Origin of the sequence: Paractinoplanes ferrugineus (assembly GCF_016862195.1) — a bacterium.
GTDB classification, from domain to species: Bacteria; Actinomycetota; Actinomycetes; order Mycobacteriales; family Micromonosporaceae; genus Actinoplanes; species Actinoplanes ferrugineus.
This window is the reverse complement of the sequence record NZ_BOMM01000014.1, coordinates 1-56523: the sequence shown is the minus strand read 5'-3', so window position 1 is coordinate 56523 and position 56523 is coordinate 1. Positions and strand designations below refer to the sequence as shown.

The 56523-nt window shown below is 70.7% G+C and carries 52 protein-coding genes and 2 pseudogenes (1 of these 54 only partly in view); 38 read left to right on the top strand and 16 right to left on the bottom strand.

The features are described from left to right. The 10 genes from Afe05nite_RS09865 to Afe05nite_RS09820 form a co-directional block, all read left to right on the top strand. A protein-coding gene (locus tag Afe05nite_RS09865; RefSeq protein ID WP_203816693.1) for a hypothetical protein crosses the window boundary here: on the top strand, nucleotides 1-238 show its 3' portion. Its footprint begins 98 nt before the window's first position; the window shows 238 of its 336 coding nt (coding positions 99-336); its start codon lies beyond the left edge, outside the window; the stop codon is at nucleotides 236-238. A 79-nt stretch (nucleotides 239-317) separates the two neighbouring features. Beyond that, a complete protein-coding gene (locus Afe05nite_RS09860; protein WP_203816692.1) occupies nucleotides 318-1526 on the top strand; it encodes a PP2C family protein-serine/threonine phosphatase in 1209 nt (402 codons plus the stop codon). Between the two features lie 11 nt (nucleotides 1527-1537). Continuing rightward, complete coding sequence (locus Afe05nite_RS09855) at nucleotides 1538-3127, top strand: sensor histidine kinase (protein WP_203816691.1); 1590 nt, start codon at nucleotides 1538-1540, stop codon at nucleotides 3125-3127. Nucleotides 3128-3183: 56 nt separating this feature from the next. After that, nucleotides 3184-3639 carry a response regulator gene (locus Afe05nite_RS09850; protein ID WP_203816690.1) on the top strand — a complete coding sequence of 152 codons (456 nt, stop codon included), beginning with the start codon at nucleotides 3184-3186 and terminating at the stop codon, nucleotides 3637-3639. Continuing rightward, on the top strand, nucleotides 3632-4441 hold the full coding sequence (locus Afe05nite_RS09845) for an inositol monophosphatase family protein (protein WP_203816689.1): 810 nt from the start codon (nucleotides 3632-3634) through the stop codon (nucleotides 4439-4441). Before Afe05nite_RS09850 ends, Afe05nite_RS09845 begins: the two co-directional genes overlap by 8 nt. Further along, on the top strand, nucleotides 4438-5211 hold the full coding sequence (locus Afe05nite_RS09840; RefSeq protein WP_203816688.1) for an SDR family NAD(P)-dependent oxidoreductase: 774 nt from the start codon (nucleotides 4438-4440) through the stop codon (nucleotides 5209-5211). The genes Afe05nite_RS09845 and Afe05nite_RS09840 overlap by 4 nt, the downstream gene beginning before the upstream one ends. A gap of 62 nt (nucleotides 5212-5273) precedes the next feature. After that, a complete protein-coding gene (locus tag Afe05nite_RS09835) occupies nucleotides 5274-6275 on the top strand; it encodes a coiled-coil domain-containing protein (RefSeq protein ID WP_203816687.1) in 1002 nt (333 codons plus the stop codon). Between the two features lie 7 nt (nucleotides 6276-6282). Further along, nucleotides 6283-7752, top strand: a complete 1470-nt coding sequence (locus Afe05nite_RS09830) for a fused MFS/spermidine synthase (RefSeq protein WP_203816686.1) — start codon at nucleotides 6283-6285, stop codon at nucleotides 7750-7752. A 68-nt stretch (nucleotides 7753-7820) separates the two neighbouring features. Continuing rightward, nucleotides 7821-9821: a serine/threonine-protein kinase gene (locus tag Afe05nite_RS09825; RefSeq protein WP_203816685.1), complete on the top strand. Its 2001-nt coding sequence runs from the start codon at nucleotides 7821-7823 to the stop codon at nucleotides 9819-9821. A 23-nt stretch (nucleotides 9822-9844) separates the two neighbouring features. Continuing rightward, the gene (locus Afe05nite_RS09820; RefSeq protein ID WP_203816684.1) at nucleotides 9845-10570 is read left to right on the top strand and encodes an SDR family NAD(P)-dependent oxidoreductase; all 726 of its coding nucleotides are present in this window, start codon (nucleotides 9845-9847) and stop codon (nucleotides 10568-10570) included. 8 nt (nucleotides 10571-10578) lie between these two features. Here the strand turns inward: Afe05nite_RS09820 and Afe05nite_RS09815 are convergent, their stop codons facing one another. After that, a complete protein-coding gene (locus Afe05nite_RS09815; RefSeq protein ID WP_203816683.1) occupies nucleotides 10579-10977 on the bottom strand; it encodes a hypothetical protein in 399 nt (132 codons plus the stop codon). A gap of 95 nt (nucleotides 10978-11072) precedes the next feature. Between Afe05nite_RS09815 and Afe05nite_RS09810 the strand changes: the two genes are divergently transcribed. The 5 genes from Afe05nite_RS09810 to Afe05nite_RS09790 all read left to right on the top strand — a co-directional run bounded on the left by Afe05nite_RS09810 (nucleotide 11073) and on the right by Afe05nite_RS09790 (nucleotide 16766). Next, complete coding sequence (locus Afe05nite_RS09810; protein ID WP_203816682.1) at nucleotides 11073-12536, top strand: glycosyltransferase; 1464 nt, start codon at nucleotides 11073-11075, stop codon at nucleotides 12534-12536. Nucleotides 12537-12697: 161 nt separating this feature from the next. After that, nucleotides 12698-14863, top strand: coding sequence for a RecQ family ATP-dependent DNA helicase (locus Afe05nite_RS09805; RefSeq protein WP_203816681.1), 2166 nt, complete (start codon nucleotides 12698-12700; stop codon nucleotides 14861-14863). Nucleotides 14864-14967: 104 nt separating this feature from the next. Then, nucleotides 14968-15273: a metal-sensitive transcriptional regulator gene (locus Afe05nite_RS09800; RefSeq protein WP_203816680.1), complete on the top strand. Its 306-nt coding sequence runs from the start codon at nucleotides 14968-14970 to the stop codon at nucleotides 15271-15273. A 40-nt stretch (nucleotides 15274-15313) separates the two neighbouring features. After that, the gene (locus tag Afe05nite_RS09795) at nucleotides 15314-15526 is read left to right on the top strand and encodes a heavy-metal-associated domain-containing protein (protein ID WP_203816679.1); all 213 of its coding nucleotides are present in this window, start codon (nucleotides 15314-15316) and stop codon (nucleotides 15524-15526) included. Continuing rightward, nucleotides 15519-16766, top strand: coding sequence for a DUF8832 domain-containing protein (locus Afe05nite_RS09790; RefSeq protein WP_239117685.1), 1248 nt, complete (start codon nucleotides 15519-15521; stop codon nucleotides 16764-16766). Before Afe05nite_RS09795 ends, Afe05nite_RS09790 begins: the two co-directional genes overlap by 8 nt. Here the strand turns inward: Afe05nite_RS09790 and Afe05nite_RS09785 are convergent. After that, the gene (locus tag Afe05nite_RS09785) at nucleotides 16759-17898 is read right to left on the bottom strand and encodes a class I SAM-dependent methyltransferase (RefSeq protein ID WP_203816678.1); all 1140 of its coding nucleotides are present in this window, start codon (nucleotides 17896-17898) and stop codon (nucleotides 16759-16761) included. The two genes, Afe05nite_RS09790 and Afe05nite_RS09785, sit on opposite strands and share 8 nt — an antisense overlap. A 117-nt stretch (nucleotides 17899-18015) precedes the next feature. On the opposite strand from Afe05nite_RS09785, the gene Afe05nite_RS09780 reads away from it, so the two are divergent. Then, on the top strand, nucleotides 18016-18660 hold the full coding sequence (locus tag Afe05nite_RS09780) for a biliverdin-producing heme oxygenase (protein ID WP_203816677.1): 645 nt from the start codon (nucleotides 18016-18018) through the stop codon (nucleotides 18658-18660). A 577-nt stretch (nucleotides 18661-19237) separates the two neighbouring features. Here the strand turns inward: Afe05nite_RS09780 and Afe05nite_RS09775 are convergent. The 3 genes and pseudogenes from Afe05nite_RS09775 to Afe05nite_RS09765 form a co-directional block, all read right to left on the bottom strand. Then, nucleotides 19238-20968, bottom strand: a pseudogene (locus tag Afe05nite_RS09775) (DEAD/DEAH box helicase); the annotation flags it as partial. A gap of 259 nt (nucleotides 20969-21227) precedes the next feature. Continuing rightward, the gene (locus Afe05nite_RS09770) at nucleotides 21228-21452 is read right to left on the bottom strand and encodes a DUF3107 domain-containing protein (RefSeq protein WP_203730086.1); all 225 of its coding nucleotides are present in this window, start codon (nucleotides 21450-21452) and stop codon (nucleotides 21228-21230) included. Between the two features lie 38 nt (nucleotides 21453-21490). Then, complete coding sequence (locus Afe05nite_RS09765; protein WP_203816676.1) at nucleotides 21491-22150, bottom strand: TetR/AcrR family transcriptional regulator; 660 nt, start codon at nucleotides 22148-22150, stop codon at nucleotides 21491-21493. A 793-nt stretch (nucleotides 22151-22943) separates the two neighbouring features. Here Afe05nite_RS09765 and Afe05nite_RS43665 point away from each other — a divergent pair. From Afe05nite_RS43665 to Afe05nite_RS09735, 6 genes are all read left to right on the top strand, one after another. Further along, a complete protein-coding gene (locus tag Afe05nite_RS43665) occupies nucleotides 22944-25517 on the top strand; it encodes a hypothetical protein (RefSeq protein ID WP_239117684.1) in 2574 nt (857 codons plus the stop codon). Next, complete coding sequence (locus tag Afe05nite_RS09755; RefSeq protein ID WP_203816675.1) at nucleotides 25514-26485, top strand: alpha/beta hydrolase; 972 nt, start codon at nucleotides 25514-25516, stop codon at nucleotides 26483-26485. Before Afe05nite_RS43665 ends, Afe05nite_RS09755 begins: the two co-directional genes overlap by 4 nt. Nucleotides 26486-26555: 70 nt before the next feature. Next, complete coding sequence (locus tag Afe05nite_RS09750) at nucleotides 26556-27395, top strand: DUF3152 domain-containing protein (RefSeq protein WP_203816674.1); 840 nt, start codon at nucleotides 26556-26558, stop codon at nucleotides 27393-27395. A gap of 45 nt (nucleotides 27396-27440) precedes the next feature. Continuing rightward, nucleotides 27441-28325, top strand: a complete 885-nt coding sequence (locus Afe05nite_RS09745; RefSeq protein ID WP_203816673.1) for a DUF3152 domain-containing protein — start codon at nucleotides 27441-27443, stop codon at nucleotides 28323-28325. A 107-nt stretch (nucleotides 28326-28432) separates the two neighbouring features. Continuing rightward, nucleotides 28433-29614 (top strand): adenylyltransferase/sulfurtransferase MoeZ, encoded by a 1182-nt coding sequence (moeZ, locus tag Afe05nite_RS09740; protein WP_203816672.1) that lies wholly within the window; start codon nucleotides 28433-28435, stop codon nucleotides 29612-29614. Nucleotides 29615-29712: 98 nt separating this feature from the next. Further along, nucleotides 29713-30519: a prenyltransferase/squalene oxidase repeat-containing protein gene (locus tag Afe05nite_RS09735; RefSeq protein WP_203816671.1), complete on the top strand. Its 807-nt coding sequence runs from the start codon at nucleotides 29713-29715 to the stop codon at nucleotides 30517-30519. Here Afe05nite_RS09735 and Afe05nite_RS09730 read toward each other — a convergent pair. Next, nucleotides 30516-31760, bottom strand: a complete 1245-nt coding sequence (locus tag Afe05nite_RS09730; protein WP_203816670.1) for a glutamate-5-semialdehyde dehydrogenase — start codon at nucleotides 31758-31760, stop codon at nucleotides 30516-30518. The two genes, Afe05nite_RS09735 and Afe05nite_RS09730, sit on opposite strands and share 4 nt — an antisense overlap. Nucleotides 31761-31772: 12 nt before the next feature. Then, nucleotides 31773-32885, bottom strand: coding sequence for a glutamate 5-kinase (proB, locus tag Afe05nite_RS09725; RefSeq protein WP_203816669.1), 1113 nt, complete (start codon nucleotides 32883-32885; stop codon nucleotides 31773-31775). Between the two features lie 61 nt (nucleotides 32886-32946). Here proB and Afe05nite_RS09720 point away from each other — a divergent pair, with 61 nt between their 5' ends. Both Afe05nite_RS09720 and Afe05nite_RS09715 read left to right on the top strand, forming a co-directional pair. Further along, nucleotides 32947-33249, top strand: coding sequence for an MGMT family protein (locus Afe05nite_RS09720; RefSeq protein ID WP_203816668.1), 303 nt, complete (start codon nucleotides 32947-32949; stop codon nucleotides 33247-33249). Then, entirely contained in the window at nucleotides 33249-34052 is an 804-nt protein-coding gene (locus Afe05nite_RS09715; protein WP_203816667.1) for a class I SAM-dependent methyltransferase, read from the top strand. Before Afe05nite_RS09720 ends, Afe05nite_RS09715 begins: the two co-directional genes overlap by 1 nt. Here Afe05nite_RS09715 and Afe05nite_RS09710 read toward each other — a convergent pair. Continuing rightward, nucleotides 34045-34728: a TetR/AcrR family transcriptional regulator gene (locus Afe05nite_RS09710; RefSeq protein ID WP_203816666.1), complete on the bottom strand. Its 684-nt coding sequence runs from the start codon at nucleotides 34726-34728 to the stop codon at nucleotides 34045-34047. The genes Afe05nite_RS09715 and Afe05nite_RS09710 overlap by 8 nt on opposite strands. A 103-nt stretch (nucleotides 34729-34831) precedes the next feature. Between Afe05nite_RS09710 and Afe05nite_RS09705 the strand changes: the two genes are divergently transcribed. Next, nucleotides 34832-35764 carry an NAD-dependent epimerase/dehydratase family protein gene (locus Afe05nite_RS09705; protein WP_203816665.1) on the top strand — a complete coding sequence of 311 codons (933 nt, stop codon included), beginning with the start codon at nucleotides 34832-34834 and terminating at the stop codon, nucleotides 35762-35764. A 68-nt stretch (nucleotides 35765-35832) separates the two neighbouring features. Here the strand turns inward: Afe05nite_RS09705 and Afe05nite_RS09700 are convergent, their stop codons facing one another. Next, entirely contained in the window at nucleotides 35833-37224 is a 1392-nt protein-coding gene (locus Afe05nite_RS09700; RefSeq protein ID WP_203816664.1) for a gamma-glutamyltransferase, read from the bottom strand. 49 nt (nucleotides 37225-37273) lie between these two features. On the opposite strand from Afe05nite_RS09700, the gene Afe05nite_RS09695 reads away from it, so the two are divergent. The 12 genes and pseudogenes from Afe05nite_RS09695 (at nucleotide 37274) to Afe05nite_RS09640 (ending at nucleotide 50851) form a co-directional block, all read left to right on the top strand. Then, nucleotides 37274-38602 (top strand): MFS transporter, encoded by a 1329-nt coding sequence (locus tag Afe05nite_RS09695; RefSeq protein ID WP_203816663.1) that lies wholly within the window; start codon nucleotides 37274-37276, stop codon nucleotides 38600-38602. A 72-nt stretch (nucleotides 38603-38674) separates the two neighbouring features. Continuing rightward, nucleotides 38675-40153, top strand: a complete 1479-nt coding sequence (locus Afe05nite_RS09690) for a pyridoxal phosphate-dependent decarboxylase family protein (protein ID WP_203816662.1) — start codon at nucleotides 38675-38677, stop codon at nucleotides 40151-40153. Between the two features lie 265 nt (nucleotides 40154-40418). Next, nucleotides 40419-40979, top strand: a complete 561-nt coding sequence (locus Afe05nite_RS09685; RefSeq protein ID WP_203816661.1) for an NADH-quinone oxidoreductase subunit B — start codon at nucleotides 40419-40421, stop codon at nucleotides 40977-40979. A gap of 10 nt (nucleotides 40980-40989) precedes the next feature. Continuing rightward, entirely contained in the window at nucleotides 40990-42285 is a 1296-nt protein-coding gene (locus tag Afe05nite_RS09680; RefSeq protein ID WP_203816660.1) for a DUF2252 domain-containing protein, read from the top strand. A gap of 31 nt (nucleotides 42286-42316) precedes the next feature. Next, a complete protein-coding gene (locus Afe05nite_RS09675; protein WP_203816659.1) occupies nucleotides 42317-42928 on the top strand; it encodes an NADH-quinone oxidoreductase subunit C in 612 nt (203 codons plus the stop codon). Further along, complete coding sequence (locus tag Afe05nite_RS09670) at nucleotides 42928-43887, top strand: complex I subunit 1/NuoH family protein (protein WP_203816821.1); 960 nt, start codon at nucleotides 42928-42930, stop codon at nucleotides 43885-43887. Before Afe05nite_RS09675 ends, Afe05nite_RS09670 begins: the two co-directional genes overlap by 1 nt. A 93-nt stretch (nucleotides 43888-43980) precedes the next feature. Further along, a complete protein-coding gene (locus Afe05nite_RS09665; protein WP_203816658.1) occupies nucleotides 43981-44616 on the top strand; it encodes a NuoI/complex I 23 kDa subunit family protein in 636 nt (211 codons plus the stop codon). Beyond that, nucleotides 44613-45170: pseudogene (locus tag Afe05nite_RS09660) on the top strand (NADH-quinone oxidoreductase subunit J family protein); the annotation flags it as partial. The gene Afe05nite_RS09665 and the pseudogene Afe05nite_RS09660, both read left to right, overlap by 4 nt. Before the next feature lie 497 nt (nucleotides 45171-45667). Beyond that, nucleotides 45668-46042, top strand: coding sequence for an NADH-quinone oxidoreductase subunit NuoK (nuoK, locus tag Afe05nite_RS09655; protein WP_203816657.1), 375 nt, complete (start codon nucleotides 45668-45670; stop codon nucleotides 46040-46042). Then, nucleotides 46039-47937 (top strand): NADH-quinone oxidoreductase subunit 5 family protein, encoded by a 1899-nt coding sequence (locus Afe05nite_RS09650; protein ID WP_203816656.1) that lies wholly within the window; start codon nucleotides 46039-46041, stop codon nucleotides 47935-47937. Before nuoK ends, Afe05nite_RS09650 begins: the two co-directional genes overlap by 4 nt. After that, a complete protein-coding gene (locus Afe05nite_RS09645) occupies nucleotides 47934-49406 on the top strand; it encodes a complex I subunit 4 family protein (RefSeq protein ID WP_203816655.1) in 1473 nt (490 codons plus the stop codon). Before Afe05nite_RS09650 ends, Afe05nite_RS09645 begins: the two co-directional genes overlap by 4 nt. Further along, nucleotides 49403-50851 (top strand): NADH-quinone oxidoreductase subunit N, encoded by a 1449-nt coding sequence (locus tag Afe05nite_RS09640; protein ID WP_203816654.1) that lies wholly within the window; start codon nucleotides 49403-49405, stop codon nucleotides 50849-50851. Before Afe05nite_RS09645 ends, Afe05nite_RS09640 begins: the two co-directional genes overlap by 4 nt. Here Afe05nite_RS09640 and Afe05nite_RS09635 read toward each other — a convergent pair. Genes Afe05nite_RS09635 through Afe05nite_RS09610 form a run of 6 tightly spaced genes read right to left on the bottom strand, consistent with a single transcriptional unit; the run spans nucleotide 50844 to nucleotide 54839 of the window. Next, complete coding sequence (locus Afe05nite_RS09635) at nucleotides 50844-51434, bottom strand: MOSC domain-containing protein (protein ID WP_203816820.1); 591 nt, start codon at nucleotides 51432-51434, stop codon at nucleotides 50844-50846. The genes Afe05nite_RS09640 and Afe05nite_RS09635 overlap by 8 nt on opposite strands. Before the next feature lie 56 nt (nucleotides 51435-51490). Next, entirely contained in the window at nucleotides 51491-52315 is an 825-nt protein-coding gene (locus Afe05nite_RS09630) for a GNAT family N-acetyltransferase (RefSeq protein WP_203816653.1), read from the bottom strand. Between the two features lie 40 nt (nucleotides 52316-52355). Next, nucleotides 52356-53366, bottom strand: a complete 1011-nt coding sequence (locus tag Afe05nite_RS09625; protein ID WP_203816652.1) for an LLM class flavin-dependent oxidoreductase — start codon at nucleotides 53364-53366, stop codon at nucleotides 52356-52358. Nucleotides 53367-53376: 10 nt separating this feature from the next. Next, the gene (locus Afe05nite_RS09620) at nucleotides 53377-53832 is read right to left on the bottom strand and encodes a DUF1707 SHOCT-like domain-containing protein (protein WP_203816651.1); all 456 of its coding nucleotides are present in this window, start codon (nucleotides 53830-53832) and stop codon (nucleotides 53377-53379) included. A gap of 29 nt (nucleotides 53833-53861) precedes the next feature. Beyond that, nucleotides 53862-54314, bottom strand: a complete 453-nt coding sequence (locus tag Afe05nite_RS09615) for a DUF4396 domain-containing protein (protein WP_203816650.1) — start codon at nucleotides 54312-54314, stop codon at nucleotides 53862-53864. 51 nt (nucleotides 54315-54365) lie between these two features. After that, a complete protein-coding gene (locus tag Afe05nite_RS09610; RefSeq protein ID WP_203816649.1) occupies nucleotides 54366-54839 on the bottom strand; it encodes a GNAT family N-acetyltransferase in 474 nt (157 codons plus the stop codon). A gap of 103 nt (nucleotides 54840-54942) precedes the next feature. On the opposite strand from Afe05nite_RS09610, the gene htpX reads away from it, so the two are divergent. Beyond that, nucleotides 54943-55815, top strand: a complete 873-nt coding sequence (gene htpX / locus Afe05nite_RS09605; protein ID WP_203816648.1) for a zinc metalloprotease HtpX — start codon at nucleotides 54943-54945, stop codon at nucleotides 55813-55815. A 284-nt stretch (nucleotides 55816-56099) separates the two neighbouring features. On the opposite strand, the gene Afe05nite_RS09600 is transcribed toward htpX, so the two are convergent. Further along, on the bottom strand, nucleotides 56100-56523 hold a 424-nt coding region (locus tag Afe05nite_RS09600; protein ID WP_203816647.1), incomplete at its 5' end, for a hypothetical protein.

The following is a 56523-nucleotide window of genomic DNA, read 5'->3' as shown; positions in this document are numbered from 1 at the left end:
CGGGGTGCGAACGGCGCTCGGCGAAGGCGTCTTCGCGATGAGCGACCACGTGATCCACGCGCTGTGCCGGGCTCTCGCCTCCTACCGCGATCCGGCGGACCGCGGCACGTGCAACGGCTGCGGCAGCCGGCGGCTCGACGAGAACCTGCACTGCCAGGATTGCGGCCGGTTGCACGGCATCCTCGGCCAGGTGATCGCCGACCACGCCCGCCGAGTCGCGGCGGAGGACCAAACGTGACCTCATCGAAGTTGTGCGCCCGGCGGGAGTGGTACACGATCGTCCCGTCCAGGTCGGTCACGATGAGTGGGGTAGAGGCATGACTGAACGGTCGGTCGCCCCCCGCCTCCGTACCGGCACCGGCACCACGGCTTACCCGGAGCGGCTGCGCATCCTGCTCGTCGAGGACGACGAGGGTGACGCCTTCCTGGTGCGAGAGTTGCTGCACGAGGCCGAGGCGCCGTTCGATCTCGCGGTGGCGACCACCCTGCGGGAAGCCATGACGATGCTCAGTGGCATCCAGTGCGTCCTGCTCGACCTGGGACTGCCGGACACCCAGGGCATCGACGGCCTCCGTCGGCTGCTCTCGGCCGCGGGAAGTGCCGCCGTCTGTGTGCTCACCGGCCGCTCCGACGAGCACCTCGGCGTCGCGGCGGTGGCCGAGGGTGCCCAGGACTACCTGGTCAAGGGCCAGGTCGACGGAGTTCTGCTGACCCGGGCGCTGCGCTACGCGGTCGAACGCAAGCGCGCCGACGAGAACGCCCAGCGGCTGCGCGAGGTGGAGCTGCGCCAAGCTGAGTCGGCCCGCCTCGAGCGCGGTCTGCTGCCGCAGCCGCTCATGTCGACCGAGGCCGTGCAGGTGCACACGTTCTACCGGTCGGGGCGGGCGATGGGCCTGCTCGGCGGCGACTTCTTCGACGTCGTCCAGGTCGGCGACGACAAACTGCACGTGATCGTCGGCGACGTGTGCGGGCACGGCGTCGACGAGGCGGCGCTGGGCGTCGAGCTCCGGGTTGCCTGGCGCGCGCTGATCATCGGCGGAGTTCCCGAGGAGCAGGTCCTCGCCTCACTCGAACAGGTGCTGATGAGCGAGCGGCGAGCCCGCGAGGTGTTCGCCACGGTCGCCGAGGTGGTGATCGACATCCCGGGGAACCGGGCCACGGTGCGGCTCGCCGGCCATCCCCCGCCGGTGCTGCTCGCCGCCGACCGCGCCGAACCGGTTGCCGTCAAACCCGGCATCGTCCTCGGCGTGCGGCCCAAGCCGGCGCCGGTGACAGTGCTGGAGTTGCCGCCCGACGACTGGTCCATGCTGATGTACACCGACGGTTTGATCGAGGGCCACATCGGTAAAGGCAACGAGCGACTCGACGTGGACGGCCTCTGCGGCCTCCTCGACGAGCCGGCCGGGCGGGGCGTGCCGCTGCCCGCGCTGCCGGCCTGGCTGGTGGGGCGAGCCGAGCAGGCCAACGGTGGCCCGCTCGCCGACGACGTGGCGATGTTGCTGATCTCCCGCGGGGGTGGGCGTTGACTCTGTTCGACATGCGTCGGTGGACGCTGCGCAGGCGGATCGCGGCTCTGTGCGTCACGGTCGGCGTTCTGTTGAGCGCCCTCGCGGTGTACGCCGTGATCACCGCCACCCAGCACAACCGCCAGCTCGACGACGTGCTCAACCGGACCAGCCCGATGCGGGCCGCCGGCGAGTCGCTGAACACGGCGCTCGTCGACCAGGAGACCGGGATCCGGGGCTACGCCATCACCGGCCGGGAGAGCAACCTCGCGCCCTACACCAACGGCATGGCCGAGGAACAGCGCCTCATCAGTCGGATCGAGGGGTTGCTGCGACCGGACAACACCACGGTCCGGGCCGACCTGGACGTGGTCAGGACCCGGGCGCGGGCCTGGCACGCCGAGGTCGCCGACCCGGTGGTGACGACCGTACGCACCGAGGGCGCCCAGGCCGGCCAGGCGCGGATCGCGGCCGGCTCGACCGCCGCCTTCGACTCGGTGCGGGCCGCCATCGCCAAGATGCAGGACGACATCCAGCTGCTGCGGGCCGCCTCCGCCGACGCGGCCAAGAAGAGCAGCCAGACCATGGTGTCGATCCTGATCGCCGCGGCCGCGATCATCATCATCGCCGGGGCCGGCCTGCTCCTGCTGCTCGACCGCCTGGTCAGCCGCCCGGTGGTGGAACTCGCCGCGCAGGTCCGTGAGGTCGCCAACGGCGACTACGACCGGCACATCGAGAGCGTGGGCTCGCCCGAGCTGGGCAGCCTCGCCGCCGACGTGGACGGCATGCGGCAGAAGATCGCCTCCGAGCTGACCGAGGTGCGCGAGGCGCGCAGCCAGGTCGAGTGGGTGAACGAGCAGCTCAAGGTGCAGGCCGAGGAGCTGACCCGGTCCAACCGCGACCTCGAGCAGTTCGCCTACGTCGCGTCGCACGACCTCCAGGAGCCGCTGCGCAAGGTGGCCAGCTTCTGCCAACTGCTCCAGCGCCGCTACGGCGGACAGATGGACGAACGCGCCGATCAATACATCGGGTTCGCGGTCGACGGCGCCCAGCGGATGCAGCGCCTGATCAACGACCTGCTGGCGTTCTCCCGGATCGGCCGGATCACCAACGGCTTCACCGACGTCGACCTCGACCGGGTGCTCACCGAGGTGCGGTCGCAGCTGGAGGTCCGGGCCGGCGAGGACGCCGAGATCAGCTGGGCCGACCTACCCACCGTGGAGGGCGAGGAGCCGCTGCTCACCACGCTGTTCGTCAACCTGATCGGCAACTCGCTGAAGTTCCGGCGGGAGGGCGTGCCGCCGGTGGTGCGGATCAGCGCGCGGCGCGAGGACGACGAGTGGGTGGTGAACGTCCGCGACAACGGCATCGGTATCGAGGCCGAGTTCGCCGACAAGGTCTTCGTCATCTTCCAGCGGTTGCACGCCCGGGACGCCTATGAGGGAACCGGGATCGGGCTGGCCATCGTGAAGAAGATCGTCGAATATCATGGTGGTCGGATCTGGCTGGACCTCGACGTCGAGGAAGGCACGTCGGTCAACTTCACACTTCCGGTGGTTCCTGGCGCCACGGACGTTGAAGTGACGCCCACGGACGGGACACCGGAAGAGGTCGCAGCGTGACACGAGCGAAGAGAGCGTCGCGGATGCGTGCTATGTCGCTGGAAAGTAGGTAGAGCGTGACATCTCCGCTTCGTGCCGATGGCACTCCGATCGAGGTTCTCCTGGTGGAGGACGACCCCGGTGACGTCCTGATGACTCAGGAGGCGTTCGAGGAGCACAAGGTCCGCAACCGGCTCACCGTCGTCTCCGACGGGGCCGAGGCGCTGGCCTACCTCCGCCGGGAGGGCGAGTTCGCCGACGCCGCCCGCCCCGACCTGATCCTGCTCGATCTCAACCTGCCCCGGCGGGACGGCCGTGAGGTGCTCGAGGAGATCAAGAAGGACGAGGAGCTGGGCCGGATCCCGGTCGTCGTGCTCACCACCTCGGCCGCCGACGAGGACATCCTGCGCAGCTACCAACTGCACGCCAACGCGTACGTCACGAAGCCGGTCGACTTCGAGCGGTTCATCGCGGTGATCCGCCAGATCGACGAGTTCTTCGTCAGCGTCGTGAAGTTGCCGCCGCGTGCTTGATCAGGTCGCCGATCTCATCCGGGAGGTCGCGGCCACCATCGTGTTGCCGCGCTTCCGTCACCTGGCCGAAAACGAGGTCCACCAGAAGGCGCCCGGTGACCTGGTCACCGTCGCCGACCAGGAGGCGGAGAAGGCGTTGACGGCCGGGCTCACCGCGCTGCTGCCGGGTTCGGCGGTGGTCGGCGAGGAGGCGGTCGCGGCCGACGCGCGGCTGATCGACCGGGTCGGCGACCCGGGTGCGGTGTGGATCGTCGACCCGGTCGACGGCACCAACAACTTCGCGGCCGGTAAGACGCCGTTCGCCATCATGGTCGCGCTGGTGCGGGACGGCGAGGCGGCGGCGTCCTGGATTCTCGACGTTCCGGGCAACCACCTGACGGTGGCCGAGGCGGGCGCGGGGGCCTATCGCGACGGCGTACGCATCAAGACCCGCACCGATGATCCCGGCACCCGGGCCCTGCGCGGGGTGGTGGCCAGCCGTTACCTTCCGCAGCACCTCCGGGAGATCGCCACCGCGAACGCTCCGGCACTCGGCCAGGTGACCGCGGGTCACCACTGCGCCGGCTACGAATATCCGGCGGTGGCCACCGACGAGCAGCAGTTCGCGCTGTTCTGGCGCATCCTGCCGTGGGATCACGTGCCCGGTTCGCTCATCGTCCGGGAGGCCGGCGGCACGGTCCGGCACCTCGACGGCTCGTCCTACAGCCCGGCGGACAGCGAGCGCGGCTTGCTGGTGACGCCCAACGACGACGTGTGGCACACGGTCCGGGACACCCTCTTTCCGGACACTTCGGTTCTGTGAACGCGTACCTCGACGAGGTCTTCGGCCTGGCCGGCCGCCTGGCGGTGGTCACCGGCGGCAGCTCGGGCATCGGCCGGGCGATGGCCGTCGCCCTCGGGCGAGCGGGCGCGACGGTGGTGCTGGTGGCCCGGCGCGAGGCGCCGATGGCCGAGGTGGTGGCCGAGCTGCGCGAGCACGGCGCGCAGGGCCACGCGATCTCCGCGGATCTCGCCGATCGGGCGGCGGTCACCGGCGTCATCACCAAGATCATTGATCGGTACGGGGTTCCGGACGTGCTCGTGAACTCGGCCGGGGTGAACCGCCGCCCGCCGATGGACGAGCTCACCGTCGACGACTGGGACGTGACGCTCGCCGCCAACCTGACCGCGCCGTTCCTGCTCGGCCAGGCGTTCGGGCCGCGGATGGCCGACCGTGGCTGGGGACGAATCATCAATGTGGTCTCTCAGCAGGCGTTCCGGGCCTACGGAAACTCCGGCGCCTACGGGGCGGCCAAAGCCGGCCTCGTCGGGCTCACCCGGTCGCAGGCCGAGGCCTGGTCCCGGCACGGGGTCTGCTGCAACGCGATCGCGCCCGGCGTCGTGCACACCCCGCTGACCGAGGCGGTGTTCGCGGACGAGACCAAAGTGGCCGGACACGCCGCCCGTACGATGATCGGCAGAAACGGCGTACCGGAAGATTTCGGTGCTTGTGCTGTTTTTCTGGCCAGCGACGCATCCGTCGCGGTAACCGGCCAGACACTCTTCGTCGACGGTGGCTATTCCGCGACCTGAACGCTCCGCGACTCCCTTGCGCAGCACGGTAAAGTACCCGCGCTGACTTCCGGGAGGTAATCGTGGCGGCGGTTGTCCTTCGACGAATCAGCGCTGTCCTGGCGCTGCTCGTCGCATCCGTGTTCCTGGTGAGCACACCCGCGCTTGCCGATCCCGACGAGGGTGACAGCAAGACGCTGCGCAACGCGCTCGAGTCCGCGGCCAAAGGCCAGGCCGACGCGATCCAGAAACTCACCGCGTCCAAGAAGCGGCAGACCGCGCTCCAGGCCACCGTCGTCACCGCGACCGCCGACGCCAGGTCACTCGAGGCGCAGGTCGGCTCGATCGCCGGCCGGTCCTACCGGATGGGCCGCACCAGCACGATGACGATGCTGCTGAACGCCGGGTCGCCCGACCAGTTCCTGGAACGGGTGCGCAACCTCGACATGATCGCCCAGCTCGACGGTCAAATCCTCGGGCAGTACCGCGCCGATCTCGCCACCGCCCAGGCCGCCAAAGCCGCCGTCGACAAGGAGATCCGCGAGCAGGAGAAGCAGGTCACGGCGCTCACCAGGAAGAAGAAAGAAGCCGAGCTGGCCCTCGGCAGTGTCGGCGGTGGCGGCGCGGCCGGCGGCTTCGTCAACGCCAACTCGCCGCTTGCCAAGCCCGCGCCCCGCAACTCCGACGGCTCCTGGCCCAAGGAGTCGTGCACGGTCGACGACCCGACCACTTCCGGGTGCATCACGGCGCGCACCCTGCACGCCTACCAGGAAGCGGTGGCGGCCGACTTCACCCACTACACGAACTGCTACTCGAAGCGGTCCTCCGGCGAGCATCCGAAGGGCCGGGCCTGCGACTTCTCGGCCAACAAGGCCGGCTTCCAGGACGTGGCGGCGTCCGGCGCCGACAAGACGTACGGCAACAACCTGGCCGCGTTCTTCGTCAAGAACGCGGATAGGCTCGGGATCATGTATGTGATCTGGTACCGGCAGATCTGGATGCCCGGGACCGGGTGGAAGGCGTACAGCGCCAGTGGCGGACCCGCCGCGGTGCACACCAACCACGTCCACCTGTCGATGTTGTGATGGTTTGTTGAAAACTCCGCGTTCTCTTCCGTCCGGACTCGCCACCGCGCTCGTCTTCGCCGCCAGCGGCGCCGTCCTCGTCCTCGAGATCGTCGCGTTGCGGCTGGTCGGGCCGTACGTCGGCGTCACCCTCCAGGTGAGCAGCTCGGTCATCGGGATCTCGCTGGCCGCCATCGCGTACGGGACCTGGCTCGGTGGCCGCCTCGCCGACCGGTTCGACCCGCGTGCCCTGCTCGCACCGGCCCTGCTGCTGGGCGCCATCGGCACCGCCGTGACGTTGCCGCTGGTCCGCTACGGCGGGGAGCTGCTGCGCGGCGGGGCCGCCTCGGCCGTGCTGCTGCTCGCCGCCATGGCCGTCTTCCTGCCCGCGTTCCTGCTGTCCACGATCACGCCCCTGGTCGTCAAGCTCCAGCTCAGCGACCTCGAGCGGACCGGCTCGGTGGTCGGGCGGCTGTCCAGCATCGGAACCCTCGGGGCGATCACCGCGACCCTCGCCACCGGCTTCATCTTCGTGGCCGCCCTGCCCACCAACTGGATCATCCTGAGCCTGGCCGGACTGCTCGCCCTCGGTGGTCTCGCACTTGCCTGGTGGCTGCGCCGTGACCTGCCCGGCCGGCCGCGCACCCGGGCGATGCTGATCACGTTGGGGCTGGCCGGAGCCGGGCTCGGAGCGGTCGGGCCGACACCGTGCGACGTCGAGACGGCCTACCACTGCGCGCGGGTCGACAAGGATCCCGCGGTGCCGGGCGGTCGCACGCTGATCCTCAACTCCGCGCGACACTCGTACGTCGACCTCGACGACCCCACCCACCTCGAGTTCGCCTACATCCAGTGGATCGCGGCCGTCGCCGACGTGCTCGCCCCCGCCGACGCGCTGCACCTCGGCGGCGGTGGGTTCACCATGCCCGGCTACCTGCGCAGGACCCGGCCCGGCATCCAGCAGCAGGTGATCGAGCTCGACGGCGGGCTGGTCGACCTCGACAAGCGATCGTTGGGCCTGGTCACCGGCCCCGACCTGCGGGTACGGGTGGGGGACGCCCGGGTCGGGCTCGCCGCCCAGCCCACCGGCGCCTACGACCTGGTGGTCGGCGACGCGTTCGGTTACCTCGTGGTTCCCTGGCACCTCTCGACCCGCGAGATGATCGCCGACATCTCCCGGGTCATGCGCCCCACCGGCATCTACGTCCAGAACGTGATCGACTACCCGCCGGACCGCTTCATCAAGGCCGAGCTGGCCACCGTCGCGGCGGTGTTTCCGCACGTCGCGCTCATTGCCCCGCCGGATGCCCTGGCCGGTGAGCGGGGCGCCAACTTCGTGATCGTGGCGTCGCGAAGCCCGCTGCCGCTCGACGCGATCCGGCCGAAGCTCGCCACGTTGAAGGAGCCGGTCACGCTGCAGGACGGGGCCGGGTTCGCGGGGGACTCGCGGGTGCTGACCGACGACTACGCGCCGGTCGACCAGCTTCTCACGTACTAAATGCGGTTTGTCTCGCTGGGTTTCGCCGTGCGGCGCCGTGGGCCGGTCAACCGGGTCACAATCGGCAGATGGGGCGGACGGAGCGAAAAGGTCATGATGCCGTCCCGCGCCGTATCGGCGGGCGGTACCGGCTCGTCGAGAAACTCGGCACCGGCGGCATGTCGGAGGTCTGGCGCGGCTACGACGAGACGCTCGGCCGCCCGATCGCGGTCAAGGTGCTGTCCCCCCGGCACGCCGACGACCAGAGCTTCCGCGACCGGTTACGGCAGGAGGCCCTCGCCGCCGCCCGGCTGAGCCATCCGCACATCACCGGGATCTTCGACTTCGGCGAGTCGCCGCTCGCCGAGAGCCTCACCGTCCCCTACGTGGTGATGGAACTGAACGACGGCGAGTCGGTGGCGGCCCGGCTCTCCCGGCGGGGCCCGCTGCCGTGGCGCGAGGCCGTCGCGGTCGCCGTCGAGGTGGCCTCGGCGCTGGCCGCGGCCCATGCGCGGGGCGTCGTGCACCGAGACGTGACGCCCGCCAACGTGATGCTGACCGGGGCCGGCGCGAAGGTCGTCGACTTCGGGATCTCGGCGGTCATCGGCGAACGCGACTCCGCCCCCGACGGCAGCCTCCTCGGCACCCCCGCCTACCTGGCCCCCGAACGGCTCGGTGGTTCCCACGTCGCCGCCGCCACCGACGTATACGCCCTCGGCCTGCTCCTCTACCGCTCGCTGACCGGCCGCCTCCCATGGCCGGCCGAAACCACGGCCGAGGCATTACGAGCCCACTTGTACGCCGATCCCGCCCCGCTGCCCGACCTGCCCGAGATGCCGTCCGCGGTGAGCGTCCTGTGCCTGAGCCTCCTCGCCAAGAAGCCGGCCGATCGCCCCGACGCCGCCCAAGCCGCCCGAACCCTGGCCGCCACCGTCGGTATCCAGCCCCTCCTGCCACCGCTTCGCCTGCGCCCCGCCGACGCCCCAGCCCCGATCCGAGCCGTCGCCCCCCGGCCATCGCCGGCCGTCTCCACCCGCGCGACCCCAGCTTCCGCCCTGACCCCGACTCCGCCCTCCGCTTCCGCCCCACCCTCGGCTGCCCCACCCTCTGCTGCCCCACCCTCACCCGCCGCGTCGGCTTCGCCTTCTGCCCTGACCACGGCTTCCGCGCTCACCTTTACCTCGCCTTCCGCCTCGTCCTTGGCTTCGGCTTCGTCCTTGGCTTCCGCGTCGACCTTGGCTTCGGCTTCGCTTGAGCGGACTCGGCAGCTGCGTGCTTCGCTTGGTCTGTGGCGGCTCCGGACCGGGCTCCGAGTCGCCGGCCGGCTGCGCGTCGGCCGGGTGCGGCCGCTCGGCGGCGGGCTCTTCGCCGGGGGTGGGACGGCTCGCGAGGTGACCGGGCGTGCCCTGCTGGCCGGACGTCATCGTCTGCAAGCCACGCTGGTCACGGCCGCGCTGCTGGCCACCGCGGGGGTCGGTTGGGCCGCGACCCGTGAGACGCCGAAGGTCGAGGAGGCCCAGGCGGCGGGCGCCGGCCCGGCCGCGGCAGCCCCCGAGGACACCGTCTGTTCCGTCCGCTACCAGCTCAAACGCGACTCGGGCCGGGACTACGACGCCCTGCTGACGGTAGCCACCACCGACGAGATCGGTCGCGGCGCGTGGCGTGTGGTGTTCGTCTATCCGGGTTCGCAGCGGCTGACCGCCACTCCCAAGGCGGTGAGCCAGAAGGGCCGCAAGGTGATCGCCCGGGGCCGTGGCACGCTGCGCCGGTTCGCTCTGCGCGGCGACTACCGTGGCTACAACCCGCTGCCCTTGGCGTTCTCGCTGGACGGTCGTCGTTGCCGCGCCGAGGTGCTGGGCGGCACGACCCAGACGATCGGCGACGCGGCCGGCCCCTCCGCCGCGAAGTCCCAGCCGGCCCGTTCCGTCGGTGGCGGCACCTCGAAACGCGACCGGCCACCGAGCAAGAGCAGCACGCCGCGTAAACGCGTACACCGCCAGCAGTCGACCACCCCGCCGCCCGCACCGGTGATTCCGACGCTGCCACCGCCGACGGGCCGCACGGGCTCGGGCTTCTCCCTGGCTCTGTGAGCCCTCGGACTAGGGTCAGTGTCATGTCAAGACTTGCGGTGGTGACCGGGGGCGGAACGGGAATCGGCCGGGCTACGGCCGGCATGCTGGCGGGCGAGGGTTACGACGTGCTGATAGTCGGCCGTCGCCCCGAGGTGCTTGCCGACGCCGTGAAGTGGATCGGCCCCCAGGCCACCGCCGTGACCGCCGATGTCTCCGACCCGGCCCAGATCCCGCAGGTCGTCGCGGCAGTCAGCGACCGTGCCCTGGACGTGCTGGTCAACAACGCCGGGGCTTTCGTCTCGGGCGACGACTCCACTCTCGACCAGGTGGCCGCCCGCTGGCATGCCACCTTCGACTCGAACGTCCTCTCCGCCGTCCTGATGACCACGGCCCTGCTCCCGTTCCTGCGCCGGCCCGGCGGCCGCATCATCCTGACCAGCTCGATCGCCGCCCAGCGAGGTGGCGGAGGCCCTTATTCGGCGGCCAAGGCGGCCCTGCACGGTTACGTGCTTGACTTGGCCACCCAGCTCGGCGAGTCCGGCATCACCGCCAACGTGATCTCGCCCGGCTACATCACCGACAGCGAGTTCTTCGACGGCCGGATGACTCCGGAGGGCCACGAGCGCCGGGTGAATCAGAGCTTGCTGAAGCGCTCCGGCACTCCCGACGAGATCGCCGAGGCGGTCCGCTGGCTGGCCGGTCCGGGCGGAAGCTTCGTGACCGCCCAGATCATCAACGTGAACGGCGGCACCGTCCTGGGTCGCTGACCCCTCGGCTATTTCGTGCCGCCGGTGAAGCGGCCCTCGTCGGCGCGGTTGGGGCGGAAGCGCAGCCCCGACCAGCGGTCGTCGATCGCGACCTGGCCGCACGGCCGCATGTCGTAGTCGGCGACGATGGGCCACAGGCTGTCGCGGTTGATGTCGGCCTTGTTGCCTTTCGGATAGGCCACCCAGAACACGCCCGGCTTCGTCAGGTCGGCCCGGTGCTCCTCGAGAAGCTTGCGCGCGCCCGCCGCGTCGTCGGCGAACAGCACCGCCGTGCTGGCCGTGGCGAGCGCGGCGACCTCGCGCACGCCCTCAGGCATCGGCGTGAGCACTGACAGCCGCGCCGGGTCGGACAGCCACACGGTCGTGTTCGGCTTGATAAGCAGCTTCTCGGCGATCGTCTTCGACATGATCTGAGCCTGTCACCGACAACTTTTTTTGTCAAAGTTTTCCACCAGACCGCAGCGGTACCACCGCGTAGTCCTTGTCCGATACCGTCACGGGCATGGCGAGGATCCTGGTGGCGTCGATGCCCTTCGCCGGGCATGTCGGCCCGATGAGCGCGGTGGCTGCTGAGCTCGTGCGACGCGGCCACGAGGTGGTTGCCTACACCGGGGGGAAATACCGCGACCGCTTCATCAAGGCCGGCGCCTCGTGGCTCCCCTGGATCAAAGCCACCGACTTCGACGACGCCGACCTGGCCGCCACCTTCCCCGCGGTCGGCGACGGCAAGGGAATCCGAGGCACCCGGGCCAACGGCGAACACGTCCTGTTCGGCACCACAGCCGGCCAGATCGCCGACATCTTGGCCGGCGCACCCTATGACCTGCTGGTGACCGACCAGGTGGCCTTCGGCGGCGCCATCGCGGGCCAGGCGCTCGGCATCCCCTGGGCCACCGTGACCGTCACGCCGTTGTCCCTGACAAGCCACCACTTACCTCCTCTCGGTGCTCCTTGGCTCCCAGCCACCAACGCGCTCGGCCGCGCTCGGGACGCCGCTCTCCGAGGCCTTACCGGCGCCGTCTACCGGCGCGTCTCCGATCCGAGACTCAACCGGTTCCGAGCCGACGTAGGCCTCGGCCCGGTCCGCCCCGGCCAACTCTTCGACGACATCTACTCCACCGACCTGATCATCGCCCAAGGCATCCCCGGCCTCGAATACCCGCGCCCCGACCTCCCGCCATACGTCCACTTCGTAGGCCGCCTCGCCCCCGCTTCGCCGAGCGCCGCCACCCTGTCGAGCGCCGCCACCCCGGGCGGCCTTGCGGCCGCTCCGGAGGACGGTGCCGGCCTCGCGGGCGAGGTCACTCACGCGGGCGAAGCGTCCCCCTCGGACGTGGCCGGCCGGACCGCTGGCGGTGCGCCGGAGAGCGGAGCCGGCCTCATCAGCGCGGCTCGCTCGCCCGATCCGGCTGTGGCCGGGTCAGCCGGCCTCCCCGAATGGTGGGCCGATCTCGCCGCCGCGCGCGCCGTAATCCACGTGACGCAGGGAACGCTCGACGTCGACCCGGCAGACCTTCTTCGGCCGGCCATGGAGGGGCTCGCCGACCGGGACGTGCTCGTCGTCTGCACGACCGGTGGAGCCGACCCGGCCACGCTCGGCTCGCTGCCGGGCAACGCTCGGGCGGCCGCGTTTCTGCCGCACGATCTGCTGCTCCCGCAGGTGGACGTCATGGTCACCAACGGTGGGTGGGGTGGTGTGCTGGCCGCCATCCAGGCCGGTGTCCCGCTCGTCGTCGCCGGGGGATCGCTGGACAAGCCTGAGGTGGCGCGCCGGGTGCGCTGGTCGGGCGCGGGCCTCGACCTGCGGACCGGGACCCCGAAGGCGGCCCGGGTCGCGGCGGCTGTCGATCAGGTGCTTGCCGACTCCGGCTTCCGAGCGCGGGCCCGGGAGCTCGGAGCGGCCGTGACGGCTGCCGGCGGTGCGACGAGAGCCGGTGACCTGATTGAGGGACTGCTGACTCGCTGACCTGCTCTTCGGGATCATGATCGGTTCCTTCCGGTCGCGTGGACAGGCCGATTCTGGCGCCGGTCCGGCGAGCCGCGTTCAACTTTCTTGCCAGCCTGTGGACAACGGGCTGGCCTGTGGATAACTCAAGTTCTGTCGGTGCCGGCTGATAGACATGCCGGGTGACCGAGACAACGCGGACGACAGCCGAGGTGGCCGAGCGAGCAGCGGTGCGTGAGCGCGCCGAGGAGGTGCTGCGCCGGCTCGCCGGCGAGCATGCCGTCCTTCGCGAGGACCAGTGGCGGGCTATCGAGGCGCTTACCGTCGATCGGCGGCGAGTGCTCTGCGTGCAGCGCACCGGGTGGGGCAAGTCGGCGGTCTATTTCGTGGCGACCGCCCTGCTGCGTGACGGTGTCACGGCCGAGCCCGGCGACCCACCGGCGGGGCCGACCGTCATCGTGTCGCCACTGCTCGCCCTGATGCGCAACCAGGTCGAGGCGGCCGCCCGGGCCGGCATCCAGGCCCGCACGATCAACTCGGCAAATCTCGACGAGTGGTCCGAGATCGAGCACGAGATCCGAGCGGGCTCGGTCGACGTGCTGCTGATCAGCCCGGAGCGGCTCAACAACCCCGATTTCCGCGACAACGTGCTGCCCGGCCTGGCCGCGAGCACCGGCCTGCTCGTGGTCGACGAGGCCCACTGCGTCTCCGACTGGGGTCACGACTTCCGTCCTGACTATCGGCGGCTGCGCACCTTCCTGGCCGGCCTGCCCGGTCGCACGCCGGTGCTGGCCACCACCGCGACGGCCAATGCCCGGGTGACCGCCGACGTCGCCGAGCAGCTCGGTGACGCGCTGGTCCTGCGCGGCACCCTCGACCGCGACTCGCTGCGGCTGGCCGTGCTCGATCTGCCCAATGCGGCGCACCGGCTCGCCTGGCTCGCCGACCACCTCGACCGGCTTCCCGGTTCTGGCATCGTCTACACGCTGACCGTCGCCGGGGCGACCGAGACCGCTGACTTCCTGCGTTCGCGGGGCTTCCCGGTGGCGTCCTACACCGGTCAGGTGGAAGACGCCGAGCGCCGGGCCGCCGAGCAGGACCTGCAGGACAACAAGATCAAGGCGCTGATCGCGACGTCGGCGCTCGGCATGGGCTTCGACAAACCCGACCTCGGCTTCGTGGTCCATGTCGGTGCGCCGCCGTCGCCGATCGCCTATTACCAGCAGGTCGGCCGGGCCGGGCGGGCCGTCGAGCACGCCGAGGTGGTGCTGCTGCCGGGCAAGGAGGACGCGGCAATCTGGCGTTATTTCGCGTCGCTGGCGTTCCCGCCGGAGGATCAGGTCCGGTTGGTGCTGGCCAACCTCGCCGCCGACCGTCCGATGTCGACGCAGGCTCTGGAGCCGCTGGTCGACCTGCGTCGCAACCGCCTCGAGATGATGCTCAAGGTCCTCGACGTCGACGGGGCGGTCCGTCGGGCCCGCGGTGGCTGGCTCGCCACCGGCGAGCCGTGGACCTACGACACCGCACGGTTGCGCCGGGTGGCCGAGGCGCGCTCCGTCGAGCAGCAGACCATGGTGGAGTATGCGGTGAGCGACACCTGCCGCATGGAGTTCCTGCGCCGTTGCCTGGACGACCCCGAGGCCAAGCCGTGCGGCCGCTGCGACAACTGTGCCGGGCCTCTGTTCGACGCGGAGGTGTTGCCCGCATCGCTGGCCGCCGCCGACGCGTTCCTGGGGCGGCCCGGTGTGGAGATCTCCCCCAAGAAGATGTGGCCCACCGGCATGGCTGCCGTCGGCATCTCGCTCAAGGGCAAGATCACCCCAGCCGAGCAGATCGAGCCGGGTCGTGCTGTCGGCCGGCTGTCCGACCTGGGCTGGGGCAGCCGGTTGCGCTCGGTGGTCGCAGCCGAGTCGGCCGACGGCCCCATTCCTGACGAGCTCGCCGCCGCCGTGGTCGAGATCCTCAAGGCCTGGGCGCACGGCGAGGATGCGTGGCGGCGTCGCCCGGCGGCCGTGGTCGAGATGGGTTCGCAGCGGCATCCACAACTGATCCACTCGCTTGCCGAGCACATTGCGCGGGTGGGCCGGCTTCCGTTGCTGGGCGCGGTCACCTCCTCGGCGCCGTCCGGTGAGGGCGCGCGGGGCAACAGCGCGCAGCGTGTGCGAGCGCTCCACGAAGCTTTCCACGTCTCCGCCGAGGTGGCCGCCGAGCTGCCGTCGTTGGGTGGACCGGTCCTGTTGGTGGACGACCTGGTCGACTCCGGCTGGACGATGGTCCTGGCCGGTCGGGCGCTCCGGCGAGCAGGCGCTGACGGGGTGTTGCCGCTGGCGCTGGCGGTCGCAGCGTGACCCGCTAAAGGGTGCCATGCAATGACAAAACCGCTGTCGGTGGTCAAGATTGGCGACAGGAGCCGGGAGTGGTTCAGATACGGGGAGGGGGTATGCTGGCGGTCATGTCCGAAGAGCCGACTACAAACCACGGTCCGCATGGTTATTCCGGGGACAAGGCGGCACTGCTCGGGCGTCTACGACGCATCGAGGGCCAGATCCGGGGGCTTCAGCGGATGGTCGACGAGGACACTTACTGCATCGACGTCCTGACTCAGATATCCGCCGCCAAGAGTGCGCTTCAGGCGGTGGCGGTCGGTCTGCTCGAAGACCACCTCGCCCACTGCGTCGTCGACGCGGCGCGGGCCGGTGACCCGACCGCCAAGGTCAAAGAGGCGTCGGACGCGATTGCCAGGCTCGTGCGCTCCTGAACACGCGCCGATCTCGAAGAACTTCCAGAAAGGCAGTTTCATGGCTGTGACCAGCACCTACACCGTGACCGGGATGACCTGCTCGCACTGCGTCCAGGCCGTCACCGGTGAGCTCTCCGCCCTGCCGGGTGTCGGGGAGGTGCAGGTCGACCTGTCGTCCGGCACGGTCACCGTGACCAGCGAGAAGCCCCTGTCCGACGACGCTGTGCGTGCCGCGGTCGACGAGGCCGGCTACGAGCTCGCGAATGCCTGACGGCTCACCCACCGACGACCCGACGGCCGCCCTCCCGCGACCGGCCGGCGAGGAAACCGGCCTCAACCCAAGCCCGGCCACGGGCGGCGAATCGGCCCGTACCACCCCCGAGGCCCCCTCGGCGGCCACGACCGCCGCAGCTCAGCCGGCCCGCGCGACTGCCACGGCTCAGCCGGCCCGCGCGACTGCCACGGCTGAGGAGGCCCGCGCGACTGCCACGGCTCAGCTGGGCGGCGCGGATGATGTCGGGGCGCCGGAGTTCGGGCTTGCCAGGTCAACCGCGGCGGCGGGGGACAAGGCTGGGTTTCGGCTGGCGGCGTTCGGGGCGTTCCTGATTGTGGTGCTGTTCGCGGGCTATGGGATCGGGCGGCTCAACAACTCCACGACTTCGGCCTCGGCTCCGCCGATGAGCGGTGTGGCCGGCACGACCGGAACGTCTATGCCGGGCATGGCCATGGACGAGAGCCGGCCGCACTCCCACAACACCGATGGCACCGTGACGCAGGGTGGGGCGGCTCCGACCACCGCGATGGGGGCCGCGGTGGGGGGACTCTCCCTGAGTTCGGGTGGGTTGACCCTGGTGCCGACCACGACGACGTTCACGGCGGGGCAGAAGCAGCGGCTCAGCTTCCGGATCGTCGGGGCGGGCGGGGCGCCGGTCACGACGTACGCGATCGTGCATGAGAAGTTGCTGCATCTGATCGTGATTCGGCGTGATCTGAGCGGCTTCCAGCATCTGCACCCGAGCATGGCGGCCGACGGGACGTGGGGGATCGACCTGACGTTGGCGCAGCCCGGGATCTATCGGATGATCGCCGACTTCACGGCGGTGGTCGGGGGCACGCAGATCGCGACGACGCTGGGCAGCGACCTGACGGTGGCGGGCAACTACCTGCCCATTGCTCTGCCCGCGCCGGTCAAGGCCGTGGCTGCGGACGGGTTCGCGGTCGGCTACGAGGGCGAGCCCAGCACCAAGTCGACGCAGCCGATGCTGTTCGGCGTGGCCGGACCCGACCGCAAGCCGGCCGTGCTCGAACCGTACCTGGGGGCGTTCGGGCACCTGGTCGTGCTGCGTGCGGGCGACCTGGCCTATGTGCACGTCCATCCGGAGGCGCAGCCGGTCGACGGAAAGGTCAAGTTCTGGCTGTCGGTGCCGAGCGGTGGGACCTACCGGATGTTCTTCGACTTCCAGGTGGCCGGCCAGGTCCACACCGCGGCTTGGACGGTCGAGGTCAGCTGAGGAGCTTCGCCAGCGCGGGAGTCACGGACCACTGACCGGTCAGGTTTTCGTACTCCTCGCGCTGGGCCTCGGTCGGCGCGGCACCGGTGCGGCGCGCGCGAAGCAGCAGGTTGCGTGGGGTGTGGGCGGAATCGATGAACTCGACCACCTCCACCTTGTAGCCGCTCAGCCGAAGCAGCGAAGCCCGCAGCGAATCGGTGAGCACGTCGGCGAAGCGCTCCCGCATGATCGCGTGGCGGGTGAGCTCGCCGAACGGGGCGGGCGCGGAAGAACCCTTCAACTGGGCGGCGATGTCGTGGTGGCAGCACGGCGCCGCCAACACCCAACTCGACTCCCAGCGCACGGCCCGCGCGAGAGCGTCGTCGGTGGCGGTGTCGCAGGCGTGCAAGGCAAGCACCAGGTCCGGCGTGAACGGCAGCGACGCGTCCGAGATGGTCCCGGCGACGAAGGTCACATCGTCGGAACAGCCGAGAGACTCGGCGACGGCGGTGTTGCGTACGCGCTGATCCTCGCGCACATCGACGCCCACCACCTGGACCGAGACGCCCAGCCCGGCCAGATACCGGTAGGCGGCGAAGGTCAGGTAGGCATTGCCGCAGCCCAGGTCCACGACGCGCAGCGGGGACGGCAGCGAGGCGGGCAGCGTGGCCGCCAGCGCGCGCAGGAACGCGTCGACCTGGCGCCGCTTGGCCGCGTTACCGCCGATCACCGAGAACAACGGGTCACCCGGATCGAGCAGCCACTGCTTGGCCCGATCGTGCGAGGCGGCGGGCGGAGCGGCCGCGACCGGGGCGGACCGATGCACCTGAGCATCACCCTTCTTGGTGATCCGCACCTGCAGGGTGCCCGATGCCGTCTCCACATGCCAGTTCCCGAACGGTTCCGCGAGCAGCTCGTCGACGGCCGCGCCGGCCTCCGCACCCGGGGCGACGTTGCGCGTGAACGGACGGGAGCCGTCGTCGGTGACGATCTGCAACTTCGGGCCGGCCTTCAGTGCCACCGGGCGTAGTTCTGCCCTGGTCACGGACGGTGTCAGACCACGTCGGCGGCCGGCCGCCACGGCGCGGGTGAACCCGGGATCGAGCAGGAGGGTGCGAACTTCGGCGAGAACGTCCGCCAAGGGCTGGGGCATCCCTCAATTGTGCCTGGCCGTTCGACGCGGAATTCCGCCGCGAGGTATGGGACATGAAGTAAATCAATGGCTACGCTGTGCCCCCAGCGAAACCGGTGACAGAAGGTGAGATCAGCGATGGCGGATCCGGGAATGCACCGGCTCTCCGCCCGGCTGCGCCGGGACACCTGGATCGCGCACGGCGCGGCCCACTCCAGCAGATTCCTGGATGCGCTGGCCACCGGTCTGCTGCCGTGGGAGGCCTACGCCGATCTCGCGGCCCAGCACTGGTTCCTCTACGAGTCGCTCGAGCTCGCCGCGCGCACGATGATCGACGACCCGGTGGCCCGGACGTTCGTCTTCCCGGAGCTCGACCGATTGCCGGCGCTCGAGGCTGACCTGCGGTTTCTCTACGGCCCACGGTGGTCGTCGAGAATCGCGGCGCTTCCGGCCACCACGACCTACTGCACCCGCGTGCGGTACGCCGCCAACTCACACCCGATCGGCTTCGTCGCCCACCATTACACGCGCTACCTGGGCGACCTTTCCGGCGGCCGGCAACTCGGCCGGGCCATTGCCCGCGCCTACGGTTTCGCCGGTGACGGCCTTCGATTCTTCGTCTTCGCCGACCTCGACCCGGAAGCCTTCGAGACCTACTACCGCCAGTTACTCGACACAGTGCCCTGGTCACCCGACGAACAGGACGAGTTCATCACCGAGGTGCTCGAAGCCTGCCGGCTCACCATCGCCATGCACGACGACCTCCGGCAGCGCTGGACCTGACTTCCAAAAATCATCTACGGATACGGGCTGCCCGAGTCCCGCCGAGCAGTCGGAGCGCCGTCGGACGAACGGCCGTCCGCCCGTTGCGGCCCGGCCCCGGTGGTCACCCGACGCCCCGCAAACGCATTCGGCCACGTCCCCCACCGGGGGACGTGGCCGAAACGGAATTCGATCAGGCGGTGGTGCCGACCCCGGCCTCGGAGCCGCCACTCATGTCGGCCGTAGCCTCGCCACCGTTGCCCGACCCGCGACTGCCGCGCCCACCACGCCGACGCCGGCGCCGGGGCTGGTCCGAGTCACCGTCGTCGGCCGCCGCGTCGGAACCAGCTTCCAAGTCGGAGTCGGAGCGGGCTTCCAGGCCGGAGTCGGAGCGGGCTTCCAGGCCGGAGTCTGAGTGGGCTTCCAGGCCGGAGCCGGGGGCCGAACCCGCGGCCGAGTCGACGTCGGACCCGGAGACCGAGCCGGTGGACTTGGCAGCAGCACGAGTGCGGGAGCGCCGGGCGGTGCCGGAAGTTGAGCTCGCGGCGGAGAGCGGCGCGGTGTCTGAAGCAGCGCCGGCGTCGGTGCCCGAGCCGGCCTCGCTGTCGGAGCCGACCGCGGGAGCCTCGTTGCTGCCGTCGTCGAAGAGCATCGTGGTCGCCGGGACGCGTCGCCTGCTCCGCGAACGCTTCGGCGCCGCCGGCTCGGTCGCCTCGACCGCTGCCTCCGCCGCCGGCGTGGCAACCGTCAAGGTCGACGAGGCAGCCGCCGACGAAGCAACCGCCGGCGAGGACGAAGCCGGGACGGGCGAGCTCGACGAACCGGTCGAGGCGGGCGTCACGGCCGTACTCGGCTCGTCGTCGGCGACCCGGCGCCGGCGACGCTGGCGCTTGGGCCGGTCGCCGCTCTCCTCCGAGGAGGGCACGGCCTCTTCGGCCGGGCGGGAGTCGCTGCGTCCTCGCCGGGGTGCAGTGCGACCCCGCGGAGCGCTTTCCCGGCGGCGGCGACCGCCACCACCGAGGTCTTCCTCGATCTCGGCGGAGAGGCCGGCGCGGCTGCGTTCCGCGGTCGGCAGCGTGCCCGAGATGTCGGTCGGGATGTCAAGGTCGGAGTAGAGCGCGGGGCTCGTGTGGTAGGTCTCCGGGGGCTGCGGCATGTTGAGGCCCATCGACTTGTCGATGAGCACCCAGCGCGGCATGTCTTCCCAGTCGACGAAGGTGACCGCGACACCCGTGGCCCCGGCGCGACCGGTGCGGCCGATCCGGTGGGTGTAGGTCTCCGGGTCTTCCGGGCAGTCGTAGTTGATCACGTGGGTGACGCCGGAGACGTCCAGGCCGCGGGCGGCGACGTCGGTGGCGACCAGCACGTCGATCTTGCCGCTGCGGAAGGCTCGCAGGGCCCGCTCGCGCGCGCCCTGGCCCAGGTCACCGTGCACGGCGGCGACGGCGAAGCCACGGAAGTCGAGGTCCTCGGCGAGGCGGTCGGCGGCCCGCTTGGTGCGACAGAAGATCATCGTGAGGCCGCGCTCGCGGGCCTGCAGGATGCGCGCCACCATCTCCACCTTGTTGAGCGGGTGGGTGCGATAGACGACCTGCTTGGTCAGCGGGGACGGGCCGCTGTCAGCGGTGTGCCCGGCGTGGATCGTGACCGGGTGGCTCAGGAAGCGCCGGGAGAGGGCCACGATCGGGTCGGGCATGGTCGCCGAGAAGAGCATGGTCTGCCGCTGGTCGGGCAGCATCGCGAGGATCTTCTCGACGTCGTCGAGGAAGCCCAGGTCGAGCATGCGGTCGGCCTCGTCGAGCACGAGGGCCTTGACCGAGGCGAGCTTCAGGTGCTTCTGCTTGGCCAGGTCGAGCAGGCGGCCGGGGGTGCCGACCAGGATCTCGACGCCCTTCTTCAGCACGTCGACCTGCGGCTCGTAGGCCACCCCGCCGTAGATCGGCAGCACCCGCACGCCGCGCGTGCTGCCCGCGGCGGCGAGGTCGCGCGCGACCTGAAGGCCCAGTTCACGGGTGGGGACGACGACCAACGCCTGCGGTTTGCCGTCGGCGCCCTCGCTGGGCGCGAGAACGCGCTCGAGCAGGGGCAGGCCGAAACCGAGGGTCTTGCCGGTGCCGGTGGGCGCCTGGCCGATCAGGTCGGTGCCACGGAGGGCGATGGGCAGGGCGTATTCCTGGATCGCGAAGGCCCGGGTGATGCCGGCCTTCGCCAGCGCCTCGACGGTCTCGGCTCGGACACCCAACTCGGCGAAGGTGGGGCTGTCGGGACGGACCGGGGCGCGATTGACAACTGGTACGAGTGCTGGTTCGGAACTTTCGATGTCGGTCATGAAGTTTTACGGGTGCCTCTCGTGGTGCGCCCGTCGTTTCAGGGGCGCGCTGTGGGTAGGGCGCGGGCCACACGCTGGTCAAAGCGGGCCGCACGCGCGCGGGTTGCTGCGGCGATTCTTGTTCCCCCGGGTAGGCGGAAACGAATCGACGTCGACGGCAACGGGGCCAGTCTACCCGACTACGAGATCGTGCACCTCAGAGCGAAGTTACGGGAGGGCACCCCGATGCGTCGGGATGCCCTCCGGAAGAGGAGTTACCTCAGCGCGTGGTGAAGCCGAACGGCCGGTTGGACGACTCGGCGATCTCCACGTAGGCCACCTTGGCGATCGGGATGATCACCTTGCGGCCCTTCTCATCCGTGAGCGACAGCACGCTGTCCTTGGCCATCGCCTCGGTCACGGCCTGCTCGACCTCCGCCGGGGACTGAGCGCTCTCCAGCACCAGCTCACGCGGCGTGTGCTGCACGCCGATCTTGACCTCCACGGGGCCCTCCCTCTGTACGCGTGTTACCGCTCTGAAGGCTATCCGATTTCGGCCGTTGTTCCGCTGGTTGAGCCTTCCTGGAGCGGGAAGCTGGCGATGCCACGCCAGATCAGTGCAGCTACGAGCGCTTCGGCTTCAGCTTTAGGCGTACGCCGTCCGTTCGCCAGCCAGAACTGAGCCGACTGTCCGGCCGCCCCGACGAGACCCGAAGCGAGCAGCTCGGCCTTGTCGGAACTCTGCGCCGTATCCGAGATGATCGTGTCGGTGACCGCGGCGATGCAGCCCTGCTCGACCCGCTCGACCCGCTGGCGCACCTGCGGGTCGTTGCGCAGGTCGGACTCGAAGACGAGCCGGAACGCCTCGCTCTCGTGGTCGACGAAGTCGAAGTACGCCTCCACGGCGCCCTTGACCCGCTCCTTGTTGTCGGCGGTGGCCAGCATCGCGTCGCGCACCTTGGCGATTATCGCGTCGCAGTGCGTGTCCAGCAGTGCCAGATAAAGCTCCAGCTTGCCGGGGAAGTGCTGGTAGAGCACTGGTTTGGAGACTCCAGCGCGCTCGGCGATGTCATCCATCGCGGCCGCGTGGTAACCCTGCGCCACGAAGACCTGCTGCGCGGCGGCCAGCAATTGCTTGCGTCGCGCCGAGCGCGGCAGGCGGGTGGGCCGGGTCGTCTGGGCCCCGCCAGAAGCAGCGGTCATCTCTGTTTAACCTCCAGGGGATTGGTCCCCGCGGTTCGGTCGGCGCGGATTGTCCGGATCGGCGCTAGCCGCGGTCGAGCCGGGCAACTGTCGCGACGCTGCAACTTATCGCCACCGCATGCACACGGTAGCCTCAGCACGGGCGAGCGAGGAGCGCGCGGTGGATGAATCAGGGCATTCCGGAGACACTGGAGCCGCCGAAGGCGGCAACGGTGCCGATTCGCGTGAGCGCGCTCGGGTGAACGGCTGGGCGACGCAGGATAGTCCCTGGTCGAACACCGGCGCGGCGCTCGACGCGGAAACTGACGTACCGGCATGGCGCCGGGCGACGCCATTTCCGCGTAATCAGGCATTTCCCCCGCCCGACCGTGGATATACCCCCGGGCAGCCAAATCCTTTGCAGTCGATCCCGGTTCAGCCCGCCTCCGCGGCGCCCGCCCCGACCCCGGCGCCCACCCCGCCGGGCTTCGTCGACGCGCAACAGTCAGGCGAAATTCCCCCGTCCGTGGCCCCCACCAACGGTCAGAACTGGTCGGACACCCGCCCGCGCTACTCCGATCTGCTTGCCCATCTGACTCCGCCGGGTGGTGAGCCGGCCCGCGCCCCGGTCCCGCGCACCGAGTCGACCAACGACCCCACGAGTCCGGGTGAGCTGCGTTCGGGCGAACTGCGTCCCGGCGAGTTCCGGCGCGGCGAGCTGGGCCTCGGATCGCGGGCGATGACCGAGCCGGGCGCCGGGCCCCGATCCGTCGCCGAAAGACTCGTACCTGAGAGATCCATGCCTGAAAGATCCATGACCGAGCGCGTCGTGAGCGCGATGAGCGAGCAGACGCTCGGCAGCGATCCGCGCCCGGTGAGCGGCGGTGAGCGCGATGCCGCCGGCCGCCCCACCAGCCTGCGGTCCGCCGAGCCGCGCCGCTACGACATGCCCGCGCCCAGCAGTGCACCGCCCTACCCCTACGAGGGCGACCTGGACGACTCCCGGCCCGCGTCGGCGCTCCCGGCCGCCCCGGTCCAGCAGCGGGCCGCGGTGCCGCTGGTGCGCCCGGCGGCCCCGGCCGTGCGGCGCCCCGATTGGAGCGCTCCCGAGCCGCCCCGGACGCAGTCGCCGGCCGCCCCGGTCGCCGCGCCGTCCCTCGCCCGTCCGTCGTACGATCCGTCAAGCTTCCCGCGCCGGGTCTCGTACGATTCCGGGCCGGCCGCCGAGCCGTCGGGTTACGTCCCGCCGCCGGCCTACGCGTCGTTCGGCAGCCCGGCCGCCGGCACCGGCGGACCTGCCGAGCCCGGCACGAGGGGGCTGCCGCAGCGCGTGCCGGCCCAGCCGGACGTGCCGAGAGTTCCGGAGCCACCGTTGACCGAGCCCACGGCCGAGACGCCGGAGCTGGCCCGGATCGCGACGCACCTGCGCCGCGGGAGCACGGTCCAGCCCCGTGAGCGGGAGGAAGGCTTCGACGTGCAGGCGATCCTGACGGCGGTCCGCGGAGTGGACGGCGTTCGCGACGCGTCCCTGCGGGCCACCCCGTCGGGCGCGCACAGCCTGCGGCTCGACCTGGCCGAGGGAGCCGACCCGGCCGAGGTGAGCCGTCGGGTGGCCCGCCTGCTGCAGGATCGGATGGGCCTGGACGCGGCGATGAAGGGCGACACCGCCCCGATGCCGACCGCCCAGCGCAGCGCGCCACCGGCCCCGGCCCCGCCGACCGCCCTGACCCAGCCGACCGCCCCGGCCCAGCCGAGCGCCACCGCCCAGCGCGGCGCCTCGGCCCAGCCCGCCCCGACGGCTCAGCCGGCCGCCCAGCACAGCGCACCGACCGCCCCGCGAAGCGGGCCACCAGCCGCGCCATCGGCCGCGGCACCCGCGCCGGAACGGCTGGCCGAGCGGGTGCGCCCGGCCCGCGACGAGCGCCCCGCGGACCTCGTGCCGCCCGGTCGAGCCCCGGAGCTCTACGGGACCGATACGGACGCCTACCGCGCCGACGCGGACGCCTACCGCGCCGCCCCGAAGCCGCGCCGGGCCGACGCGGAGTCGTATCAGTCTGGCGCAGCGCCGTATCGGGCCGATGCAGAGCCGTATCAGGCCGATGCAGAGCCGTATCAGGCCGATGCAGAGCCGTATCAGGCCGGCGGAGAGCCGCGCCGAACCGACACACAGCCTTATTCGGCGGACGCGGAGTCGTATCAGGCCGGCACCGAGTCGCGCCGAGCTGACGCAGAGACCTATCCGGCCAGCCCGGGATCGCGCCGGGCGGACGCCGAGGCGCGCCGAGTCGCGCCGGAGCCGTATCGAGACGACGCCGAGTCGCGCCGGGCCGATGCCGAACCGTATGGATCCGACCCGGAGGCGCGCCGGCCAGACCCGTCCCGGGCCGAGCTGTCCCGAACCGAGCTGTCCCGCACGGAGCTGTCCAGGTTCGAGCCGTCCCACGGAGGGCTGTCCCACGGCGGGCTGTCCCACGGCGGGCTGTCCCGCACGGAACAGTCCCGGAACGAGCAGGCCCGCGAGGAGCAGACCCGCGAGGAGCAGTCCCACGGGAAGCAGTCCCACGGGGAGCCGTCTCGCGAGGAGCAGGCCCACGGGGAGCCGTTCCGCGAGGAGCAGTCCCACGGGGAGCCGTCTCGCACGGAGTTGTCCCGGAACGACCAGTCCCGGAACGAGCAGTCCCGAAATGAGCTGTCCAGGAACGAGCTGTCCCGGGACGAGATGTCGCGAAATGAGTCGCCCCGGAATGAGCCATCTCGGGCGGAGCTGTCCCGGGCGGAGCTGTCCCGGGCGGAGCTGTCCCGGGCGGAGCCTGAGTCGCGCCGAGCGGAGCCGTATCGGGCTGAGTCGGAGTCGCGTCGAGCGGAGCAGTATCGGGCTGCCGAGTCGGGGCTGCGCCGGGACGAATCCCGCGCTGACGACGTGGTTCCGGCCGATGACGATCCCGGGCCGCCGCGTCCGCTCTATCCCGGCGAGCGTCCGGGGCCGCGCATCCTGATCGAGAATGTGCACGTCAACACGTACGGCACGGACGCCTCGGTGGAGGTGCACCTGGCCGTCGGCGGGCGTACGGCGTCCGGGGTGGCCGACGGGCCGGCGGTCGACGGCTATCTGCTGCGGCTGTGCGCGATGGCCACCGCCGGCGCGGTCAACGACCTGCTGAACGAGTCGGATCATCCGGACGGCCCGGCCCGGTGTTTCGTCGAGCACGCGGCCCTGGTGCCGTTCGGCAACGCGCAGGTCGCGGTGGTCGTGCTGCTGCTGTCGTGCAACAGCTGGGTGGAGCAGCTGGCGGGCTCGTCGGTGGTGAGCGGCGACGATCGGCATGCCATGGTCCGCGCCACATTGGCGGCGGTCAACCGTCGGCTTGAGGCACTCTTGTCGCAATGAGAGGCGCCGCACTGGCCGACGACAGCGTTCTGCTGCCGGACGGCGAAGCACCACCACCGTGGCCCGCCCGTCGGGTTGTGATCGGCGGGTCGATGCTGCACGTGCGGGACACGCCGGCCACCGAGCCGGGGGCCGAGCCCGCCGTCTACGTGCATGGTCTGGGTGGTTCGTCGCAGAACTTCACCAATGTGGCCGGTCTGCTCGCCGGCCGGTTCGACGCGCAGGCGGTCGACCTGCCCGGCTTCGGCTACAGCGATCCGAGCCCGCGGTACTCGATTCCCGCGTTCGCCGGGACGCTCATCGGCTATCTGGAGCACGCCGGCCGCGGACCGGTGCATCTGATCGGCAACTCACTGGGCGGCTCCATCGCCGTACGCGTCGCTGCTCTTCGACCTGATCTTGTGCGTACCCTGACCCTGATTTCGCCGGCCATGCCGTTCCTTGATCCGCGCCGCACGGCGCATGGTCCTTACCTGCCGTTGCTTGCCCTGCCGGGCGCCGATCGGATCTTCGCGTGGGGGATGACCCGCATGCCGATCGAGGAGATGGCCGACCAGGTGCTGCAGGCGTGTTTCGGCGACATCCGCAAGGCGACCGCGCAGCGTAAGGCCGAGGCGATGGATGAGATCCGCCTGCGGTACACGGTGGAGCACTATCCGAGCGCCTACCTGCGCACTCTGCGCGGCCTGGTCTCCAGTTTCCTGCGCGCCTACCTGCCCGGCCGTAACTCGCAGTGGCGGCTGGCCGCCCAGATCACCGCACCGACCCTGGTGATCGGTGGGCTGACCGACCGGCTGATCGACCCGCGGGTTCCGGCGCAGGTGGCCCGGGCGGTTCCGGACAGCCGGCTGCTCATCCTTCCGGGGGTGGGGCACGTCGCCCAGATGGAGGTGCCGCGCCTGGTGGCGCGGGCCATCGTCGGCATGCTCGACGAGCTTTCCGCGCCGGTCGCGGAGCGGACGGCGTAGCGCGCGACTTCCCTCTCACCCGCTCGGGGGAGGGCGACAAGCACTGCCGCGTGTGAAACCCTGGCTCCCGATGATCGGGGAAATCTCGCCGGACCGGTGGCGCCGCTGGTGGCTGGCCCTTCTGGTGCTTACCGCGGTAGTCGCGTCGGGTTTCATCGCGGGTCGCGGGCTGAGTTCAAGTGCGTCGACCGTTCCGTCGGCGGCGGTGACGTCCGCCACACCTGCCCCGGCGGTGGTCTCCGTGCCGCCGTCCAGCGCGCCGGTCGCTGCTCCGCCGCGGGAGAACACCCCTGCGGTGGGTGAGCTGAGCCTGCCGGGTGCGGTTCCGGCGCGGGGAAACGGCCAATTCGGGTACGCGTCGACGAACGGTCCGATCCTCGGCGGCACGGGTGCGCGCCGCCGTTTCCACGTGGCCGTGGAGCAGGGCAGCGGCGAGGATGTGACCGCGTTCGCGAACACCGTCGCGGCGATCCTCGGCGACCCGCGCAGCTGGATCGGTGGTGGCCGGCTGCGGCTGCAGATGGTGGCCGGCGCGGCGAAAGCCGACTTCACGGTCTACCTCGCCACCCGGGAGACGGCCGGGCGGATGTGCTTGCGGGGTGGCACCAACATCAAGATCAACGGAGTGCCGTACACCTCGTGCCGCACCACCGGCAGAGCGATCATCAACCTGGACCGCTGGCGGTTGTCCTCGAGGCCGTATCTGACCGCCCGGGTGCCGCTGACCACGTACCGCGAGTACGTGATCAACCACGAGGTCGGGCACGAACTTGGCCACCGGCACGAGGGGTGCCCGCGGCCCGGTGGCCCGGCGCCGGTGATGGTGCAGCAGACGCTGACCACCCGCGGCTGTGTGCCCTACGCGTGGCCACGGCAGGGGAATGGCTTCCTGACCGGACCAGCCCGGTAAAACCGCTCATGTTCTCGGATCGACCGTGGCAATCTCGGCTGTGTCATGTCTGTGCGAGGTACGCCCGTCTGGAATCCCGGCCGCAACCCGCCGGTCCTGAGCCGGACCCCGCTTGCCCGCCAGGAGCCGCCGCCGCTGGCCGAGGATGACGCCCCGGCCGAGTCCCGCGTCGGGCGGTTCCGTCGTCGTCTGACGTTCGCGCTGGTCCTGACCATGCTGGCGGTGGGTGTCATGGTCGCCGGGCGATTCGTGCACGCCGACAGCCCTGACCGCATCGTCGTTCCGAAGGCCGCGGCGGAGCCCGGAAGCGCAACGGCTCCCGGCGCCGCGGCTCCGAAGACGGCCGGGGCTCCGAAGACGGCCGCGGCCCCGAAGGTGGCGGCGGTCGCGTCCGCGCAGCCGGTCGGCACCAGCGGAAGCTTCACCTATGTCGGTGGCTTCGGGCCGGTGGTGGGCAGCCGTGGCCCGATCCACCGCTTCAAGATCGCGGTGGAGAAGCCGACCGACGGTGCCCTCGACTTCGCGAACGCGGTCAACCGCACCCTCGGCGACCGCCGCAGCTGGATCGCGAGCCGCCGGTTCCGCTTCCAGCGTGTGCCGGAGTCGGCCCGAGCCGAGTTCATCGTCTACCTGGCGTCGGCGCGCACCTCGGAGAAGATGTGCCGCACCGGCGGCCTGGAGACCGGCGGGTTCACGTCCTGCCGGGTGTCACGCAAGGTGATCATCAACGACGACCGCTGGCGGGGCGCGATCAAGGGGTACGGCGCTTCCCTCGAGACCTACCGGGCCTACGCGATCAATCACGAGGTCGGCCATCAGCTCGGACACGGCCACCAGAAGTGCTCGGCCAAGGGCAAGCTCGCCCCGGTGATGATGCAGCAGACGTACGGCTTGAAGGGCTGCCGGGCCAACTCGTGGCCCTACCCGTGAATATTCCCCGTCCCGCATGTCGGGCCGGTGGGCAACGTCATGGCTACGCCGCCGGTCAACGAGCAAGAATGGGTGGCGATCCTTACCACCTATCCGGGGAGTAAACCGTGGCACTGCCCCCGCTCGTCGAGCCGGCCGCTGAGCTGACCATCGACGAGATCCGCCGCTACTCACGTCACCTGATCATCCCGGACGTCGGGATGGACGGGCAGAAGCGGCTGAAGAACGCCAAGGTGCTCGCCGTCGGCGCGGGTGGCCTGGGCTCGCCGGCCCTGCTCTACCTGGCCGCGGCCGGGGTGGGCACGCTCGGCATCATCGACTTCGACACGGTGGACGAGTCCAACCTCCAGCGCCAGGTCATTCACGGCGTCTCGGACGTGGGCCGGCCCAAGGCCGAGTCGGCGGCCGACAGCATCCGTGAGATCAACCCGCTGGTGAACGTGGTCATCCACAACACCGCGCTCGACCGCGACAACGTGCTGGAGCTCTTCAGCCAGTACGACCTGATCGTCGACGGTACGGACAACTTCGCGACGCGTTACATGGTCAACGACGCCGCCGTGCTGCTCGGCAAGCCGTACGTGTGGGGTTCCATCTACCGCTTCGACGGCCAGGCGTCGGTCTTCTGGGCCGAGAACGGCCCCTGCTACCGCTGCCTCTACCCGGAGCCCCCGCCGCCCGGCATGGTCCCGAGCTGCGCCGAGGGCGGCGTCCTCGGCGTGCTCTGCGCGTCGATCGGCTCGATCCAGGTGAACGAGGCGATCAAGCTGATCACCGGCATCGGCGAGCCGCTCGTCGGCCGGCTGATGGTCTACGACGCCCTGGAGATGGAATACCGCAAGATCAAGGTCCGTAAGGACCCGAACTGCGTGCTCTGCGGGGAGAACCCGACCGTCACCGAGCTGCTGGAGGACTACGAGGACTTCTGCGGCGCGGTCTCGGACGAGGCCGAGGAGGCCACGCTGAACGCCACGATCACCGCCCGCGAACTCAAGGAGTGGCAGGACGCCGGCAAGGACCTGTTCCTGGTCGACGTGCGGGAGCCGGCCGAGTGGGAGATCAACCGCATCCCGGGTGCGGTGCTGATCCCGAAGGGCGAGATCCTCTCCGGCGAGGCGCTGTCGCGCTTCCCGCAGGACCGGCAGATCGTGCTGCACTGCAAGTCGGGCGTGCGCTCGGCGGAGGCGCTCGCGGCCATCAAGGCGGCCGGTTTCAAGGACGCCGTGCACGTCCAGGGTGGCATCGTCTCCTGGGTCAACTCGGTCGACCCGTCTCAGCCGTCGTACTGATCGATCACTCTGGGGAGTCCGCAGACGACTCCCCAGAGTGATTGTTGTGCGCCAACAAACAGGGGCGGATTACCGTTCGGCGTTGTAGCGTCACCGTCGTGGTCGATATCGACGCCGCGATCGGATACGTGGTCGCACACGGCGATCCCGTGGAACGTGCCCGCCTGTCTTTCCTGCGAACTCGGCAGGCTCCGCCCCAGCACATCGTGGAGCGCATCGCCGCCGGGCAGACAGCGGCCGGTGGTTGGCCGGCCTCCACCGACGGGGTCATCCCGTCGGTCGACGCCACCTGTTTCCGGCTGAACGAGCTCGACGATCTGGGCGGCCTGCACGGTGACGTGGTCGACCGCGCGCTCGGCTGGCTGGCCTCGCAGCAGCGGATGGACGGCACCTGGCAGGAGGACGAGTCGCTCGCCGGCGAGGCGCCGGCCTGGGCCATGCCGGGCGACCCCGAGGCCACCCTCTACCTGACCGCGCTCGCCGGTTTCTGGTTCACGGTCGCCGAGGTGGAGGTCAACCCGCACCTCGAGAACGAACCGCGCTACGCGAACACGCTGCAGGCCGCGGCCGGCTATTTCATCGCCCAGCTGCGTCCCGACGGCACCTGGCCGTCATTTCTCGCGACCGGCTGGCACGCCGCCGGGCTGCTGCACTCCCAGCAGTTCTTCTACGAGTCGGCCCGGGTGCAGCTGGTGCTCGGCGACCGCCTGCCCGACATGACGCCGGCCGACATCGCGTCGATGGCGGCCGCCCTGCGCCGGGTCAACCTCGGTGACGACTGGCTGCTGCAGGAGGCCCGCAAGAAGCTGGCCGCCACCCAGCGCACGGATGGCGGCTGGGACTCCGCGGAGGGGCCGATCTTCGACGTCAACACCACCCTGACGGTGCTGCGCGCCTGCCGCTAACGGGTGTGGCCGTTGCCGGTCACGATGTATTTCGTCGAGGTCAGCTCGGGCAGGCCCATCGGGCCGCGGGCGTGCAGTTTCTGCGTGCTGATGCCGATCTCGGCGCCGAAACCGAACTCGCCGCCGTCGGTGAAGCGGGTCGAGGCGTTGATCATCACGGCGGCCGCGTCCACCCGGGCCGCGAACCGGCGCGCCGCCGTCGTCGACTCGCTGACGATCACCTCGGTGTGGCCGGAGCCGAACCGGCGGATGTGGTCGAGGGCGTCGTCCATCGAGTCGACGATCGCCACCGCGATGTCGGCGGACAGGTATTCGGTGCCCCAGTCGGCCTCCGTCGCCGGGACGACGTCGTCGCTGTAGGAACGCACCCGCGGGTCACCGTGGATGGTCACGCCCTTGAGGGTCAGCTCCTCGATCACCAGCGGCAGGAACGAGTCGGCGATGTCGGCGTGCACCAGCAGCGACTCGGCGGTGTTGCAGGTGGACAGTCGCTGGGTCTTGGAGTTGACCGTGACGGCCAGGGCCTTCTCCAGGTCGGCGGCCTGGTCCACGTACACGTGGCAGTTGCCCACGCCGGTCTCGATCACCGGGACCGTGGATTCCTCGACGACCGCTTTGATCAGCTCGGCGCCGCCCCGCGGGATCAGCACGTCGACCAGTCCGCGCGCCCGCATCAGCTCCTTCACCGATTCTCGCGTGGTGGCGTCGAGCAGCTGAATGGCGTCCGCCGGCAGGCCGGCGTCCGCGACCGCCTTGCGGAGGACCGCGACGATTGCGGCATTTGAGCTGTACGCCGAGCCGGAGCCCCGCAGCAACGCCGCGTTGCCCGACTTCAGGCAGATGCCGGCCGCGTCCGCGGTCACGTTGGGCCGGCCCTCGTAGATGATGCCGACCACACCGAACGGCACCCGCACCTGACGCAGCTCGAGGCCGTTGGCCAGGGTCGAGCCGCGCACCACGTCACCCACCGGGTCGGGCAGGGCGGCCAGCTGGCGCAGCCCGTCGGCCATCGCCTCGACCCGTGCCGGGGTGAGCGTCAGCCGGTCGATCATCGCCTCGGACTGCCCGGCGTCGCGAGCACTGTTCACGTCCACCGCGTTCGCGGCCACGATGTCCTCGGCCCGCTCGACCAGCCGGTCGGCCATCAGCAGCAGCGCCCGGTCCTTCTCGGCACGGGTGGCGGCGGCCAGATCGATCGAGGCCGCACGCGCGTCGGCGGCCTGCTTGAGCACAGTGGTCATCCGGGGCTCCCGTTACAGAAGGACGAGGTCGTCCCGGTGGACGACTTCTCGTTCATAGCCTGGACCCAGAGCTGCGGCCAACTCGGGGGTGGACCTTCCCAGCAACGCGGGAAGGTCGACAGCGTCGTAGTTGACCAGGCCGCGGGCCACCGGGGCGCCGGAACCGGCGTCCACCAGGTCAACGGGATCACCGGCGGCGAAGGAACCGTCCACCGCGGTTATTCCGGCCGGCAGCAGTGACTTGCGGCGGGCCACCACCGCGGTCACCGCGCCCGGGTCGAGGTGCAGCCGGCCGCGTGGGGAGGTGGCGTGCGCGAGCCAGAACAGGCGGGCCGCCGGACGGTGCTCGGCCGCCCGGAACAGCGTGCCGACCTCGTCGCCGGCCAGGGCCGGGCCGGCCTGCGGGGCCGAGGTGAGCACCACCGAGATGCCGAAGCCGGTGGCGATGCGGGCGGCCTCCACCTTGGTCACCATGCCGCCGGTGCCGACGCCCGACCGGCCGGGCGCCGAGATGCTGATGCCGGCCAGGTCGCTGTCGTCACCGACGAACGGGATCTTGCGGGACGCCGGGTCGGACGGGCTGCCGGTGTAGAGCGCGTCCACGTCCGAGAGCAGCACCAGCAGGTCGGCGTCGACCAGGGCGGCCACCAGCGCGGCGAGCCGGTCGTTGTCGCCGAACCGGATCTCCTCGGTGGCCACCGTGTCGTTCTCGTTGACGATCGGCAGCGCCCCCAGATCGAGCAGTTTCCGCAGCGTGCGGAAGGCGTTGCGATAGTGCGCCCGCCGGGTCACGTCGTCGACCGTCAGCAGCACCTGCCCGACGGTCAGCCCGTGCCGGGCGAAACCGGTCGCGTACCGCCCGATCAGCAGGCCCTGACCCACCGAGGCGGCCGCCTGCTGGGTGGCCAGATCGCGGGGCCGGCGGCGCAGCCGCAGCGGTGCCAAGCCGGCCGCGATGGCGCCGCTGGAGACCAGCACCACCTCCCGCCCCTGCGTCGCCAAACTGCCGAGCACGTCGACCAAGGCGTCGACGCGCTGCTCATCGAGGCCGCCGTCAGCCGTGGTCAGAGAGGACGAGCCAACCTTGACCACGATGCGTCGCGCATCCGTCACCACTTCGCGCACCCGGCCCATTCTGCTCGGGTGCGGCGCCCGGACCGCTTCGAGATCCCATATCGTGGCCCGCGTGACACCCCAGGAGTACGTCGAAGAGGTGCTCTCGCTCGTCGAGCGCATCCCGGCGGGCAAAGTCATGTCCTACGGGGCGATCGCCGACGCGCTTTCTGAGGTCTCCGGCCGCAACTCCGCTCGTCAGGTCGGCACGATCATGGCCCGGCACGGCGGCGGCGTCCCCTGGCACCGAGTCGTCAACAGTTCCGGCCGGATGCCACCGGGTCACGAGCAGGAAGCCCGTCAGCGGCTTCTGAGCGAGGGCGTTCCTCTGAAGGGTGATCATGTGAACATGTCCCTCGCCCATTGGATCCCGTGATGGAAACCGGTCAACCCAGCAAGACCGCCTACAGCGCGGCGCGCTACCGAGCCGTACATCAAGCCCTGGAATTGGGGTCGATCTTCAAAGACCCGCTTGCCGTACGCATCCTCGGGTTGCCGCTCGATCAGTTGCCGGCCGATGCGCCGCGCCGAGCCATGCGCGTCTTCATCGCGGCCCGGCACCGCTTCGCCGAGGACGCCGTGGCCGCGGCCGTGCGACGCGGCGTTCGCACCGTGGTCGTGCTCGGCGCGGGGTTGGACACCTTCGCCTACCGCAACCCGTTCGACGGGGTGCGGGTCATCGAGGTCGACCACCCGGCCACCCAGGCCTGGAAGCGGGAGCGACTGGCCGGTGCCGGCATCGAAATTCCCCCGTCCGTGTCCTACACGGGCGTCGACTTCGAGAAGGAATCGCTCGGCGACCGCCTCGAACTGGCCGGGCCGGCGTTCTTCATCTGGCTCGGCGTCGTGCCCTACCTGACGCGTGCGGGCTTCGACTCGACGCTCCGTTTCGTCGCCTCCGCCGCGGGCAACGAGGTCGTCTTCGACTACGCCCAGTCGCCTGCGCTGATGTCGCCGGAGCGGCAGGCGCAGCTCGAGGCACGCGCCGAACGGGTCGCCCGGATCGGCGAGCCGTGGCTCACCTACTTCGAGCCGGACGAGATCGCGGCGGTGCTCACCGGGCTCGGCTTCACGTCGATCGAGGATCTGGGGCCGGCCCAGCTCGCGGCCCGGTTCTTCCACCGGCCCGGCCTGCCGCCGGACACCCCCGGCGGGCACGTGCTGCGCGCGGTCAGGTGAGCCCGATGAACGCGACCGCACCACGCATCTGGAACTCGAAGAAGCCACGCCTGTCGTCCTCGACGGTCTGGTTGAGCTGACCGAAGAGCTCGGCACTGACCGCGCCGTTGAGCTGGAAATAGGCGGACATGGCCGAGCCGACCAGGCGGGGCGGGGTGCCCGGGCCGAACTGCTCGGCCACGGCGGCCAGCTCCTCGGCGTACCGACCGGTCGGTTCCGGGACCGGGACGACTCGACCGGCGGTGAACGCCTCCTGGACGATTTTGGCGATCGCGAAGATGACCCGGGTGGCGGGCCCGATCGTGTCCTGCGGTGCCTGATAGCCGGGGACCGGGCTGCCGTAGATCAGGGCCCACTGGTGCGGGTCGGCCAGCGCCCAGTCGCGTACGGCATGGGACAGCACGAGAAGCCGGTCCGCGTCGGTGTCCGCGGGTTTGGCCATCGCTGCCTCGGCGGCGCTGCCCACGCTGTCGTACGCCTCGATGATCAGGGCGGTGAGCAGGTCGTCCCGGCTCGCGAAGTAGCGGTAGACGGCGGACGACGCCATCCCCACGTCCCGAGCGACCGCGCGCAGCGACAGATTGGCGCCGTCGGAGGCGAGGTGCCGGCGGGCCACCGTCTTGATCTCTTCGGTCATCTCGGCCCGGACCCGGGCGCGTACTCCAGAGGCGCTCATGCGAACCAGTGTGCCATAGCGAGAGCACTGCTCTTGCATTTTGAGCGGCCCGTGTGAGACTGTTGTTCTCGACAGAGAGCAGTGCTCACGAAGGAGAACAGAGATGTCGACGCACCTCATCATCGGTTCCGGCCCGATCGGCGGCAACGTCGCCCGCGTCCTGGTCGACCAGGGCGAACACGTGCGCATGGTGACTCGCAGCGGCAGCGGTCCGGAGCTGCCCGGCGTCGAGCGGGTGGCCGCCGACGCGTCCGACGCCGCCCGGCTCACCGAGCTGGCCGCCGACGCCGCCACGATCTACAACTGCGCGAACCCGAAGTACACCCAGTGGGAGCGCCTCTGGTACCCGATGAACGACGCGATGATCGCCGCCGCGAAGGCCGCCGACGCCGTCTACGTGATCACCGGGAACCTTTATGTCTACGGCCCCCAGCCGGGCGGCCGGATGACCGAGAACACGCCGCTGGCCGCGGTCGGCCGCAAGGGCAAGGTCCGCATCAAGATGTGGCGCGATGCCCTGGCCAGCGGTGTCCGTACGGTCGAGGTGCGTGGTTCGGACTACATCGGCGCGGGCGCGGTGGGCATCTTCAGCTCGGTGCTGCTGCCGGCCATCAAGAGCGGCCGGACGGCGTACGCGCCCGCCGACACCGACCTGCCGCACAGCTTCACCTACACCGGTGACATGGCCCGCACGATGGTGGCGCTGGCCCACGACGACCGGGCGCACGGCAAGGCCTGGCACGCCCCGACCCAGCCCGCCATCACCATCCGCGAGCTGGCCGACCGCTACACCGACCTGGCCGGTAAGCCCCGCGTGAAGATCCGCCACATGCCGCGCTTCGTGATGCGCACGGCCGGCCTGGTCGTCCCGATGGCCCGCGAGATGGCCGAGATGGACTACCAGTTCTACGCCCCCTTCCAGCTGGACAGCACGCTCACCGAGCAGACCTTCGGTCTCGAGGCCACCGACCTCGAGGTTCCCCTGCGCGAAACCGCCGCCGATGCCGAGAACCTCCTCGCCCGCCGAATGAACTGACCCCCTTGTCGTCGCCTGGCCCGCTGTCGTCGGCTCAGAGCCTCACCGGGGTCGGGCGGGGCGGCCGCTCAGAGCAGCAGGCCGACGCCGTCCCGCCGCGGGTCGCCGGCAGCGCCCGCCTGACCGACAGCGGTGACGCCGCCGAAGTAGTGGTTGAGGCCCGACCACTGCTCGACCTTCCAGCCCGCGTCGACCAGGACGGCCAGCTCGTCGCCCGGATAACCGCCCTCGGCGTGGACCGTGTCGCCGACCACGTGGAAGCGCGGTCGGCTGGTTGCCGACTCCATGTCGAGGTCGTCGACCAGCACCCCGAGCAGCGTGTCGATCAGTGCGGTGCGGATGCGTGAGGCCCCGGCCGAGCCGGCCGCCACGGCCAGCCGGCCCTGCGGATCGATCACCACCAGCGGGCACATGTTGGACGGCATCCGGGCACCTGGCACGAGATCGTCGGTGATCAGCTCGCCCTCGCCGAGCATCGAGTTGAGGTTGATGCCGAGGCCGGGCAGCCACACCCCGGAACCGAGACCAAGCGTCGTCGTGATCACGCAGGCGTTGCCCTGCGCGTCCACCACGGACACGTTCGTGGTGTCGCCGACCCGCTGCCGCCCCTGGTCGCGCAGCGCCTCGGCAAGCCCGGCAGCCCGCCCCGGCCGGGACAGATCGGCCGGCAGCGCCCCGATCGTGTCGACCACCCGGTTGAGATCGTGCCGAGCCCGTACCTGGTAGCCGCCCAGCGAGGCGCGGTCCACGTGCGTCTCAAGCACCCGGTATTCGGCCAGGTCGCGCGGCCCGAGCGAACCGCCCGCGCCGCGCACCGCGTCGACGACGACCGGCGCGAAGTCACCGGTGTAGAAGATCGACGGCCCGGCCACCGCCAGCGCCTCGAGTGCCGTCGCCAAGCCCGGGTGGAAGAGCAGCTCGCCGCCCTGGAGCCGACGCCCGTTCGGCGTGTAGACCGGGGCGCCCTCGCCGTAGGCCAGCGCCGGCGCGCAGGCATCGAGCGTTCGTGCGTGCGCCTCGGGGGTCGGCACCCCGGTCTTGGCCAGCTCGAACGCCGGCTGCACCAGCTCGGCCCACGGCAGCCGGCCCCAGCGCCGGTGCACCTCACCGCAGCCGGCCGGCACGCCGGGCACCGCCGCGCTGGCCCCGCCGATCGAGTAGATCTGCGGCAGTCCGCCGAAGAACACGTCCACCGAGATCGTCGGTCCGGGCTCGACGTCGCCGTCCAGGCCGGGCGCCGCCACGAAGAAGTCCAGGCAAGTCACCTTGCCGGTCGCCGCCTCGAAGTAGGTGGCGAATCCACCACCACCCAGCCCGGTGAAGATCGTCTCGGTCACGCAGGTGGCCAGGACGGCCGCCACCGCCGCGTCGGCCGCCGTCCCACCGTCCCGCAGGATCTGCAGACCGGCCCGAGCGGTCGCCGGATGGCTCGCGGCTACTCCGGCCGCAACGCTTTTCATGCGGCGAAGCGTAGGCGTAGCTACATGATCGTGGTTACCATGCGCGACCATGACGACCACCGGTCCCTCTCCGGAAGTACGGCCCACCGGCGTGTTGCCGCGCCGCGTGCTGGCCGGTTACTCCCTGGGTTCGCTGGTTACCGGTGCCTTCGGCACCGTGCCGGGTTTGCTGCTTCTGCCTTATCTGACCGATACGTTGGGTGTGGCCGCCGGTGTCGCGGGATTGCTCGTGCTGCTGCCGAAGGCGTGGGATGTTCTGATCAACCCGGTCGCCGGCCGGATCTCCGACCGCCGCGGTGACCGACGCCCGTTCCTGCTGGTCGCGGGCCTGCTGCTGGCGGTGCTGTTCGCGGCCATCTTCGCCGGGCCGATCCGTAGCGGCACCGGTGCCGGCGCCTACGTGGCGATCTCCTTCCTCACGGCCGCGACCGCGTACGCCTTCTTCCAGGTCCCCTACGTCGCCATGCCGGCCGAGCTGACCGACGGCTACGAGGAGCGGACCCGCCTGATGACCTGGCGGGTCGCCGTGCTGGCGCTGGCCATCCTCGTCTCGGGGGCGCTGGCCCCGCTCGTCGTCGATCAGGCCGGCGGCGGCCTCGTCGGCCACCGGTGGTCCGGCATCTTCGTCGGCGCCCTCATCGTCGTGGGCACCCTCGGCGTCTACTTCGGCACCCGTACGACCGAGACCCGCTCCGCCGGCGAGTCCGAGCCGAACCTGCGCAGCCAGCTACGCATCGCCGCCGCCAACCGTCCCTTCCGAGCGCTGTTGCTCTGCTGGATCATTCAGGCCATCGGCATCGGCACGATGCTGGCCGGAGTGCAGTATTTCGCCGACCACGTCGTGCACGCCGATTCCGGCGCCACCTTCCTCTTCGCCGCCTTCGTCGGACCGGCCCTGCTTGTCATGCCGTTGTGGAGCCGGGTGGGCGCCCGTTTCGGCAAGCCCCGTTCGCTGATCGCCGCCTCGCTGCTCTTCGCCCTCGGCGCGCTGGTGCTGCTCGCCGCCCCGGTATTGCCGCCGGTCGGCGTCTATCTGCTGGTTGCCCTGATCGGCGGCGGCTATGCCGGACAGCAGGTCTTCTCGCTGTCGATGCTGCCCGACTGCATCGCCCACGACACCGCGCGGACCGGCCGCCGCCAGGCCGGTGTCTTCACCGGTCTGTGGACCGCGGGGGAGACGCTCGGGCTGGCCCTGGGACCCGGGATCTACGCATTGATCCTCCAACTTTTCGGCTATGTCTCGTCGTCGACCGGCGAGGCCGCCACCCAGGACGACACCGCGCGGCTCGGCGTGCTGCTCGGCTTCACCGCGGTGCCGGCCCTGCTGGTCGGTGCCGCGGTCCTGCTATTAGGCGCCTACCGGGATCTCGAGCGATAGACGACTTCGGTCGACGATCCCTCGACCTTCGGAGACTGCCCCGCCAAGGCTCCACTCGGTTAGCGTCGTCGCATGTTCGAAGCACTGCCCGCCAAGGGCGTCCCAGGTGAGCAGATCCTCGACGAGCTGAGCGGGCTCCGCCGGGCCGATCTGCCCACCCACGGCGGCCGACTGTTCGCCTACGTCTACGACCCCGCCCTCGACGGCCTCGACGAGCTGGCGCAGGCCGCCCACGCGATCTCGGCGCACGTCAACGGACTCGACCCGACCGCTTTCCCGTCCCTGCTCGCCATGGAAAACGCCCTGGTCGGCGCCGCTTCCCAGCTGCTGGGCGGTAACGACGAGACGGTCGGCAGTGTCACGAGCGGCGGCACCGAGTCCCTGATCCTGGCCGTGAAAGCGGCCCGCGACAGCCGACCCGAGCTGACCACCCCGCGCCTGGTCGTCCCGTCCACCGCGCACGCCGCTTTCGCCAAGGCGGCGCACTACCTGCGGGTCGAGCTCGACGTGGTGCCGGTCGGCGCCGACCTGCGCGCCGACCCCGAGGCGACGGCCGCCGCGATCACCCGCGACACGGTGCTGGTGGCCGCCAGCGCGCCGTCCTATGCGCATGGCGTCGTCGACCCGATCCCGCAGTTGGCCGCCACAGCGGCCGCGCGGGGTGTGCGTTTTCACGTGGATGCCTGCTTCGGTGGCTGGGTGCTGCCCTACCTTCGCCGGTTGGGCGCCGATCTTCCCCCGTTCGACCTGTCCGTCCCCGGAGTCACCAGCATCTCGGTCGACCTGCACAAATACGCCTACGCGCCGAAGGGCGTCTCGATCCTGCTGCACCGCACCGAGACCCTGCGCCTCCCGCAATACTTCGCCTTCGCGGGCTGGCCGGGCTACACGATGATCAACCCGACGATTTCCTCCACCCGCTCCGGCGGTCCGATCGCCGCCGCGGCGGCCACCCTGCGCCACATCGGCGACGAGGGCTACCTCGACCTGGCCCGCAGCACCCGAGACGCGGTCGAAATCCTGTCCACAGCGGTCACCGAGACCGCCGGCGTCCGCCTGTTCGCCCCGCCCGAGACCACCATCGTCTGCCTGGCCGCCGACGCCTCGACCTCGACCCCGGCCTTGGCCCCGGCCACCACCGGCATCGACATCTTCGTGCTGGCCGACGAGCTCGCCGCCCGGGGCTGGCACACCCAACCGCAGATGGCGTTCGGCGAGCTGCCGCCCACCATCCACCTCACCGTGACCGCCGCAGTCGCGCCAACCGCCAAGGAATTCGCCGCCGACCTGGCCGCGGCCGTGACCGCCACTCGCGAGCGCGGCCCCGCCGAACTTCCCGCCCCTCTGGTGGAGGCGGCCGCCGCCCTGACCCCTGAGATGATCACGCCGGAGCTGGTGGCCGGCCTCGCCGAGGGCCTGGGCCTGGGCGCCGGCGACTTCACCCAGATGGCCGCCGTCAATTCCCTGCTCAACGTCGTTCCCCCGGCTTTGCGTGAAGCCCTGCTGACCGGCTTCCTGAGCCTCCTCCAACGCCCCACCCCGCCCGCCTGACTTTCCACTCCCGCGCCCGCGCCACCCCCGCGCCCTGCGTTCGCGCCGCCCTGCGCACACGCCGCCCTGCGTCCGCGCTGCCCCGCGCCCTGCGTCCGCGCTGCCCCGCGCCCTGCGTCCGCGCTGCCCCGCGCCCTGCGTCCGCGCCGCCCTGCGTTCGCGCCGCGTATTGAGGGCCGCGCCGCTCGTCCCGGCCGTGCGTGGTGCGGAGGGACCTGGGCCTGCCGCGCAGCGGGCGGGGGCGGGCACGGAGTAGGTTGACGACGTGGCCGGTCTGCCAGGAGTGCTCGGGGAGCCCATCCGGTTCGTTCTGAACTGGGGGAGGCGTTATTCGCTCTGGGTGTTCAACTTCGGGCTGGCCTGCTGCGCGATCGAGTTCATCGCGTCAAGCATGAGTCGGCATGACTTCATGCGGCTCGGCGTGATTCCGTTCGCGCACGGGCCGCGCCAAGCGGACCTCATGGTGGTGTCGGGCACGGTCACCGACAAGATGGCGCCGGCCATCAAGCGGCTCTATGACCAGATGCCCGAGCCGAAATACGTGATCTCGTTCGGGTCGTGCTCGAACTGCGGCGGGCCCTACTGGGACTCCTACTCGGTGACCAAGGGAGTCGACCAGCTGATCCCGGTCGACGTCTACGTCCCGGGCTGTCCGCCTCGGCCCGAGGCACTGCTGCACGGCATTCTGCGGCTGCAGGAGAAGATCGCGGCCGAGCAGGCGGGGGTCGGCGGAGTCTCGCGGCCCGACAGGTTGAGCGCGCGGCCGCGAGACGCTTCCTCTCTGACTGCCCCGATGGTCACTCCTCCGGCGGTCACCGCGGGCTAGTCTGCGCATCATGAGCCCTCGCGCGGATTTCATCATCGACGTCTTGACCAGGGAATTCGGCGAGCTGATGGCGCTCGATCCGGCCGCGTTCCGGCGGAAGTTCCGCAAGATGGCGGCCTCGCCGTTCGCGTTCTACCGGGGCAGTGCGTCGCTCTTCTATGCCGACCTGACCAGTGCGTTCCGCGATGACAGCTTCCTCGACGAGCACACCAGGCGGGTGTGGATCCACGGCGATCTGCACGCGGAGAACTTCGGCACCTACATGAACTCGTCGGGCGTGCTGGTCTTCAACGTCAACGATTTCGACGAGGCCTATGTGGGGCCGTTCTCGTGGGACCTGAAGCGTTTCGCCGCCAGCCTCGCGCTGATCGGCTACCAGAAAGCGCTGTCCGACGAGAGCATCACGACGCTGGTCAAGGCGTTCGCCCAGTCCTACCTGACCGAGCTGCGGGCGATCGCGTCCGGCGGTGACGACGCGATCGGGTCGATCACGCTGGACACGGCCGACGGCGTCCTGCGCCGGGTGCTTCAGGAGGCGCGGCTCAACACGCGTGTCGACCTGCTGGCCGGGCAGACCACGATCGACGACTACGAGCGCCGGTTCTCGATGACCGACGGCGTGTTCGAGGTCGACGAGGTGACCGGGTCGCTGGTGCGGGCCGCGTTCAGCGACTATCTGGACACGTTGCCGCAGGCGACGCGGGCGGGGGCCACCAACATCAAGGACATCAAGCTGCGCAAGGGCGTGGGCATCGGTTCGGCCGGCCTGCCGTCGTACAACCTGCTGCTCGAGGGGCACACCCAGGCGTTGGAGAACGACGTGATCATCTACATGAAGCAGGCGCAGGTGCCGGCGGTGGCGCGCTGGATCGACGACGAGCGGGTCAAGGCGTACTTCAAGCATCAGGGGCATCGCACCGCCGAGTCGCAGCATGCGCTGCAGGCGCACGCCGATCCGTGGGTCGGCTACACCACGCTCAACGGCGTCGGTCAGTTGGTCGCCGAGGTCTCGCCCTATGCGGCCGACCTGGACTGGGCCGACGTCAACGAGCCCGAGGAACTGCTCGGCGTGATCAACGACCTGGGCCGTGCGGTTGCCCGCATGCACTCGGTCGCCGACGACGAGTCCAGCCATGACCTGGTCGACTTCTCCACCGAGGAGGCGATCGCCGCCGCCGTCGACAAGGACGAGAAGGGCTTCGTCGACCACCTGGTCGACTTCGCCCACCGTTATGGCGACCAGGCGCGCGACGACCACCAGGACTTCGTCGACGTGTTCCGCAACGGGCGCCTGCCGGGCCTCTGAGCCGGCCGCGCGAAAACCATAGGATGTCGCCATGACGCCCGAAGAGGTCGGCGAACGCCTGGTCACGCTGATGGAGGACGACTCGCCGGATCAGCCCGACAAGGCGAACGCGACCGCGTCCGTCTCCGGGGGCGGTCCGGGCCACGAGCGCGCCGTCGTCGACGTGCCGGTCGCCCGCTGGTGGGAGGCGGTCGGCACGGCCAAGCACAATGGTGCGCTGGGCTGCGACTTCTTCGACTGGTTGTCGGCGGTCGACGAGCTCGACGACGGTTTCTCGGTGCTCTGCCACCTCTATTCGACGCGTCGTAAGCACTCGCTGCTGCTGCGCACCCGCATCACGCGGGAGGAGCCGGTGGTCGAGTCGGTGGTGGAGCTGTTCCCGGGCGCGGCGTGGCACGAGCGGGAGACGTTCGAGATGTTCGGCATCACGTTCGCCCGCCACCCCGACCTGAAGCCGCTGCTGCTGCCGCCGGGCTTCGAGGGCCATCCGATGCGTAAGGAGTTCGTGCTGGCGTCGCGGGTGGCGAAGGCCTGGCCGGGCGCCAAGGAGCCGGGTGAGTCGGAGGCCGGCACGACCAAGCGCGCCCCGATGCGCCCGCCGGGCGTGCCCGATCCCGCCGAGTGGGGACCGAACAGCAAATGATGCCTGTCTGGCTGGAGCTGATCATCCGGGTGGTGGCCGTGGTGGTCGCCTTCCTCACCCTGCCGCTCATCGTCGGCCAGGCCGAGCACAAGGTGATGGCGCACATGCAGGGCCGGCTCGGCCCGATGTACGCGGGCGCCTATCACGGCTGGGCGCAGCTGGTCGCCGACGGCGTGAAGTTCGTGCAGAAGGAGGACATCACGCCACGGGACGCCGACCGTGGGGTTTTCCGGCTGGCTCCGTTGGTGGCGCTGTTCCCTTACCTTCTGGTGCTGCTGGCCATCCCGCTCGGGCCCGGGAACCTGGTCGCGCAGCCGTTGGACGTCGGCTTGTTCTTCGTCCTCGCCGTGCTCGGCGTGGGCGTGCTGGCCGTGCTGATGTCGGCGTGGGCCAGTGCCAACAAGTACAGCCTGCTCGGTGGCCTGCGCGGGGCCGCCCAGCTGCTCGGTTACGAGCTGCCGCTGGTGCTGGCGGCGGCGAGCGTGGCGATGGCGGCCGGCACGCTGAGCCTGCCCGGCATCGTCGAGGCGTGGAAGCCGTGGTGGCTGCTGTGGCAGGCGCCCGCCGCGATCATCTTCTTCGTCTCCGGCCTGGCCGAGATCCGCCGCCCCCCGTTCGACATGCCGATCGCCGACTCGGAGCTGGTCTTCGGCTACATGACCGAATACACCGGGTTGCGGTTCGCGTTCTTCCTGCTCGCCGAATACGTCGGCATCATCGTGATCGCCGCCCTGACCACGGTGCTGTTCCTGGGCGGCTGGCACGGTCCGGCCGCCGACCAGCTGGGCTGGTTGTGGACGCTGCTGAAGATCTTCGCGCTGTCCTTCGTGATCATCTGGCTGCGCGTGACCTACCCCCGGCTGCGCGAGGACCAATTGCAGCGCCTCTGCTGGCTGGTGCTGGTCCCGTTGGCCCTGGGCCAGCTGGTCCTCACCGCCGCCGTGAAGGTCGCGACGTGAGCGGGGGCGGCGCGGCGTCCGGAACTCACCGCACCGAAGAACCCATGGGGGTGTGCTCGCGTCCGGCCGTGGGACGGGGCAGGATATGCGTTTGTGACTGATGACGGGGAGCGGAGCACGCCGGGCAAGGGGCTGGTGCAGGGGCTCGCCGTCACGCTCAAGACCATGACCAAGCGGTCGACGACCCAGCAATACCCGGACGTCGAACCGGAACTCCCGCCGCGCAGCCGAGGCGTGATCGCGCTGCTCGAGGAAAATTGCACGGTCTGCATGCTGTGCGCACGCGAGTGTCCCGACTGGTGCATCTACATCGATTCGCACAAGGAAGAGGTCGTCGTCCCGGGAGCGGCACGCGCGCGGCAGCGCAACGTGCTCGACAAGTTCGACATCGATTTCTCGCTCTGCATGTACTGCGGCATCTGCATCGAGGTCTGCCCGTTCGACGCGCTGCACTGGACGCCCGAGTTCGAATACGCCGAGACCGACGTGCTCGACCTGCTGCACGACAAGAACCGGCTGGGGGAGTGGATGCGCACGGTGCCTCCGCCGCCGGCCCACGACGTGCTCGGCGAGCCTTCCAAGGAAGAGGCGACGGCGGCGCGGAAGGCGGCGGGTCCGGGGGCGGCGACGGCGGCCAAAGCGGATGTACGGCGTACCTCCACCCCAACCGCAGGGCGGCCGAACCGAGCCGCGCATGCCAAGCCGGAACCGCCGGAGCAACCACAGTGACCGTGGCGGACGCGCTCCTGCTGGCTCTCGGCGCGATCGCGGTCGGCTCCGGTGCGCTCGTGGTGACCAGCAGTCACCTGGTCCGGGCCGGCCTCTACCTGGTCGTGAGCCTCGGTGCGACGGCCGGCCTCTACCTGGTGATGGGCGCCGAGCTGGTCGCCTGGGTGCAGGTGCTGGTCTACGTCGGTGCCGTGGTCGTGTTGCTGCTGTTCGCGGTGATGCTGACCAGGGCCCCGATCGGCCCGTCCCGGGACCTGGACCGCCCCGCGCTCCCGGCCGCGATCATCGGCGCCGGCACCGGCTTCGGGCTGACCGCGCTGCTCGCCGACGCCTTCCGCTGGACCGAGTTCGAGCTGCCCCCGCCCGGCACCGCCCAGCGGGTCGGCGAGCAGGTCTTCGGTGCCTGGGTGCTGCCGTTCGAGGTGCTGTCGATCCTGCTGCTGTCGGCCCTGGTCGGCGCGATCGTGCTGTCCCGGCCCGATCTCGGCGCCCGCCCCGATCCCGCGGCTCCGGCCCCGGCCCCGCCGCCCGACCCGGTCGACGAGTCGGCCGAGGTGGTGGCCCGTCTGGAGCGGATCGCCGCCCGCCAGGCCGCCGCGCAGGCCCGGGTCCGGCAGGCGCACGCCGACGAGCTGGCGGCCGCGGCGGCGGCGAACGCCCCCGAGCCGGCCCCGGAGCCGGCCGACCCGATGCACCGGCAGGCGCACGACGTCATCTTCGGCGCGCACGAGAACCGGCCGCGGGTGGGCGAGCCGGCCGAGGCCGAGGTCCTCGACTCCCGGATCATCCGGGGCGAGAGTGTGGTCGAGCGCGACGAGCCGATCGAGCCGAAGCGCGCGATCGAGGGTGCCCGGCCCGCCCGCAGCCGCCCGGCGATCGAGGGCGACGTGGTCGAGGGCGAGCTGGTCGAGGACGGGCCGGCCAACTCCCGGCCGGCCGGGAGTAAGCCGGTCGAGAGCAGGCCGGTCGAGGGCAAACCGGCCGAGGGCAAACCGGCCGAGGGCAAGCGCCCGGAGCTCCCGGCCGGCGACGATGAAAGCAAGGAGCGGTGATGCACGCGGTAATCCCGTACGTCATCGCCTCGCTGCTGTTCGCTCTTGGGGTTTACGGCGTCCTGCGGCGGCGCAACGCGATCATGGTGTTGATGGCCGTCGAGCTGATGCTCAACGCGATCAACCTGATTCTGGTCGCCGCCGACGCCACCGTTCGCGCCACCCTGACCGGCGTCCAGGCGGAGTCCTGGGCCTACCCGGTGCCCGAGCCGAAATCGGGGGCGATCTTCGCGCTGTTCGTGATCGTGCTGGCCGCCGCCGAGGTGGGCGTGGGCCTGGCCATCGTCCTGCAGTACTACCGGCTGCACCGGGACGTCGTGATCGATGAGGTCGGGCTGGACCAGCACGACCACGAGAAGCAGGTGACCGGGTGAACGTCGCGACACTCGGTTGGCTGATCCCCGGCGTGCCGCTGCTGCTCGGCCTCGTGGGCCTGACCCTCGGACCCGGAAACGGCGGTCCCCGGCGACTGGCCGCCGGCCTCGGCATCGCGGGCGCAACCATCTCACTCGCGGTGACCAGCGAGCTGTTGCTGGGCGCGACCATGCCACTCGAAGCCCAGACACACTGGGTGAGCATCGGCGCCATCGACGTCACGCTGGGTTTCTCGGCCCATCTGGCCGCGCTCTATGTGGCACTGGCCGTCGGCGTGGTCGCCCTGTGCGTGCAGATCTACTCGATCGGCTATCTGCACGACGACCCCCGCTATCCGCCGTACGCCGCCCAGGTCAGCATCTTCACCGGCGCCATGCTGCTGGTCGTCACGTCCGGGGACCTGATCGGCATGCTTGTCGGCTGGGAGGTGATGGGCGCCTGCTCGTACCTCCTGATCGGCCATGATCGACGGCTGCCCGAGGCCCCGGCCGCCGCGGTCAAGGCGTTCCTGGTGACCCGGGTCGGCGACGTCGGCTTCCTGCTCGGCATCGCGTTGCTGGCCGTCGACGCCGGCACCACCCGGATCAGCACCGTCCTCACCCACGACTACAGCTCCGGCACGCTCACCGCGGCGCTGATCCTGGTGCTGGCCGGGGTGGCCGGCAAGAGCGCCCAGTTCCCGCTGCACACCTGGCTGCCCGATGCGATGGCCGGTCCGACCCCGATCTCGGCGCTGATCCACGCCGCCACGATGGTCGCGGCCGGCGTCTACGTCGTCTTCCGGCTGTACCCGCTGTTCGAGCAGTCCCCGGCCGCCCTCGCCGTGCTGGGCGTGGCCGCGTCGATCACGATCCTGCTCGGTGCGCTGAGCGCCACCGCCCAGGACGACCTGAAACGTGTGCTGGCCTGGTCGACCGTCAGCCAGATCGGCTACATGACCGGGGCCCTCGCCGTCGGGTCGCCCGCCGGCGCGCTGTTCCACCTGCTCACCCACGCCGCGTTCAAGGCGCTGCTGTTCCTCGCGGCCGGCGCGGTGATCCACGCGGTCGGCACCAACTACCTGTCCCGGATGGGTGGCCTGCGCGAGCACATGCCGGTGACGTTCTGGTCGTTCGTGATCGGTCTCGGCGCGCTGGCCGGCCTGCCCCCGCTGGCCGGTTTCTGGTCGAAGGAGAACGTGCTGGCGGCGGCCGCGCACGCGACCGACGGCGGCGGTCCCGCCCCGGTCTGGGTGGCCTGGCTGGTGTGGGTGGCGGCGCTGTTCGCGGTGGCGATCACCGCCTGGTACGCGACCCGGCTGCTGCTCTTCGCGTTCTTCGGGCTCTCCCGCGGACACGGCCCGGACGGACCGGACTGGGAGGTCGGCTTCGACGACGCCCGCTACACCCAGCCGCACGTTCCGCACGACCCACCCGGCCCGATGCGCTGGCCGATCATGCTGCTGGCGGTCCCGGCCGCGCTGCTCGGTCTGGCGGCCTATGCCCCGGGCTTCCGCACCGCTCTCGAGCTGACCGAACCGCACCTGGGCGTAGCCGTCGTCCTGCCGCTCGTGCTGCTGGCCCTCGGCGCCGGCGCGGCCTGGTGGATGTGGCGCGCGGTGCCCGGCGTCGACCCGGCCGTCTTCCTCGGCCCGGCCCGTTCGCTGTTCGCGGCCGGCTTCCACCTGGACGCCGTGCAGGACCGCTTGGTCGTGCGCCCGGTGCAGCGGATCGCCCGGCTGGCGAAGGCGACCGACGAAAAGGTCGTCGACGCCTCGGTCGAGGGCACCGGCACCGCCACCAGCTGGCTCGGTGAGCTGGTCGCCGAGATGCACAAGATCGCGCTGCCGTTCGCCGCGCTCGTCGTTTTCGCCGGCGCCCTGCTGCTGACCATCTGGTTCGGAGCCGCCTCGTGAACGACGTCTACCCCGTGCTGCTGGTCGCGACCCTGGCCCTGCCGGCGCTCGGTGCGGCCGTTCTCGCCGTGTCGCCGGCTCGGCGCGCGGGCTGGATCGCGACCGCGTTCGCGGCGGCGGCCCTGATCCCGATCGTCGCGCTGCCGTTCGGCCACGAGTCGCCCCCGCCGGGAAACCTGCGGCCGTGGGCCGAGGTGAAACAGTCCTGGGTTCCGGCCCTGCATCTGGACTTCCACCTGGGTGTCGACGGCATCTCCTATCCGCTGGTCGCGCTCACCGGGCTGCTGACCCTGCTCTGCTGCGGTTACACGATCTGGAAAGCGCCGGACGGGGGCAAACCGCGTACCCTCCTGGCCCTGCTCCTGGTCCTGGAAACCGGCATCCTCGGCACCTTCCTCAGCCTCGACCTGATCCTGTTCTTCCTGTTCTTCGAGGTCACGCTGCTACCGATGTACGCGGTGATCGTCGGCTGGGGAGGCGAGCAGCGGCGGCGGGCGGGCCGCAAGTTCGTGCTCTACACGCTGTTCGGCTCGGTGCTCCTGCTGCTCGGCGTGCTCACGGTGGCCGTGCACGCCGGAACCGCCGACATCGTCGCCCTGAACGGTGGCGGGGGTCTTTCCCGAAGCACCCAGTACGCCGCGTTCGCCCTGTTCGCGGTGGCGTTCGCGGTCAAGGCCCCGCTCTGGCCGCTGCACAGCTGGCTGCCCGACGCGCACACGCAGGCCCCCACGGTCGGCTCGGTGATCCTGGCCGGCGTGCTGCTGAAGATGGGCACCTACGGCCTGATCCGGGTCGGTGTCGGGGTGACCCCGCTCGGGGCCCGCTGGGCCGCGCCGCTGCTCGGCATCCTGGCCGCCGCGGCGATCCTGGCCGGCTCGCTGCTCTGTCTGCGGCAGACCGAGCTGAAGCGGCTGATCGCCTATTCGAGCGTCGGCCACATGGGCTTCGTGCTGCTCGGCATCGCGACCCTGACCGCGACCGGCATCCAGGCCGCGCTTCTCGGCAACGTCGCCCACGGCCTGATCACCGGCCTGCTGTTCTTCCTGGCCGGGGCGATCAAGGACCGGGCGCACACCGGCGACCTGGCCGAGCTGGGCGGGCTGCGGGAGACCGCGCCCCGGCTCGCCGGCCTGCTCGGCTTCGCCGCGATCGCCTCGCTCGGCCTGCCCGGCCTCGCCGGTTTCTGGGGAGAGGCGTTCGCCGTGGTGGCGGCCGTGCGGCACGGCGGGGCGCTGTGGATCGTGCTGGCGTCGGTGGCCGCGCTCGGCGGCGCGCTGACCGCCGCGTACTTCCTGCGGTTGCTGCGCAAGGTGACGCACGGACCGGTCGGCACCGCGGTGTCGCCGGCCATCGCCGGGGCGGAATGGTTCGCCTGGGCGCCGCTGGTGGCGCTCACCCTCGCCGTGGGGCTCGTGCCGACGCTGGTGCTGGCCGCGACGTCACTGCCGGTGGAGGCACTGATCCGATGACCCTCGACCACGTGACGCTGCTGCCGCTCTATGCCGCCGCCGGGGCCGCCGTCCTCGTCCTTCTCGCCGACTTGATCGTCGCGCGGCGCGCCGCCACGGTCGGTGCTCTGCTGTTCGGCGGTCTCGCCACCGCGGTCTGCGCGATCGTGGCCGGAGTGCGGCGACCGACCTTCTGCGCCGGCGCCGAATGCTCCTGGGTTCCGACCCCGCTGGCGGTGACCATGGCCGTCGTGTTCGCCGCGCTGACCGTCGGCGTGCTGGCCCTGTCCGTGCCCGCACTGCGGATCGGCGCCGCCCCGCCCGGTGAGTTCTGCTTCCTGCTGGCCGCCTCGATGACCGGCGGGGTGGTGATCGGTTACGCCGGCGACCTGATCACCCTGATCGTCGGCCTGGAAACCCTGACCCTTCCGCTGTACGTGCTGGTCGGCCTGCGCCGGTTCGCGCCCGGGGAGCGGCCCAGCACCGCGGGCGCGTCCGCGTCCATCACGTTCTTCCTGATCAGCATCGTCTCGACGGCGATCGCGTTGCTCGGCGCGGCCCTCAACTACGCCGCCACCGGTGCCATCCACCTCGAGCACCTGGTCGCCGGCATCGGACCACTCGGCCCGGTCGCCCAGACCGGGGCCGCCCTGCTGGTGATCGGGTTCGCGTTCAAGGTGGCCGCGGTCCCGATGCACGCCTGGGCGCCCCCGACCTACGAGGGCGCGCCCCTGCCGGTGGCCGCCTACCTCTCCACCGCGTCGAAGCTCGGCGGTGTCCTGGCCCTGATCGCGATCGTCTCGAAGCTGGACGCCGCCCCGGTGGTGGCCGCCCTGGCCGTGCTCACCATGACCACCGGCAACCTGGTCGCCCTGCGCCAGCAGCGGATGGTGCGGCTGCTGGCCTGGTCGTCGATCGCCCAGGCCGGTTACATCCTGGCGGCGCTGGCCCTGGGCGCCGCCGGGGTCCGTTCGGCGGCCGTCTACGCGGTCTTCTTCGTGGTCCTGGAGTTCCTGGCGTTCGGCGTGGTGGTGGCCCTGCGACCGCCCGCCGGGGACGGCGGTGACCTGCTCGCCTATCGGGGAGCGGGCCGCCGGCACCCGTGGCTCGGCGCCGCCATGGTGCTCGCCCTCGCCGGCCTGGCCGGCCTGCCGCCGGGGCTGGCCGGCATGTTCGCCAAGGTCACGGTGGTCGACGCGCTGATCGCCGAGGGCTGGGGCTGGCTCGCCGGTTTCGTCGCGCTGAACGCGGTGATCGGCCTCGCCTACTACGCGCGCGTCGCCACCACGCTCTATGTGACCCCGCCCAAGCCGGGCATCCAGCTCGTCGACCCCGACCTGCTCGAGGCGGCCACCCATCCGCGCGTGCGGGTCACCCGTCCGGTGGCGGCCGCCCTGATCATCGCGGCCGGCACGGCGGTGGCGGTCGGCTTCGCACCGCAGCTGCTCTTCGACGCGCTCAGCTGATCTTCTTCTCGACCTCCGCGCGCAGGTCCGCCGGCAGGCCCTCGGCGTCGAGCAGCCGGGCCAGCCGCGACTTGTCGAGCATGTAGATGTGGAACGCCTCGGCGATGCTCACGCTCTTGACCGGCCGGTGCACGACCTCGATCGAGTCATCGGCCCGGACCGGCCCCGGCGTCACCACGCGCAGGTAGGCCCCGGTGCGATTGGCCCTGGTGAACCGCTTCGACCACTGCGGCTCCGCCATCCGCGCCTGGAACGTGGCGCACGGGACCCGCCCGAAGGTGGGCTGAAGCTCCAGCACGTCGCCGATCCGCCACACCTCGCCGATCATCGCGCCGGTCACGTCGACGCCGAGGGTGGTGAGGTTCTCCCCGAAGGCACCGCCGGCCAGGTTGCGGCCGAGTTCCTTCTCCCACCAGTCGTAGTCCTCCCGCGCGTACGCGTAGATCGCCTGATCGTCCCCGCCGTGGTGGCGTATGTTGCCGATCGGGTCGCCGACCAGCCCACTGTGCAGCCCCGTCGTCTTCGGCCCGGGCGCCCGTACGAGCACCGGGTGGTCGACCGGCCGCTTGTCGATGCCGGTCATGCCGCGCTTCTTGGTCGGCTTGGAACGCGGCACCCCGACGTTCACCGAAAGCACCTTCACGAGAACCTCACCGCCACCCGATCCTCGACGGGCCGGTAGCCCAATCGCTGGTAGAGACCGTTGCTTGTCGGGTTGGCCAGGTCGGTGAACAGCACCACCGACTCGGCGCCCTGGTCGAGCGCATGCTGGGTGACGGCCGCGGTGGCCGCCCCGGCATAGCCGCGACCGCGCAGTTCGCGCGGGGTGTAGACCGACTGCACGCGGCTCATGCCGGCCTCGATGCGGGACCGGGCGGCCATCGACACCGGCACGCCGTCGACCTCCCACAGCACGAAGCCGTCGAACCCGATCCGCTCGTCGACGAACGCGCCGCGGTCCGCGCTGGGCTGCTCGCCGAGCGCGGCGTGGAACTCGTCGTCCCAGCGCATCAGCAGGTCACGGTCCTGCGTTGTCGCCACCCGTGCCTGCCCATTCGGCGCCGGCAATGGGGTCAGCGTGTCCAGAAGGTACAACCGGGTGCGCATCGTCACGGTCGCCGGGGCGCCGCGCCGTTCGACGAAGTCGTCGAGCACGTCGGCCGTCATGTTGACGCCGCTCAGCGGGCGGTCGGCGAGTGTCTCGGCCGCCTCCGCGACGGCCGCCGCCGGCATCGAGCTGAACATCATCGGATGCGGCGGGGTCTGCAGCAGCACCGCTTCCACCGAACCGCCGGCACGCCAGAACCCGAAAACCGGATCTTCCGGCCCGTACGCGTGCGGACCGCGCCGCCGCAACGTGGCAATCAGCGTGAGCAACACGGTGTGCTGGACCGGCCGGGTCCGCAAGAAATCCCCCGCGGTCGAGGCGAAGGCCTCGACGTCGGTGGTCAAGTCCCAGGGCATTCCCCAATACTTGCCCGATCACCGGCGAATCGCACCCCGATCAGAGACCCCATACCTTGGCGATCCGGGCCAGCGAATCCTGCCGGGTCGCCGGGTCGTGAACGGTCCCGGCGAGGATCAGCTCGTCCGCCCCGGTGCGCTCGACCAGCGCGTCGAGGCTGTCGACGACCTCCTCGGCGGTGCCGGCGTATTGCGTGCCCGGCAGCGAGTCGAGCATCGCGCGGTCCAGATCGGACAGTTCCACCGCGGCCGCCTGCTCGGGTGAGACGATCGGCCCGAGTCGCCCGGTGCGCAGGCTCAGCGCCATGATTCGGCTGGGGCCAGCCAGGTAGAGCGCCTCCTCCGTGGTCTCGGCCGCGATCACCGAGGCACTGACCATCACGTGCGGCTGCGGGAACTGCGGGGACGGCTTGAAGCCCGACCGGTAGAGGTGCAACGCGGACTCCACATCCGAACTGACCGCGAAATGGAAGGCGTAGCAGAACGGCAGCCCCAGGGCGGCCGCGACCTGTGCCCCGTACGTCGAGGAGCCCAGCATCCACACCTCGGGGAAGCTCTCCGCCGCCGGCGTGGCCCGCAGCCGGGCCACCGGCCCGGCGTCGATCCGCTCGTCGCCCAGCAGCGCCAACAGGGTCTGCAGGTGTTCCGGGAACTGCTCGACGGTGAGGTAGGGCGAGACGCCGCGCAGCGCCGCCGCGGTGGTCTGATCGGTGCCGGGCGCCCGCCCGATGCCCAGGTCGATGCGGCCCGGGTGCAGCGCCTCCAGAATCGCGAACTGCTCGGCCACCACGAACGGCATGTGATTGGGCAGCATCACACCACCCGAGCCGACCTTGATCCGGTGGGTGTGCGCGGCCACCGAGGCGATCAGCACTGGGGGAGCGGTCGACGCGACGGCCGGCATGTTGTGGTGCTCCGCCACCCAGAACCGGTGATAGCCCAGATCGTCAGCCGCCCGGGCGATCTCAAGGGTGCCGTGGAGCGCGTCGGCGCTCGAGTGACCCTCACGGACGGTAGCCAGATCGAGCACGGAGAGCGGGACGCGGTTCATGGATCCGACTTTAACGCGGCCTCTGATTGCGGATCACTTGCACGCCGACGGTGACCGCACCAAGGGCCGCACCCGGCACCAGCATCCACACCGGCCACGGATAGACGCTGCCGTCGACACTCGCCACCACGAGCCCGAACACCACCAGGTTGACCACGGTGACCGACGCCCAGATGGTCCAGAGCACCATCAACGCCGTCGGCATCCGCCGCGCCTCGCGGCGCAGCTCCGCCTGTCGGCGGGCGGCCACTTCGGTCGCGGACAAACCCGGGTGCGGCAGGTCAGAGACGAGCAGAAGCAGTTCCTTGTACGTCTTCGCGGAGTACGCCTCGCGCACCCGGTCGTCGTACTCGTGCAACGAGAGCCGGCCCTCGTCGAGCGCCGACTTCAACTGGTCGGCGACCTTCTGCCGGTCGGCGTCGGCCGCGCGAAGCGTCTCGACGTCGGCTCGCACCTCTTTGGCCATCGGACACTCCTCCCCGTGTGGGGCTCAGATTATCCGGAGTGACCCGGGTGATGGAACTGATGCGCGACGGCGTGGCCCTTGCCGCGCGCGATCATCCACCGGTTGACCGGCACCGTCACCACGAACGCGATGGCCAGCGACGCGACGAGGCTGCCCCAGAACAGCACGTCGCCGAGTCCGGCGTTCATGGCGCCCGGGATGACGAGCAGGCTGCCGTTGTCGACGAGCTCCATCACCGCGATCGACACCGTGTCGGCGGCGAGCGCGACCCCGAGCGCCCGCCGGAACCCCACCCCGGCCGCGAGCACCGGCCGGATGGCGAGCGTGTAGCCGAAGAGGAAGGCCAGCGCGATCGAGAGCGCGATGTTGCCGGCGTTGTGCCAGCCCAGCGCCGTGCTGATCACCATCCCGAGAATCTCCCCGAGGGCGCAGCCGGTAAGGCAGTGCAGCGTGGCGGAGATGGCCGCCCTGGTCAGTCCCATCCTCGGAACATACCCCCAGGGGGTACCAGGAGCCAAGGCGGGCCGGACCGGTCAACTCAGGATCAGGACGGCTTCCTCGATCTCGGCGTGGCGGCCCTCGGCGTACGAAATCTCGGTGTTGACCTGCTTGAAGCCCGCCTTTTCCAGCACCCGGAGCGAACCCCGGTTGTCGGCGGCGGCCCGAGCGTGGATCGGGCGGGACCGGACGACCTGGAGGAACAGCGTCAAGGCCGCGGAGGCGATGCCCTGGCCCCAGAACGCGCGGTCCACCCAGTAGGTGATCTCGGTTTCGCCGTCGGTCACCCAACTGGAGATCATGCCGGCCACCGCGCCGTCCTGGGTGATCACCCGATAGGTGACCTCAGGGTTGGCTCGCAGCCGGGAGAGGTGCGCCTCGAACAGCTCCCGGTTGTCCGGGTCACGCCCCACGAAGGCGGCCATCCGCATCGACTCCGGGTCGCGCATCATCGCGAACAGCGGGTCCAGGTCGGTGTCGATCATTGCTCGTAACGCGGTGACAGCCATGGCGGGGACGCTAGCAACCATTCAGCCAACTCACAGTCCCGGACGGATGAAAGAGCAGGTCAAAGGCGTTGAGACGGGTACGCGACCCACCTAGGAGTTTCAGTTGCACAGCCATCACAACGGTCTCAAGACGGCCGCTCTGCTCGGTCTGCTCACCGGGCTGATCCTGGCGATCGGCTACTGGATCGGTGGCAGTGGCGGCCTCGTTCTCGCCGCCGTCATCTCGTTGGCGATGAACGCGTTCAGCTACTTCTACTCGGACAAGCTGGCGCTGCGGGCCATGCGCGCCCAGCCGGTCAGCGAAGCCGAGTTCCCGGAGCTCCACCAGATCGTCCGGGAGCTTTCCGCCGCCGCCAACCAGCCCATGCCCCGGCTCTACGTCTCCCCGTCAGCGCAGCCCAACGCGTTCGCGACCGGCCGCAACCCGCAGCACGCCGCCGTGGCCGTCACAGTCGGCATCACCCACCTGCTCGACCGGCGTGAACTCCGTGCCGTCCTCGGCCACGAACTGTCGCACGTCTACAACCGCGACATCCTGATCTCCAGCGTCGCCGCCGCCCTGGCCGGCATCATCACGATGTTCGCCCAGCTGGCAATCTTCCTCCCGCTGGCCGGCGGCTCCGACGACGACGACCGCCCCAACCCGGCCTCGCTGCTGCTCATGCTGATCCTCGGCCCGCTCGCCGCCTCGGTCATCCAACTGGCGATCAGCCGCAACCGCGAATTCCAGGCCGACGCCTCCGGCGCCAGGCTCACCGGCGACCCACTCGCCCTCGCGAGCGCCCTGCAGAAAATCCAGTACGGCACCCAGCTCCGCCCCCTCCCCGCCGAGGGCCAGCTGACCAGCGCCGCCCACCTGATGATCGCCAACCCGTTCCGCGCCGGCGGCATCTCCACCCTCTTCTCCACCCACCCGCCGATGGCCCAGCGAATCGCCCGCCTGCAGGCGATGGCCGGCGCCGTCCAACTTCGCTGACCAGCAACCATCCAGCCTCACAGAAACGGCCCCGGTCTGCTCACGCAGCTCCGGGGCCGGAACTCGGACCCGCCAAGTGACCCAGCTCCGCATGCCAGGCCCGCACCGACCCGTTCACCCGCGGCCAGCCGGTCGCGTCCGATGAGATGCCCCTCTCGCGGGCGGCCCTCCTGACCTTGGCCACCGTCGCGATGATGACGGCCGGAACCAGGATGCCGCCGCACCCGAACACGAGATCAATCGGTTTCAGGGACTCCAGCACGAGTCGGCTCTCCGGTCGGTGCTCATGATGCCTGGAGTTGTTCTTGGCTTGCCGAACGTTCGTTACCGGATAGGGCATCCGCGCATCGCAGCACCATCGATGGCCAATGCTCGGCCATCACCGACAACGGCACCTGCCAGGACACCACCGCCAACACCTCACTCAGGACCCGGCTGGCCCGATCGATGTCGCCGCCGGCCGCGACCGCCCGGGCCACCGCGGTCAGCGCCTGCGCCTGTTGGGCCGGGTCGGTGATCGAGCGGGCCACGCCTTCCGCCCGCGCGACATCGCCACCGGCCGCGGCCGTACGGGCCACCGCCGCCAGCGCCTGCGCCTGTTGGGCCGGGTCGCTGATCGAGCGAGCCAGGCTTTCCGCCCGTACGACATCCCCGCCGGCCATGACCGTCCGGGCCACTGCCGTCAGCGCCCACGCCTGTTGGGCCGGG

Excerpts from the sequence above, each read along its gene's own strand:
- nuoK (WP_203816657.1), top strand. The coding sequence starts at position 45,668 with ATGCACGCGGTAATCCCGTACGTCATCGCCTCGCTGCTGTTCGCTCTT.
- Afe05nite_RS09695 (WP_203816663.1), top strand. The coding sequence starts at position 37,274 with ATGACGACCACCGGTCCCTCTCCGGAAGTACGGCCCACCGGCGTGTTG.
- Afe05nite_RS09675 (WP_203816659.1), top strand. The coding sequence starts at position 42,317 with ATGACGCCCGAAGAGGTCGGCGAACGCCTGGTCACGCTGATGGAGGAC.
- Afe05nite_RS09790 (WP_239117685.1), top strand. The coding sequence starts at position 15,519 with ATGCCTGACGGCTCACCCACCGACGACCCGACGGCCGCCCTCCCGCGA.
- Afe05nite_RS09700 (WP_203816664.1), bottom strand. The coding sequence starts at position 37,224 with ATGAAAAGCGTTGCGGCCGGAGTAGCCGCGAGCCATCCGGCGACCGCT.
- Afe05nite_RS43665 (WP_239117684.1), top strand. The coding sequence starts at position 22,944 with ATGACCGAGCGCGTCGTGAGCGCGATGAGCGAGCAGACGCTCGGCAGC.
- Afe05nite_RS09810 (WP_203816682.1), top strand. The coding sequence starts at position 11,073 with ATGGCGAGGATCCTGGTGGCGTCGATGCCCTTCGCCGGGCATGTCGGC.
- Afe05nite_RS09785 (WP_203816678.1), bottom strand. The coding sequence starts at position 17,898 with ATGCCCCAGCCCTTGGCGGACGTTCTCGCCGAAGTTCGCACCCTCCTG.
- Afe05nite_RS09825 (WP_203816685.1), top strand. The coding sequence starts at position 7,821 with ATGGGGCGGACGGAGCGAAAAGGTCATGATGCCGTCCCGCGCCGTATC.
- Afe05nite_RS09610 (WP_203816649.1), bottom strand. The coding sequence starts at position 54,839 with ATGGCTGTCACCGCGTTACGAGCAATGATCGACACCGACCTGGACCCG.
- Afe05nite_RS09745 (WP_203816673.1), top strand. The coding sequence starts at position 27,441 with ATGTCTGTGCGAGGTACGCCCGTCTGGAATCCCGGCCGCAACCCGCCG.
- Afe05nite_RS09705 (WP_203816665.1), top strand. The coding sequence starts at position 34,832 with ATGTCGACGCACCTCATCATCGGTTCCGGCCCGATCGGCGGCAACGTC.
- Afe05nite_RS09765 (WP_203816676.1), bottom strand. The coding sequence starts at position 22,150 with ATGACCGCTGCTTCTGGCGGGGCCCAGACGACCCGGCCCACCCGCCTG.
- Afe05nite_RS09815 (WP_203816683.1), bottom strand. The coding sequence starts at position 10,977 with ATGTCGAAGACGATCGCCGAGAAGCTGCTTATCAAGCCGAACACGACC.
- Afe05nite_RS09755 (WP_203816675.1), top strand. The coding sequence starts at position 25,514 with ATGAGAGGCGCCGCACTGGCCGACGACAGCGTTCTGCTGCCGGACGGC.
- Afe05nite_RS09620 (WP_203816651.1), bottom strand. The coding sequence starts at position 53,832 with ATGGCCAAAGAGGTGCGAGCCGACGTCGAGACGCTTCGCGCGGCCGAC.
- Afe05nite_RS09715 (WP_203816667.1), top strand. The coding sequence starts at position 33,249 with ATGGAAACCGGTCAACCCAGCAAGACCGCCTACAGCGCGGCGCGCTAC.
- Afe05nite_RS09800 (WP_203816680.1), top strand. The coding sequence starts at position 14,968 with ATGTCCGAAGAGCCGACTACAAACCACGGTCCGCATGGTTATTCCGGG.
- Afe05nite_RS09730 (WP_203816670.1), bottom strand. The coding sequence starts at position 31,760 with ATGACCACTGTGCTCAAGCAGGCCGCCGACGCGCGTGCGGCCTCGATC.
- Afe05nite_RS09780 (WP_203816677.1), top strand. The coding sequence starts at position 18,016 with ATGGCGGATCCGGGAATGCACCGGCTCTCCGCCCGGCTGCGCCGGGAC.
- Afe05nite_RS09630 (WP_203816653.1), bottom strand. The coding sequence starts at position 52,315 with ATGCCCTGGGACTTGACCACCGACGTCGAGGCCTTCGCCTCGACCGCG.
- Afe05nite_RS09625 (WP_203816652.1), bottom strand. The coding sequence starts at position 53,366 with ATGAACCGCGTCCCGCTCTCCGTGCTCGATCTGGCTACCGTCCGTGAG.
- Afe05nite_RS09750 (WP_203816674.1), top strand. The coding sequence starts at position 26,556 with ATGATCGGGGAAATCTCGCCGGACCGGTGGCGCCGCTGGTGGCTGGCC.
- Afe05nite_RS09615 (WP_203816650.1), bottom strand. The coding sequence starts at position 54,314 with ATGGGACTGACCAGGGCGGCCATCTCCGCCACGCTGCACTGCCTTACC.
- Afe05nite_RS09795 (WP_203816679.1), top strand. The coding sequence starts at position 15,314 with ATGGCTGTGACCAGCACCTACACCGTGACCGGGATGACCTGCTCGCAC.
- Afe05nite_RS09710 (WP_203816666.1), bottom strand. The coding sequence starts at position 34,728 with ATGAGCGCCTCTGGAGTACGCGCCCGGGTCCGGGCCGAGATGACCGAA.
- Afe05nite_RS09855 (WP_203816691.1), top strand. The coding sequence starts at position 1,538 with ATGCGTCGGTGGACGCTGCGCAGGCGGATCGCGGCTCTGTGCGTCACG.
- Afe05nite_RS09640 (WP_203816654.1), top strand. The coding sequence starts at position 49,403 with ATGACCCTCGACCACGTGACGCTGCTGCCGCTCTATGCCGCCGCCGGG.
- Afe05nite_RS09670 (WP_203816821.1), top strand. The coding sequence starts at position 42,928 with ATGCCTGTCTGGCTGGAGCTGATCATCCGGGTGGTGGCCGTGGTGGTC.
- Afe05nite_RS09860 (WP_203816692.1), top strand. The coding sequence starts at position 318 with ATGACTGAACGGTCGGTCGCCCCCCGCCTCCGTACCGGCACCGGCACC.
- Afe05nite_RS09690 (WP_203816662.1), top strand. The coding sequence starts at position 38,675 with ATGTTCGAAGCACTGCCCGCCAAGGGCGTCCCAGGTGAGCAGATCCTC.
- Afe05nite_RS09820 (WP_203816684.1), top strand. The coding sequence starts at position 9,845 with ATGTCAAGACTTGCGGTGGTGACCGGGGGCGGAACGGGAATCGGCCGG.
- Afe05nite_RS09680 (WP_203816660.1), top strand. The coding sequence starts at position 40,990 with ATGAGCCCTCGCGCGGATTTCATCATCGACGTCTTGACCAGGGAATTC.
- Afe05nite_RS09635 (WP_203816820.1), bottom strand. The coding sequence starts at position 51,434 with ATGACCGGCATCGACAAGCGGCCGGTCGACCACCCGGTGCTCGTACGG.